46 protein-coding genes and 4 pseudogenes are annotated in these 49,370 nt (G+C 59.5%); 25 read left to right on the top strand and 25 right to left on the bottom strand.

What is annotated here, in order from left to right; genetic code table 11:
• Positions 1 to 584: 584 nt before the first annotated feature.
• Entirely contained in the window at positions 585 to 2,078 is a 1,494-nt protein-coding gene (locus ABQJ48_RS33635; RefSeq protein ID WP_367842232.1) for an ATP-binding protein, read from the top strand.
• A gap of 194 nt (positions 2,079 to 2,272) precedes the next feature.
• Here ABQJ48_RS33635 and ABQJ48_RS33630 read toward each other — a convergent pair whose 3' ends face one another.
• The 4 genes from ABQJ48_RS33630 to ABQJ48_RS33615 all read right to left on the bottom strand — a co-directional run bounded on the left by ABQJ48_RS33630 (position 2,273) and on the right by ABQJ48_RS33615 (position 4,863).
• Entirely contained in the window at positions 2,273 to 2,530 is a 258-nt protein-coding gene (locus tag ABQJ48_RS33630) for a hypothetical protein (RefSeq protein ID WP_367842231.1), read from the bottom strand.
• A 298-nt stretch (positions 2,531 to 2,828) separates the two neighbouring features.
• The gene (locus ABQJ48_RS33625) at positions 2,829 to 2,978 is read right to left on the bottom strand and encodes a hypothetical protein (RefSeq protein ID WP_367841578.1); all 150 of its coding nucleotides are present in this window, start codon (positions 2,976 to 2,978) and stop codon (positions 2,829 to 2,831) included.
• Between the two features lie 288 nt (positions 2,979 to 3,266).
• Positions 3,267 to 3,503 (bottom strand): hypothetical protein, encoded by a 237-nt coding sequence (locus tag ABQJ48_RS33620; RefSeq protein WP_367842230.1) that lies wholly within the window; start codon positions 3,501 to 3,503, stop codon positions 3,267 to 3,269.
• Positions 3,504 to 3,696: 193 nt separating this feature from the next.
• Complete coding sequence (locus ABQJ48_RS33615; protein ID WP_367842229.1) at positions 3,697 to 4,863, bottom strand: porin; 1,167 nt, start codon at positions 4,861 to 4,863, stop codon at positions 3,697 to 3,699.
• A gap of 165 nt (positions 4,864 to 5,028) precedes the next feature.
• Here ABQJ48_RS33615 and ABQJ48_RS33610 point away from each other — a divergent pair, with 165 nt between their 5' ends.
• The 3 genes from ABQJ48_RS33610 to ABQJ48_RS33600 all read left to right on the top strand — a co-directional run bounded on the left by ABQJ48_RS33610 (position 5,029) and on the right by ABQJ48_RS33600 (position 6,194).
• On the top strand, positions 5,029 to 5,256 hold the full coding sequence (locus ABQJ48_RS33610; RefSeq protein WP_367842228.1) for a DUF4304 domain-containing protein: 228 nt from the start codon (positions 5,029 to 5,031) through the stop codon (positions 5,254 to 5,256).
• Positions 5,257 to 5,420: 164 nt separating this feature from the next.
• Positions 5,421 to 5,807 (top strand): hypothetical protein, encoded by a 387-nt coding sequence (locus ABQJ48_RS33605; protein ID WP_367842227.1) that lies wholly within the window; start codon positions 5,421 to 5,423, stop codon positions 5,805 to 5,807.
• Between the two features lie 78 nt (positions 5,808 to 5,885).
• A complete protein-coding gene (locus tag ABQJ48_RS33600; RefSeq protein ID WP_367842226.1) occupies positions 5,886 to 6,194 on the top strand; it encodes a putative quinol monooxygenase in 309 nt (102 codons plus the stop codon).
• Positions 6,195 to 6,844: 650 nt separating this feature from the next.
• Here the strand turns inward: ABQJ48_RS33600 and ABQJ48_RS33595 are convergent.
• The 4 genes from ABQJ48_RS33595 to ABQJ48_RS33580 all read right to left on the bottom strand — a co-directional run bounded on the left by ABQJ48_RS33595 (position 6,845) and on the right by ABQJ48_RS33580 (position 10,151).
• The gene (locus ABQJ48_RS33595) at positions 6,845 to 7,621 is read right to left on the bottom strand and encodes a cation:proton antiporter domain-containing protein (RefSeq protein WP_367842235.1); all 777 of its coding nucleotides are present in this window, start codon (positions 7,619 to 7,621) and stop codon (positions 6,845 to 6,847) included.
• Positions 7,622 to 7,849: 228 nt separating this feature from the next.
• Positions 7,850 to 8,164, bottom strand: coding sequence for a hypothetical protein (locus ABQJ48_RS33590; RefSeq protein WP_367842225.1), 315 nt, complete (start codon positions 8,162 to 8,164; stop codon positions 7,850 to 7,852).
• 994 nt (positions 8,165 to 9,158) lie between these two features.
• Positions 9,159 to 9,293 (bottom strand): DUF3563 family protein, encoded by a 135-nt coding sequence (locus ABQJ48_RS33585; protein ID WP_367842224.1) that lies wholly within the window; start codon positions 9,291 to 9,293, stop codon positions 9,159 to 9,161.
• An 84-nt stretch (positions 9,294 to 9,377) separates the two neighbouring features.
• Complete coding sequence (locus ABQJ48_RS33580) at positions 9,378 to 10,151, bottom strand: SDR family oxidoreductase (protein WP_367842223.1); 774 nt, start codon at positions 10,149 to 10,151, stop codon at positions 9,378 to 9,380.
• A gap of 232 nt (positions 10,152 to 10,383) precedes the next feature.
• Here ABQJ48_RS33580 and ABQJ48_RS33575 point away from each other — a divergent pair, with 232 nt between their 5' ends.
• Positions 10,384 to 10,854 carry an Lrp/AsnC family transcriptional regulator gene (locus ABQJ48_RS33575; protein ID WP_367842222.1) on the top strand — a complete coding sequence of 157 codons (471 nt, stop codon included), beginning with the start codon at positions 10,384 to 10,386 and terminating at the stop codon, positions 10,852 to 10,854.
• A 328-nt stretch (positions 10,855 to 11,182) separates the two neighbouring features.
• Positions 11,183 to 11,462, top strand: a pseudogene (locus ABQJ48_RS33570) (SOS response-associated peptidase family protein); the annotation flags it as partial.
• Positions 11,463 to 11,746: 284 nt separating this feature from the next.
• Here the strand turns inward: ABQJ48_RS33570 and ABQJ48_RS33565 are convergent.
• On the bottom strand, positions 11,747 to 12,571 hold the full coding sequence (locus ABQJ48_RS33565; RefSeq protein WP_367842221.1) for a 3-oxoadipate:acetyl-CoA acetyltransferase: 825 nt from the start codon (positions 12,569 to 12,571) through the stop codon (positions 11,747 to 11,749).
• A 540-nt stretch (positions 12,572 to 13,111) separates the two neighbouring features.
• On the opposite strand from ABQJ48_RS33565, the gene wrbA reads away from it, so the two are divergent.
• From wrbA to ABQJ48_RS33550, 3 genes and pseudogenes are all read left to right on the top strand, one after another.
• Positions 13,112 to 13,714, top strand: coding sequence for an NAD(P)H:quinone oxidoreductase (gene wrbA / locus ABQJ48_RS33560; protein ID WP_367842234.1), 603 nt, complete (start codon positions 13,112 to 13,114; stop codon positions 13,712 to 13,714).
• Between the two features lie 110 nt (positions 13,715 to 13,824).
• A pseudogene (locus ABQJ48_RS33555) lies at positions 13,825 to 14,230 on the top strand (DoxX family protein).
• A gap of 150 nt (positions 14,231 to 14,380) precedes the next feature.
• The gene (locus ABQJ48_RS33550) at positions 14,381 to 14,842 is read left to right on the top strand and encodes a hypothetical protein (RefSeq protein ID WP_367842220.1); all 462 of its coding nucleotides are present in this window, start codon (positions 14,381 to 14,383) and stop codon (positions 14,840 to 14,842) included.
• Positions 14,843 to 14,876: 34 nt separating this feature from the next.
• Here ABQJ48_RS33550 and ABQJ48_RS33545 read toward each other — a convergent pair.
• From ABQJ48_RS33545 to ABQJ48_RS33535, 3 genes and pseudogenes are all read right to left on the bottom strand, one after another.
• Positions 14,877 to 15,249, bottom strand: a pseudogene (locus tag ABQJ48_RS33545) (VOC family protein).
• A 199-nt stretch (positions 15,250 to 15,448) separates the two neighbouring features.
• Positions 15,449 to 16,099 (bottom strand): hypothetical protein, encoded by a 651-nt coding sequence (locus tag ABQJ48_RS33540; RefSeq protein ID WP_473094228.1) that lies wholly within the window; start codon positions 16,097 to 16,099, stop codon positions 15,449 to 15,451.
• Positions 16,096 to 16,578, bottom strand: coding sequence for a DUF1643 domain-containing protein (locus ABQJ48_RS33535; RefSeq protein WP_367842218.1), 483 nt, complete (start codon positions 16,576 to 16,578; stop codon positions 16,096 to 16,098). The genes ABQJ48_RS33540 and ABQJ48_RS33535 overlap by 4 nt, the downstream gene beginning before the upstream one ends.
• Before the next feature lie 77 nt (positions 16,579 to 16,655).
• Between ABQJ48_RS33535 and ABQJ48_RS33530 the strand changes: the two genes are divergently transcribed.
• Entirely contained in the window at positions 16,656 to 16,964 is a 309-nt protein-coding gene (locus ABQJ48_RS33530; RefSeq protein ID WP_367842217.1) for a hypothetical protein, read from the top strand.
• A 259-nt stretch (positions 16,965 to 17,223) separates the two neighbouring features.
• On the opposite strand, the gene ABQJ48_RS33525 is transcribed toward ABQJ48_RS33530, so the two are convergent.
• On the bottom strand, positions 17,224 to 17,457 hold the full coding sequence (locus ABQJ48_RS33525) for a hypothetical protein (protein WP_367842216.1): 234 nt from the start codon (positions 17,455 to 17,457) through the stop codon (positions 17,224 to 17,226).
• 1,748 nt (positions 17,458 to 19,205) lie between these two features.
• Here ABQJ48_RS33525 and ABQJ48_RS33520 point away from each other — a divergent pair.
• The gene (locus tag ABQJ48_RS33520) at positions 19,206 to 21,026 is read left to right on the top strand and encodes a sensor domain-containing diguanylate cyclase (RefSeq protein WP_367842215.1); all 1,821 of its coding nucleotides are present in this window, start codon (positions 19,206 to 19,208) and stop codon (positions 21,024 to 21,026) included.
• A gap of 420 nt (positions 21,027 to 21,446) precedes the next feature.
• On the opposite strand, the pseudogene ABQJ48_RS33515 reads toward ABQJ48_RS33520, so the two are convergent.
• A pseudogene (locus ABQJ48_RS33515) lies at positions 21,447 to 21,548 on the bottom strand (SRPBCC family protein); the annotation flags it as partial.
• A gap of 334 nt (positions 21,549 to 21,882) precedes the next feature.
• Between ABQJ48_RS33515 and ABQJ48_RS33510 the strand changes: the two are divergent.
• The 3 genes from ABQJ48_RS33510 (at position 21,883) to ABQJ48_RS33500 (ending at position 25,163) form a co-directional block, all read left to right on the top strand.
• Complete coding sequence (locus ABQJ48_RS33510) at positions 21,883 to 22,791, top strand: LysR family transcriptional regulator (protein WP_367842214.1); 909 nt, start codon at positions 21,883 to 21,885, stop codon at positions 22,789 to 22,791.
• 115 nt (positions 22,792 to 22,906) lie between these two features.
• Complete coding sequence (locus ABQJ48_RS33505; protein WP_367842213.1) at positions 22,907 to 23,776, top strand: class II aldolase/adducin family protein; 870 nt, start codon at positions 22,907 to 22,909, stop codon at positions 23,774 to 23,776.
• 82 nt (positions 23,777 to 23,858) lie between these two features.
• A complete protein-coding gene (locus ABQJ48_RS33500) occupies positions 23,859 to 25,163 on the top strand; it encodes an MFS transporter (RefSeq protein ID WP_367842212.1) in 1,305 nt (434 codons plus the stop codon).
• A gap of 275 nt (positions 25,164 to 25,438) precedes the next feature.
• Here the strand turns inward: ABQJ48_RS33500 and ABQJ48_RS33495 are convergent, their stop codons facing one another.
• Complete coding sequence (locus ABQJ48_RS33495; RefSeq protein ID WP_367842211.1) at positions 25,439 to 27,145, bottom strand: 3-(methylthio)propionyl-CoA ligase; 1,707 nt, start codon at positions 27,143 to 27,145, stop codon at positions 25,439 to 25,441.
• Positions 27,146 to 27,476: 331 nt separating this feature from the next.
• Positions 27,477 to 28,040 carry a hypothetical protein gene (locus ABQJ48_RS33490; protein ID WP_367842210.1) on the bottom strand — a complete coding sequence of 188 codons (564 nt, stop codon included), beginning with the start codon at positions 28,038 to 28,040 and terminating at the stop codon, positions 27,477 to 27,479.
• Between the two features lie 699 nt (positions 28,041 to 28,739).
• Between ABQJ48_RS33490 and ABQJ48_RS33485 the strand changes: the two genes are divergently transcribed.
• A complete protein-coding gene (locus ABQJ48_RS33485; RefSeq protein WP_367842209.1) occupies positions 28,740 to 29,552 on the top strand; it encodes a class I SAM-dependent methyltransferase in 813 nt (270 codons plus the stop codon).
• 277 nt (positions 29,553 to 29,829) lie between these two features.
• On the opposite strand, the gene ABQJ48_RS33480 is transcribed toward ABQJ48_RS33485, so the two are convergent.
• The 6 genes from ABQJ48_RS33480 to ABQJ48_RS33455 all read right to left on the bottom strand — a co-directional run bounded on the left by ABQJ48_RS33480 (position 29,830) and on the right by ABQJ48_RS33455 (position 35,836).
• Positions 29,830 to 31,230, bottom strand: a complete 1,401-nt coding sequence (locus ABQJ48_RS33480; RefSeq protein ID WP_367842208.1) for a hypothetical protein — start codon at positions 31,228 to 31,230, stop codon at positions 29,830 to 29,832.
• A gap of 201 nt (positions 31,231 to 31,431) precedes the next feature.
• Positions 31,432 to 32,523, bottom strand: coding sequence for a glycosyltransferase family 2 protein (locus ABQJ48_RS33475; RefSeq protein ID WP_367842233.1), 1,092 nt, complete (start codon positions 32,521 to 32,523; stop codon positions 31,432 to 31,434).
• 55 nt (positions 32,524 to 32,578) lie between these two features.
• Positions 32,579 to 32,986, bottom strand: a complete 408-nt coding sequence (locus tag ABQJ48_RS33470; RefSeq protein WP_367842207.1) for a GtrA family protein — start codon at positions 32,984 to 32,986, stop codon at positions 32,579 to 32,581.
• Between the two features lie 464 nt (positions 32,987 to 33,450).
• Positions 33,451 to 34,029, bottom strand: coding sequence for a DUF7024 domain-containing protein (locus ABQJ48_RS33465; protein ID WP_367842206.1), 579 nt, complete (start codon positions 34,027 to 34,029; stop codon positions 33,451 to 33,453).
• A 26-nt stretch (positions 34,030 to 34,055) separates the two neighbouring features.
• Positions 34,056 to 35,243, bottom strand: a complete 1,188-nt coding sequence (locus ABQJ48_RS33460; protein WP_367842205.1) for a hypothetical protein — start codon at positions 35,241 to 35,243, stop codon at positions 34,056 to 34,058.
• Between the two features lie 491 nt (positions 35,244 to 35,734).
• Positions 35,735 to 35,836 carry a major capsid protein gene (locus ABQJ48_RS33455; RefSeq protein WP_367842204.1) on the bottom strand — a complete coding sequence of 34 codons (102 nt, stop codon included), beginning with the start codon at positions 35,834 to 35,836 and terminating at the stop codon, positions 35,735 to 35,737.
• On the opposite strand from ABQJ48_RS33455, the gene ABQJ48_RS33450 reads away from it, so the two are divergent.
• The 5 genes from ABQJ48_RS33450 (at position 35,799) to ABQJ48_RS33430 (ending at position 39,671) form a co-directional block, all read left to right on the top strand.
• Positions 35,799 to 35,957, top strand: coding sequence for a hypothetical protein (locus ABQJ48_RS33450; RefSeq protein WP_367842236.1), 159 nt, complete (start codon positions 35,799 to 35,801; stop codon positions 35,955 to 35,957). The genes ABQJ48_RS33455 and ABQJ48_RS33450 overlap by 38 nt on opposite strands.
• Positions 35,958 to 36,067: 110 nt before the next feature.
• Positions 36,068 to 36,859 carry a DNA adenine methylase gene (locus ABQJ48_RS33445; RefSeq protein WP_367842203.1) on the top strand — a complete coding sequence of 264 codons (792 nt, stop codon included), beginning with the start codon at positions 36,068 to 36,070 and terminating at the stop codon, positions 36,857 to 36,859.
• Between the two features lie 53 nt (positions 36,860 to 36,912).
• Positions 36,913 to 37,215, top strand: coding sequence for an SOS response-associated peptidase family protein (locus ABQJ48_RS33440; RefSeq protein ID WP_367842202.1), 303 nt, complete (start codon positions 36,913 to 36,915; stop codon positions 37,213 to 37,215).
• Between the two features lie 762 nt (positions 37,216 to 37,977).
• Positions 37,978 to 38,778, top strand: a complete 801-nt coding sequence (locus ABQJ48_RS33435) for a hypothetical protein (RefSeq protein ID WP_367842201.1) — start codon at positions 37,978 to 37,980, stop codon at positions 38,776 to 38,778.
• Positions 38,779 to 39,182: 404 nt separating this feature from the next.
• Positions 39,183 to 39,671, top strand: coding sequence for a RidA family protein (locus ABQJ48_RS33430; RefSeq protein WP_367842200.1), 489 nt, complete (start codon positions 39,183 to 39,185; stop codon positions 39,669 to 39,671).
• 189 nt (positions 39,672 to 39,860) lie between these two features.
• On the opposite strand, the gene ABQJ48_RS33425 is transcribed toward ABQJ48_RS33430, so the two are convergent.
• Positions 39,861 to 40,814, bottom strand: coding sequence for a carbon-nitrogen hydrolase family protein (locus tag ABQJ48_RS33425; protein WP_367842199.1), 954 nt, complete (start codon positions 40,812 to 40,814; stop codon positions 39,861 to 39,863).
• A 631-nt stretch (positions 40,815 to 41,445) separates the two neighbouring features.
• On the opposite strand from ABQJ48_RS33425, the gene ABQJ48_RS33420 reads away from it, so the two are divergent.
• Positions 41,446 to 42,117 carry a class I SAM-dependent methyltransferase gene (locus tag ABQJ48_RS33420; protein WP_367842198.1) on the top strand — a complete coding sequence of 224 codons (672 nt, stop codon included), beginning with the start codon at positions 41,446 to 41,448 and terminating at the stop codon, positions 42,115 to 42,117.
• A 74-nt stretch (positions 42,118 to 42,191) separates the two neighbouring features.
• Here ABQJ48_RS33420 and ABQJ48_RS33415 read toward each other — a convergent pair whose 3' ends face one another.
• Positions 42,192 to 42,698 (bottom strand): TetR/AcrR family transcriptional regulator, encoded by a 507-nt coding sequence (locus tag ABQJ48_RS33415; protein ID WP_367842197.1) that lies wholly within the window; start codon positions 42,696 to 42,698, stop codon positions 42,192 to 42,194.
• Between the two features lie 211 nt (positions 42,699 to 42,909).
• On the opposite strand from ABQJ48_RS33415, the gene ABQJ48_RS33410 reads away from it, so the two are divergent.
• Positions 42,910 to 44,121, top strand: a complete 1,212-nt coding sequence (locus ABQJ48_RS33410; protein WP_367842196.1) for an MFS transporter — start codon at positions 42,910 to 42,912, stop codon at positions 44,119 to 44,121.
• Between the two features lie 275 nt (positions 44,122 to 44,396).
• Here ABQJ48_RS33410 and ABQJ48_RS33405 read toward each other — a convergent pair whose 3' ends face one another.
• On the bottom strand, positions 44,397 to 44,804 hold the full coding sequence (locus ABQJ48_RS33405) for a PPC domain-containing DNA-binding protein (protein ID WP_367840273.1): 408 nt from the start codon (positions 44,802 to 44,804) through the stop codon (positions 44,397 to 44,399).
• Between the two features lie 522 nt (positions 44,805 to 45,326).
• Here ABQJ48_RS33405 and ABQJ48_RS33400 point away from each other — a divergent pair.
• From ABQJ48_RS33400 to ABQJ48_RS33390, 3 genes are all read left to right on the top strand, one after another.
• A complete protein-coding gene (locus ABQJ48_RS33400) occupies positions 45,327 to 47,102 on the top strand; it encodes a tannase/feruloyl esterase family alpha/beta hydrolase (RefSeq protein WP_367842195.1) in 1,776 nt (591 codons plus the stop codon).
• Positions 47,103 to 48,304: 1,202 nt separating this feature from the next.
• The gene (locus ABQJ48_RS33395; RefSeq protein ID WP_367842194.1) at positions 48,305 to 48,532 is read left to right on the top strand and encodes a hypothetical protein; all 228 of its coding nucleotides are present in this window, start codon (positions 48,305 to 48,307) and stop codon (positions 48,530 to 48,532) included.
• Positions 48,533 to 48,768: 236 nt separating this feature from the next.
• A complete protein-coding gene (locus ABQJ48_RS33390; protein WP_367842193.1) occupies positions 48,769 to 48,975 on the top strand; it encodes a hypothetical protein in 207 nt (68 codons plus the stop codon).
• Positions 48,976 to 49,370 lie beyond the last annotated feature (395 nt).

The following is a 49,370-nucleotide window of genomic DNA, read 5'->3' as shown; positions in this document are numbered from 1 at the left end:
CAGGATCCTTGCCGAACATCATCGGCGCGTGCTTGAGTTCGCGTCTCCTACCGGAGCCTCGAGCTCAAGCACGCGAAGAAAACGGTCTTCAAGAAAGTGAAACGATGTCTGTGAATCGCACAGATAATTCGAGCATTCCGGTCGGCGTGTCTTCCATTGGGCGCGGATCGCTCGTCGCTGACGTTGCGCGTCTCCCCGATTGGCTCGTATGAGCCCGAAACCGGACACTCGTCAACCCCGCGCGAATGACTCATGTGGGTCGGGAATCGCCCGATGAAGGACATTGATGCGTTGAGAGGAATGGGTCCCACGGTTGCATTGGGTAGGAACGTGGTGCGTGCATCTGTGCCTTACCCGGCTTTTTCTCCGACCGATCCAGCTGGGTCAACGTGAAGCGAAAAAAGGGACGTAGCGATAGCTGAGAACTCACAGGAGGGTTGCCGCCGATGTACGGGGGGGCAGATGCGAGTAAGCTCGCATCGTGGGGTCCGAATGGCGCCTGATTCTGCTGATACGGGAGAACACGACCGCGTGGATCACCGTCGGCGTCTGACGGATCTGTCGGATCGGCGACTGGGGTTGCCATGAAACTCGATACTGGAATGAACGATCGCTTTGCGTACCGTGCGTACCAAATGATGCACCCAGCCACGAAGGCCGACCGAATCACCAGATCGCGCGCGATTGCCCAAATCTTGTCTGGCGGTGGCATTGGCCTGGCGCTCTCGACCTGGGTGTGTTTCCGGCTTGGAAGCGACTTGACGGTAGTTGCGCTTGTCTACCTGATTGAGATCGTGCTGCTGTCTCTGTTGGACAGCCTCGTTGCATCTGCCATCTTCTCGGTGATGGCTCTCGGTTGCCTCAACTATTTTTTCACGCAGCCGTTGTTCAGCTTCAGGGTAGACCTGCTGAACGATGTCGTAGCGCTGATTGCCTTTCTCACCGCGTCTCTGATCGTGACCTCGCTCGTGCACCGGGTTCGCCGACTAAGTGAAGTCCATCGGAAGCAGGCGCAGCTTCTCGACCTCACCCACGATAGCGTGATGGTTCGCGATATGGAAGACGTCGTTACCTACTGGAACAACGGCGCTCAAGCGCTTTACGGATGGAAGAAGGAAGAGGTGCTCGGCAAGGTTGCTCAATCCGTCCTGTGCACGCGTTTTCCCGTGGCGCTCGGTGATATCAAGGAATCTCTGTTTGCAACGGGCCGCTGGGAGGGGGAATTGATCAATACCCGGCGAGACGGGTTACAAGCCGCAGTGGCAACCCGCTGGGCGCTGCTGCGAGATGATCGGGGTCGCCCGATCGCGACGCTCGAAACGAGCACCGATATTACTGAACGCAAGCGGAAGGAAGAAGCGCTGCAACACGTGGCTCGTTTGACGACGGTCGGGGAATTGGGTGCATCGTTGGCTCACGAACTTGCGCAGCCGCTTTGCGCGATCTCCCTTGACACCTCCGCGTCTCTGCGATGGCTCGACCGGGACACGCCCAACCTGGAGGAGGCACTGCCCGCCCTACGACGCGTCGTTTGTGAAAGCCAACGCTTGACGGAACTTTTCTCGCGCGTGCGCATGCTGGCCAGGCGGACGCCTCCACAGATGACGCGGCTTGAGATGAACGAGGTGGTCAATGACGTTATCCCCCTCGTGCAACGCGAGGTCCTGAATCAGCGCGTTACGTTGAAAACGAAGCTTGCGACAGGCCTGCCCGCGGTCCTCGGCGATCGGATTCAACTGGCGCAGGTGATGACCAACCTGATCATGAATGGGATCCAGGCGATGGACCGTGTTGAGGATCGGGTTCGCGAGCTCTTGATTGAGTTGCGCCGCAGCGACGAGAGCAGTGTGATTGTAGCGGTGCAAGATTCGGGGAAGGGGATTGATGCTGAGAACGCCAGCAAGCTCTTTGAGCCTTTTTTCACCACGAAGCCTGAGGGCATGGGGGTTGGGTTGTCGATATGCCATTCAATTGTTCGAGCTCACGGCGGAGAGCTGCGTGCGATGAACAATGCCGGATACGGTGCAACATTCGAGTTCAGTCTTCCATCGATCACCGCGAACGCGCCTGAAGAATGACAGTCCCCTTGTTTTCGCGCGGTTTTCGTGGCGCCATCGAAAGGGTCCGTACTACGCCGGCAATCGGACTTTCGTCGGTGGCGCTTGAACGGCCCTATAAAGGGTCGTTCTGGGACGTTGTTCCTCGTTGTCCCCATCTTTCTCAAACCCGATCGGTTTGTTAGCTTTGCCAGCATCGCCAGGCGGTGCAGCGATTACGGCGGGCATCCGGCACCCTCGGCGGCCCGCGCCAGGGCGGCCGTCCGTTGCAGTTCCAGTTCCAGCAACGCCATATTCAGCGAAGAGACGAGTTCTTGCGCCTGGTCCTGCGTGAGCAAGACAGTCTCGACTTGCTGTTCGACTCTCCAGACGTTCCGGAACGCACGCCCGCACAGGCGGATCGAGGAATGTTCGTTGGCCAGGTCGACGTCAATCTTCCAGCGGCCCGTGGGAATGAGTAATCGCAGCATCATGCTTTCGCCCGGGCACCGGCCGGATTCGCGAAAGACTTCGACGCAGCCTGTGCCCAGGCGGTGAGCGGGCTCAGAAGTGCCCGCTGGAATTCGTGCAATTGATAGAACATGTTTGCCTAAGGATAAGCTGAGTAAGAGGCGAGGAATCCCATGTTGTGCAGTATTGGACGAATGAGATAGCCACACGCGAAGCCAAGCCCGAGGGCTCGCAAGCAGCCATTCGCTGAGTACGCGACGCGATGGGCTGGAATTGCCGCCCTGGTCCACTTTGGCCCTTGGCGCTACGAGCCTACGTTGTTCAAGGAACCAATCGGGCACGGCTGACGGAATGGAACGCGCCATAACGGCAGGTTGCAATCGCCTCAGCATCGGACTGTGAAGCGGCCTGTGCGAAGGCAACTGACCAACGGCCGCAGACATCGCGATAACGGATCGAATAGGTGAACATGGCAATCTCCTGTGACATCCACGATTCGGGGCTTGGCACCCTTCGTCCAGTCTCCCAGACGATAGGTGGTCGAGCAATTTGGTCAGCGTTCTTATGTACCGCGTAGAAGACGCTGGTCGTTACCGCCGACATCGGATCGTCTCGGCGCAGCAGGACCCAATCTCTTGGGTTCCTGCTCATCGTGACCGCGAAATGAAATCGCGAACTCGATGGAATCAAGGTAGACGGACGATCGGAAAAAAACCATTGTACGAACGGTCACTGCAGTCCTCCGCGGGCATAACGCGCTCATACTTTTGGATATATCGAGGTGTCCAGGAGCGAGTGTTCGAGCCTTGGCGGCGATGTAGCGGAAGCCGTGACCAGTTCTTGCGCCTGGTCCTGCGTGAGTACGACAGTCTCGACTTGCTGTTCGACTCTCCAGACGTTCGGGAACGCCCGCCCGCACAGGCGGATGGTCGGCTGGTCGTTGACGGAATGCGCATCCGCCTTCCAGCGACCCACCGGGATAAGTGTTCTCGACATCGCTCCTTCGCCCCTGTGTCAGGGCCCGTCAGTGTGACGCGTAACCTCGATTTCGGAAAAGCCGGCAAACCCGCGCGCGGGAAAACATCACCTGTTATCCAAGTCAGCATCGGTGGCGTACGTCCATCGGCCAGAAACAGACAATCGCTCCTGGCCGCGATTCCTGGTAATCGGCAAGCACTGGTGCTTAAGACTAGAACTTATGTCGGATGCCGACACGAGCGACCGCTTGATGACGATTGGAGGAAGGCGGCAGATCGGCGATGTTCGCAACCGCCGCGTGCCCGGTCGAGTCGTTTCCGCTAACCGTCTGCCAAGCGCCTGAAACATAGACATCGGTGCGCTTGGACAGCTTGTGATTCACACCGGCGGAAAGCTGATTGTATTTGGCGCCCCCAATGGTTTGAGTTACGGCGTTCCCCTTCAGGAAGTTATAGGCCGCTCCAATCGACCAATCCGGGGCAATCAGATATTGCAGGCTGACTTCAGCGTCGTTGAAATCCGCACTGCTTCCACTAAGCGCGGTAATGTTGGAATAGCGGATGTTCGAATAGGTCGCGCCCATAACGACCTGTCCAAACGTATATGAACCGCCGGCCGCTACGACCTGGTACGTTCTTGCCGACGCATAGCCGCTATAGATCGGGCTCACGGTCAGCCCGTTTGACGTCCCGGTATCGATTGGGTTGCTCCCGAACAAGGACGCCGCCGGATTGTTGACATGTGAATATCCTACGGACATGCCAAGCGTGCCCCTCACGAAATGAGCTCCGAAAGAATAGGCCTGGTTGGTTGCAAGCGACCCTGGCACACCGCCGAAACTATAGAGACTTTCGAAACTCAAACCACCAAAGTTGGGGCTCTGGTACTTAACTGAATTGTTCTGGCGACGGGTGAAGTTGAAATTGTCGAGGTCGCCGGGATGTGCCGCGTGATCCGAGCCAAGATTTGAATCACCGAACGCATATATGCCCACGTAGTCGATCATGGGATCATATTGCCGCCCAAGCGTCACGGCGCCATACCGGTCGCTCGACAATCCAACAAAGGCCTGTCGGCCAAATTCATCGCCGCCTTGGGCGAGATTCCCTGTGTTGAGTTCAAAGCCGTTCTCGAGCGTGAAGAGCGCCTTGAGGCCGCCACCGAGATCTTCGGATCCTTTGAGTCCCCAGCGGGACCCGTTCAGACCGTTGTTGGCATCGAGTCGAAACAGCCTGCCGCCGCTTTTGCTGCCGGCAACAGGCGCATTGCTGATTGCTTCGAAGCCCTCGTCAATGATGCCGTACAAGGTAATGCTGCTTTGCGCGTGCGCGGCGGGAACAGACAGAAAAGAAGCACATGTCAACAAGATTTTTTTCACTGGCAAACTCGCAGGACGCCGGCCTCGCCCCCCGCGCGCGCACAGCGCAAGCAGGTCCGACGATGGCGAAGCGGAAGAAAGAAAACAACTCAGAGCCAATGAACGAAACGAAACGCGGGCCCACTTTATTCCGCAGAACCTCGGAAAGCGAGTCCGTGAGAGTTCTTGCAGCTCCACATAACGTTGGCCGCGCCGGCTGAACAAGCGTTTAGAAGACAAAGCGAAAACAGGATTGATGTGGTGACGGTCCAATTCGACCGTCACCGCGGGGGCTTCATCGTTGAACTATCCGGATGTGGTATCGACGGTGTCACAGCCCACTGGGGTAAGGACATTCCAGCGAGCGAGCACCTTTGTCAAATCTTATTTAGTACGTCACGCCGCGCCACCTGAATGGGCATCAGTGCCTTTCTGATGAAGTGGCGAATCGGCTTCTCGAAAAGGTAGTAGGAAGCCACCGCTGTTGTCAGGCTGCCGGCTGACAGGATCGCAAGCCGCAGAGGCGATGATTGCGACAGTGCCGGGATGAATTTGCCCGTCAGGTGCACGACGGGTAGGTGCCACAGATACAGCGAATACGAAATCTCACCTTCATCGGCTTCTGCTTTGGCCTGCTCGGCCTATCCGCCGGCATCACCGTCGGCGCCGCGTACGCGGGCGTGATGTTCTTCCGAATTGACCCGGCGGTGCTCGCGCAGCTACCCGGCATGCTCGGTGCTGAAGCGGCTAAGGCAGTTGACATGTTGCCTCTAAAGCGCTACCCGACGAGGCTGGTGTTCGCTCAATGCTTAGCCGGTTCCTCTGACGAAGCCCCGTTGATGGAAGGCGCATTCCCGAACGGGGAAGCGGACGTTCATCCGTCGCGCCTATACGGCCGGACCTGGTCGCGCACGGCCAGTCGCCAGTACGTGCGGCTCCGAGACACAAGGGGAGCGGCACTGTGAAGCGCTGGCAGCATGCGTGGCCGGATACGGCTATGATGGAAGGTGGCGATCTATGCCGAACCAAAGGAGAATGCCGGGATGATTCACGTCATTGCCACGATCACTGCCCAGCCCGGTCAACGCGACGCCGTGCTGGCACTATTCGCCAAGAACCGCCCAGCGGTGCTGGCGGAAAACGGATGCATCAGCTACGAGGCGGTAGTCGACGTACCGGACTTCGGGACGATTCAGACACCGCTCGGCAATGACACATTTGCCGTAATCGAGCGCTGGGAAAGCGCCGAAGCGTTGAAGGCACATGCGGCGTCTGCGCACATGGCCGAATATGGACGCAATACCAAGCCGTTGCTGGCTAGCCGCGTCATCAATGTGCTGCAGGCTTGCTAAGGCGGCGGCTCGCACCGCCCGCGTGTGCTAGCACGGGATAGCGTGCGGCCGTGCGCCTAATTGATCAACGCACGGCGAAGGTAGTCGTCCGCCATGCGGCGCCCCGTCCGAAACGTTCGCCATCGTTTCCGGACCAGCGTTTGTCTTGTCGACGGGCAGATAAATTTTTTTCGACCGGCACGCTCCCTTCGGTTGCAATCAGTCGCGGTCCGGCCAACTTGAGTCGCTCAAAATGGATTCTGAACGACCGGTCCTGAGGCGACGAGAGACAGTCCGAAGTCAGCGCGAATCTTCGGCCCTGTTTCTGCGCGTTTTTTACAAATCTCCTTGATCTCTTAATCCTTTATTTGCGACTTTGTAGCCAAGCTGAAAGGAGTAAAAAACAAACAAAGGAGACACACCATGGACCTCCTTTACATCGGCGCAATACTTACGTTCGAGCGATCTCGTTAGCAATGTTGATGGGCGTGGACAAGTTGCGCCGCACGTCAAGGGATCGTGGAACACACTAGTTGTGACGCTCGCCTGTGCTTCCGATCACGCCAATCTGGATCCGTTCATGTTGCATCCGGCACCGCCATTTCTTCAACGCGTTGCGCTGGCCGCGGAAATCCACTTCCCATAACCCACTCATCGGTTCGCGCAGCGCGTCAGGAGTTGGCCTGTTTCAGACGATTGCGTGCGGCGCGGACGATCGGCGGTTCTCTCAAGGCGTTTTCTCGATACAGCCCCAGACAACGGCAGACCGTCAGCCGTCCTGTGCTGGAGGAACGATTTTTCTTAGAAGCGGACCGAAGGTCAGGCCCTGAACCAGGATCGAAAAGATCACAACGATATACGTGGTCGTGAGGATTAACTCTCGTCCGTTCATTGTTGCCCAGGAACAGCCCGGCGACGACCACGGCGCTAGGCCCTGACATGTGAATCGCGTCGGCGAGTGCGTACGAACCCATGCATAGCGCGATGGAAAGCAGAACTTCGACCTGATAGTCGTCGATCTTGCGAAGCAGGCGAAACACAATCCAACCAAGAAGCCAGCCAAGCAAGATACCGCCAAGCGTTTCCTGGATAAAAAACCACGACACGCCGGCAACGCTCGGATTACTCCGACCGGTAGCAATATCAAGGATCGTCAGAAAGATTACAGCGCCGACACCGTCGTTGAACAGGCTCTCGCCAGTGATCCGGGTTTCCAGATCCTTCGGCGCCCCGGCTTTCTTGATGATGCCGAGCACGGCAATGGGATCCGTCGGAGAGATCAGTGCGCCGAACAGTAACGCGAAGATGAAGCGCAGTTCATATCCCAGCAGATGGGCTGCGCACCAGAACAAGGCGCCTATGACAAACGTCGAAATGATGGTGCCGAGGGTGGAAAGGATGGTGACGGTCCACTTGACCTTGTATAGATCACCCAGGTCCACGTGCAGCGCCCCGGCAAACAGCAGAAAGGCGAGAAAGCCGTGAAATACCAGATCGCTGGACGGTGCCCTGACCGTAGGGTGATTCGGAGCGCACTTTCCAGCGCCCCAGTGAGATGAGCCATTCCGGCAGCCTGCTTTTTACCCCGGGAACCGGGTCTCTCAGCGGGTGACATGAAAAATGGAGGCGTTCAAAAAAACATAAAACCAGCAGGTCGGATGGCGGGGAAACGTTGCTCAGCTGATAGCGACCGACATCGAAACGACATCGGTACCCGTGTCGGTCGACGTCAACGTCGTCGCCATGGCCGCAGTCGTTGTTACACTTGCGCCACCGGTGACGTCGACTGCCGCGCCGGAAGATGAAGTGGGGGCCAGCGTCAGAGTCCCGGTATCGGGAACATTCACCGTCGTTAGCGCTGTGTCAGTGAGGGCGACGTCGGAAGCGCTTGCGCTATCCATGGTCACGTTCGGGGACGTGATGCCCCCGTCCGGCACGGCGGGGGAGAAATCCTCGTCGGCAGACGGCTTGCAAAAAGGCGGCGTATTCATCGACTCCCATCCAGGCAAAGACAGGAGAGGCGCTTAAAGAAACAGAAAACCGGTAAAAATCAGGGTGCGGAAAACTTGCTTAGCTATCCAAGGAGCCGAGTAGCAAAAACCCGCCCCCTTGTGAGGGGCGGGTTTCAGTACCCTCAGTCGCAAGCCAGAGGGGTATTTACAAGGCAAATGCCGATAACGAAGCCACAACCAGGTGGCCATTCATCGATCAGTTAAATCGAGTAAGACGTGTAATCCAGCTTGAAACCTTCTTCTCCATAACTCGGACTAGACTGGTTCGGTCTGGTCTGGCCTTTTCCCCGGCAGCGCTTTGTATTTCTCCCCGCTCGCCCGGCACCTCCAACGTTGGTTCAATTTTTTGAGCCAGCGTACCCAGCGCTAAAACGGCTGCCCGCTGCAAGCGGTTGCGACCCGCACGTACATTGAAGGAGACGTAAGTTGAAAACACGTTCGACAGTCCGTAGTGCCGGTGCGCTCATGCACATTATTGCCGTGAGTGCGGCCGTGGGCGCAGCCATGATGTCGATCGGACCGACGGCTTTTGCGCAAGCCAGTTCACCCGTTAGTAGCAGTGTGTTCATCCACCGGTCGTTCGACACGGGCAATAGCGCGGTCAACGATAACTTTCAGTATATCGCGCGTCCGCCAATGCACCCGGTGGCGGCGAGCGAGCCCACCGTGGCACGCGGTGGGCACCGAGGCCGTCGCGGGCAAACGGGGACAACGGGCAGCGGCACGAACGACGCAGGGGCAGCTCCGCTACCGCAGATGCCGACGGACGCATCATCCAACGCGTCGGTGTCGCAATAGCGCCTTTTCATCAGATCAGGCCGCGCACCGTGCCGGGCGATCGTGTTTACCGTCCAGCCGGGGTGTGGGCTCGACGACGCATTGTCCTCCGAAGCGAAGAGTCGCCCTCGCGGCGGGCATAGAGCGGGACATTGGCGCTGTTATCGTGAATCGCTCGCGCCGGCGTCGGCCCGAGCTAACCGTCGCACTCTTTCATCCGACGCTCAAGCTCGGCAATATCCTTCGAAGCTGCGAGGTATCTATCACGGCGGGTCCGCTGGGTATTCCGCAGCCAGCGGTCGAGGCGTTCTAATAGGAGAGTGAAAAGCATACGTATATCCGGTTCGATTGAAGGTTATCTACGGTGTTGCGATGGCGCGCGTCCGAACGGCCGTTCACGTTCGACCTGAGCCGCTCAAGCACTGGTGCCCCCATCGACCTTCAGACTGGTGCCCGTTACAAACGCCGCATCGGGGCTTGCCAGCCAGGCGACAAGTCCCGCAATATCGTCGCCTGATCCGTAGCGGCCCAGTGCAATTGAGCCCCGGATCTGGTCGGCCATCGGACCGTTGGCCGGGTTCATCACCGTATCGATCCGTCCGGGCTGGACGTTATTGATCGTAATTTCCCGGCCGCCAAGATCCCTTGCCAGCGCACGCGTCATGCTGGTTACCGCACCTTTCGTCGCGGCATAGACGGACACGCCCGGAATCGGCATGTAGTCGCTGCTGATGCTGCCGATATTGATGATCCTCCCGCCTCTTTCCATGAAACGGAGCGATTCCTGAATGGCAACAAGCAGGCTCCTGACGTTGATGGCCAGCATCCGGTCGATATCTTCCAGTGGGAAGTCGTCGATCAGGCCGCGGCGGAACATTGCGGCGTTGTTCACGAGAATATCCAGTCTCCCGAAGCGTTTCGAGGTCGATCCGACCGCGGCTTTTACCGCGTCCGCGTCGGCGCAATCCGCGCGAATTGCTACGCCCCGCCCCCCGGCGCGCTCGATGTCCTCGATGACGCGATCCGCGTCGGCCCTCGAGTTCGAATAGGTTATCGACACGGCCGCGCCATCGCTTGCGAGCCGATTAGCGATGGCCGCGCCTATCCCGCGAGAGCCCCCGGTCACGAGCGCCACTTTGCCAGCCAGTTGTCCATTAGAAAAAGTCACGTTTGCTCCTTTCAATTGCATTCTTTGCTCGTTTCAGATCGGCCGCGCTTGCCTCTTATATAAGCAGGCGGGAGGCATGTGCGAGCGCCGCAATACCGAACCCGGCAACGCTGCGCTGCTGCGACAGGACACGACTGTCTTGTGAGAAATTTTAGGTAGTTTGCGCCGATCGTACGTGCCAAAATGAGCCAATGAACCAACTGTATGTGGCAACATTAGGCACATTTGCGCGTTTATTTGAGACGATGAGCCAATGAAATTGGACCGGATCGACATTGACATCTTGCAGGCCCTACAGCGGGACGCTCATGTCAAGGCTGCGGACCTCGCTGAATCGCTGGGCATTTCGCTTTCGCCGCTCTACCGGCGCATTCGTCTGCTCGAAGAGGCGGGCGTCATTACAAAATATGTGTCACTACTGGACCAGGAGAAGGTTGGATTTCCAGTCACCGCCTACGTATCGGTCGCAATTGAAAAATCCGCGGCAAAGCTGGCGGCTTTCGAGCGCGCCCTGCTGGGTTGCGAGGAGGTGATGGAGTGCTATCTGATGACGGGCGCGTTCGATTACATCGTGCGGCTGGTGGCCAGCGACATGGCGGGAATCGAGCGTTTCGTGATGACACGGCTCGCGACCATCGATGGTGTTCGCGACGTCAGCACGTCGATCACCTTGCGGCGCGTTCAGTACAAGACCGTGCTACCGGTTCGCGAGGGCGGAGAGTAAATATCCGATCGCACTGGAATGACCCGGCAGCAGACTGCTAAGGGTACCAGGTCGCATTACGTACCTCGATTGGCTGCGCTGAGTGACCTTCAGGTTGCAGATCGCCCTTTTCGTCAATTGACCCGCTGCTCCAGTTCGATTCGACAAGATGCTGCTGACCGGAGCGCCCCCAGCGTCCGCTCCGCCCCACGGAGCGGACTTTGGCGACGTTCCGCTGAGGGGCGGGAAGGGGGTCGCTTACGGAAGTTCGGCCCCCCGCCAGAGCCGAGGGCCTCGCCATCATTTCAGTCTCCTTTCCCGGGCTGCGTCACCGGTTGCACCGCGTGGCGTGTTGGAGTTTCGACCGAATACCGGCGGAGAAATGCTGGTCGCCTGTCTGTGATCCCACTGGAAGGCGCCGGGCGAGCCAGACCTCCTGTCGTTTGCCGCTATCACCGACGAGCCGCCACCCGAGGTGGCTGCAGCGGGCCACGACCGTATCGTCCCGATCAAGCCGGAGAACATCGACGCGTGGCTATCGCCTGATCCTGCGAATCTGGGAGCGCTCCACGCGATCCTCGACGATCGCGACCGTCCGTCCATATTACGAACATCGGCTCGCGGCATAGGTGCCTTCGGTCGACCACGACGAGGGGCGGGCAGCGTCAGCGTCGGACTCGCTTCGGCCATCTCCAGCCGTTCGTCCTCGCAATAGCAGGGACATGCGGACGTCAGTTCCAGACTTGGCAGCAGCCGTACGGATCGGGGCGATGTCGGCGTCGCTATCCCGCACAGATACGCCTTCCTCTCCGACTCAGCCAGCACATCGCGCATCCGTAGTGCGCTATCGCGCAGATGGCGCACCCCGGATCACGTTCGTAGCGGTTGACCAGCACTAGCGATACAGCGCTGTTCAGATCAGATTCAGGATCTCGCGAGCCTGGGCTGCGGTCGCGACGGGGCGACCAAACTCCTCGCAAAGTTCGGCAACCTGGCGCACGAGCGCGGCATTGGACGGGGCAAGCGTATTCTTGTCCATCCGCACGTTGTCCTCTAATCCGGTGCGGCAGTGCCCCCCTAGTTCGAGAGACCAACGAGCCATTGTCAGTTGATTGCGGCCGATGCCGGCGCCGGTCCATGTGGCATCGGGCGAAAGGCGCTTGAGGGTTCGGACGTAGAATTCAAGCACTTCGCGATCGACAGGCATTGCGTTCTTTATGCCCATGACAAAGTGGATGTGCAGGGGGCCGACGATTGCGCCCGCCGCCTGCATAGCTGCAGCCTGGAAGATCATCGACAGGTCAAAGGCCTCGACTTCGGGCTTGATGCCGTAGGCTTTCATTTCGGCGGCGAGCCAGTCAATCAGGTCCGGCGGATTGTCATAAACCCGTGCTGGGAAATTGACCGAGCCGGTTGCCAAAGATGCCATGTCAGGCCGCAGGGAGAGCATGGCACCTCTTTCGTTGCCGGCCCCGGAGCGACCACCGGTGGACACCTGGGTGATCATGCCCGGCGCGTGCTTGCGAATGCCTTCCAGCACCAGCGCGAAACGCTCGGGATTAGACGTGGGAGTTTCGTCATCGTTGCGTACGTGAAGATGAACCAAGGTCGCTCCGGCTTCGAATGCCGCCTGAGTTGATTCCACCTGCTCGTTCACCGTAATCGGCACAGCCGGATTGTCTTGCTTGCGCGGCAGTGATCCCGTGATTGCAACAGAAATGATACAAGGCTTGTTCATGCTTGATCTCATCAGATTAGGTACAGGGAACAGCGTATTTCTGGTGCCTCCGGCATCATCGAGAGGGCGACCTCTGCGCTGGGTTGGCGCTGTCCTCCGTCGTATAGGTCGACAATTCCCATGCATCGTATGGGCGGCACCTTGGCTTCGTCCAATACTGCTTGAATCCACGATGATACCGAGGGAGTATCGATAGCCGGCGACGCAGCCGGTCGACACCCGACAGGGGCATTTGAGCGTATTACGGATGCCCTCGCCGGCGGTGACGGACGAACAACACCATTAAATCTATACAAGAGCACCGCACATTGCTGTAGAGCGTCCGCAAGCGGAAGGTTGTTCAGACTTCCTCCAGGACAGGCCAATCATCAAGACGGGGGCTTCGACTCCATATGCTAAGCTAAAGTCGGCCGGCTGGCACCCAAGGGCAACCGACGGCGTGGCGATGGACGTCTCCCTGCCTTTCACCGTACTCGCCGATTGCGGTGCGCTTTGATGGTCGTCCGGACTCCCCAGGATGGCGTTCAACAAGGAACAATCATGGCAAAAGTACTCGTGCTGTATTACTCGATGTATGGTCACATTGAAACGATGGCCGACGCAGTGGCCGAAGGCGCACGGTCCGTGCCGGGCACCGAAGTGACGATCAAGCGAGTCGCTGAAACAATTCCGGCCGACCAGGCTGCAGCCCACGGGGTCAAGCTCGACCAGAAGGCGCCGGTGGCGACGCCTGACGAGTTGGCCAATTACGACGCCATCATCTTTGGCACGCCGACGCGCTTCGGCAACATGGCCGGACAGATGCGCACCTTCCTGGATCAAACCGGCGGACTGTGGATGAAAGGGGCACTCGTCGGCAAGATCGGCAGCGTTTTTGCTTCGACCGGCACCCAGCACGGCGGTCAGGAAACCACCATCACGTCGTTCCACAGCACACTGTTACATCAGGGCATGGTGATCGTGGGCGTTCCTTACTCCTGCGCAGGACTGGTCAATATGAGCGAGATCACTGGCGGCACACCCTATGGTGCGACCACGCTGGCCGGCGCCGACGGCAGCCGGCAACCGTCACAAAATGAACTGGATATTGCCCGCTTCCAGGGCAAACACGTCGCTTCGCTGGCGTTGAAGATTGCGGGTTAGCGTAACCGGTTCGAACCCGTTGAGTCTCGCCGGGAGGCGCTCGCCTGCCACTCTCCGATGCTCGCCTCTCGCAGTCCCAGATTCGTAGCGTTCATTCAAGGAAAACAGCCATGCGATACACCCTCTTCGAGGAACGGAAGGACGAACTGATTCTTGTCGCGCGCATATGATTCTGTTCGTGATCTTTGGCTGGAGCAAGTTGACAGGTTTCTCAGGCACGGTCGGTTTTATGGCAGCGGAAGGTACACCGCTCCCGACGGTCGCTGCCATCATTGCAATCGTCATGGAGTCTTCGTTGGAATCGCAATCGTGCTCGGGTTCTACACGCGACCGCTCGCATTTCTCTTCGCGTTTTACACGCTGGGTACAGGTCTGATAGGTCATCATTTCTGGACGATGACTGACGGCGAGCGCGCAGCAAACATGATCAACTTCTACAAGAATGTCAGCATCATGGGTGGCCTGCTGCTTCTGTGTGTGACCGGGCGGGGCAAGTATTCTGTCGACAGGAAGTGAGGGCGGGTCACTTCAACGGATCGTTCGCATTGCCTGGGCGCGAAAGCCGACCCGTTACCGCGAGGGTCTGTGTTATCTGATCTGGTCTGCGTTAGGCGAGAGTCGCGCCGGACGCGATCGCCGCGCTCGATCGTCGGGCGGTACGCGGCCATGAAGGGACGATCGACGGGGACGTCTACATCGCCGACAATCGACCTTTATTTCGCCGACGATATCATGCCCATGTTGAGAAGAAGAGCATTTACCACCTTCCTGTGCATCGCATTGTTCGCGGGCAGCGCAGCAGCTTCGCAGCAGTCACAGAGGCCACCAGGTCCAGTAATGATGGTCCATTTCGATTACTACCCCAAGGACCTACCGCAAATTCGCGCTCTGGAGTATCGGCTAGAAGGCGCGATAAAGCGCGCAGGTGTTGGCGAGCTCGGTGAGACCGAACTTCACGTTGACGGCAATGATGGCTACTTGTATATGTACGGCCCCGATGCTGATCGAATGTATGAGGTGGCAAGCCCAATCCTGAAATCGTCCAAGCTGATGACCGACGCCGAGGTCACGAAGCACCTTGGCGTTCGCACGGAAACGTTCGAGATACACCTTGACAAGATGCGATAGCGACCCAGTCTCCCGCATTTAGCTGGTTGTTGTGTCAATTCGAGGCGGTATGACATACCGCTTCCACACGATTGCCAGCCGGATCGAACAGGAACGCGGCATAGTAGTCGCTATGGTAGTGAGGCCGAAGCCCTGATTCACCGTCTGAACGTCCCCCGGCGGCGAGGCCTGCCGTGAAAAATGCGTCCACTTGTTCGCGGGACACTCCTTGAAGCACCAATGCCGCTGGTTCACATCGATCCTGCTTGGGTCCAGATAGACAGCGAGGCACGTCGATTTGTGTCAACCGCCGTGCAGCGCTCTCCGTAACCGAGCGCACTGGGACGGTCATAGACCTTGGTTGCCCCCAGCACCTTCATGATTGAGTCGTAGAACGGACGTGCCGCATCAAGATCGGTAACGCCGATCGAAACATGGTCTGGCTATGCATCCGCTGCCGTCAAGAGCTCCGACCAAGTTGGTTGGGCCCGGACTCGACGACTTCGGCCTGTATTTCATTTGTCCTTTTTGCGAGCGACGCAACGACCTCGAGAGCCTTGGGCGTCAGAGCGGGGCACTAGTCTTGCGTCAGACTGGTAAATAGCAGTTCCTTGCGGTCGGGTCAGTTCAGATGCGCTTGAATTCGACGGCCCATACCCACGGGTTAGCGTCCCAGCCATAGCCACGCGCGGCATTCAGGTCGTCCCACAGTTCGCGGTATGAGTTGGTCGGCGGATGAGCGAGGTGGTCGAGCCCTTCCACAGCCCATTCACCGTCGCCATCCGTCCGTTGAATCCCTTCCGCCATCGCGTCTGCATCGGTGATGTCCTGCAAGCGCTCGACGCGCGCACCGGTCACCTCCAGCGTGATACGCGAGGCGACGCGCGGCATAAAGATCGACGGGCGTGTGTGCCAGGTCGGCAATGCGCCGGTGAGACGTCGGGCGTCCGGATCGGCACCTTGAAACCGATAGGCAAATCCGGACTCGACCGTCATGTCGACGAAGTACCATTCGTCGCGCGCTTTCGTTGCGTTGAAGCGCCTCTCCCAGCGACCGAACGCGACGAACGTTTCTTTCACCCAAAGCCGATCGCCAGCAAACCCATACGGGCTGAGGTCGTTCTCGGGTAGAGCCACATATTCGGGCGTGAAGTTGCCCGGCTGCAGCAGATCCAGGGCGAAGCCTTTTACGACGCGGCGCGTCTGCGTCTTCGGGGCGATGTCGCGCAGCAGCGCGCGCACCATTGCGCCGCTAAAAAGGATAGGACGCTCTTTCATTTTGGGCGCCATTCGACTAGCGGCTGATCGGCGCGAACATACAGTGGGTGGCGCGGCGAGCCGTCTTTCGTCATGCCGAGACACCAAAGACGCGCTCCGGCATCGCGCATGATGCTGGCGACACGTGCGGCCCGCTCGGGCTTCGCGTTCGATCCCCAGGCGCACACAACGTCGCCGCACTCCCGGGCGCAGCTCCACAGAGAGTCGTCGTTATCGGGGCCGACCGGGTCACGGTGCGTCCAGAGTGCCGCCGGATTCGTCGAGCGCAGCGCGTAGAGGTTTGCAACCGCGAGGCCGTTGCAGTCCCACAGCTTCGCGAAGCCGCGGCAACGGCGAATGGTCGGGTCGTCGAGCTGCGCATCGGCGGTGCTTGGGTTGAGCATGACGAACAGGGCCGTCGACTTCACCGGCGCCAACGATTCAGCGGCACGCGTCAGGCGATAGCGATACGTGCCGCAAGGGCTGATAACGGCGCTCACGATCGATCTCCATGATCCCTGGCAAAAGAAGCGGCGCATAATGGTGGAATCCCTTTGTCAGGGCGATGGAGGTAGATGTGGCTACTTTTGCGATAGACGCCATTCGCATCAACCCGGCGAACGACAGGATTACCCATGTGCGTTGGGCTCCCGTCGACCCGTCGACGCGAGACTGGATGTCCCCCACGTCGATTGTCGGCGTCCCCGAAGTCGTCGCCGCGATCCGGCGGGGTGATGATGTTTGGTCCCTTTTTACGCTTGGCGGCACACGGTATCTGGGGCCAAAAATTGTGGCTGTCGCTCACACCGACGGCCACGACGGGATTGACACGGGTGTCCCTGGCGATCATGTCGAAAAATGCATTGACGATCTGCCGCACGTTTGACCGCTTACCTTTAAGGCCGTCGGCGATCATCGCGCGCATCGTTTCTCGGCAGTCGCCAAAGTCGCACTTGTCGATCCACTTGCTCATGATCCCACCTCCGTATCCCCAGCAGATGACGCAGGGGCGGCATAGATGATGCGCACAAATTCGGCTGCGTCATTGGCAAGGGCGTGTTCGTCTCGGGCTCGATCAACGTCGTGCCAGTGGCAGTTTCCGTACGTCTCTTTCCGGTAACTTTCCTGGTAGATCGCTGCTTGCGCTACATCGTCACCGCTGCGGGCGGCGAGAGCGGGGTCGAACACGCCGAAATTGCCCAAAACTCGCTCGGCCCGGTCGTAGCTTCCTGCCAGTACCAAGTCGCAACTATTCCCTCGCCCACGTTCCCGTCCTCCAAGGCCGATTTGATGCCACCCCGCACGAGATCGAACAGGTCGCGCCGGTCGATCGTGACCGCGTTTCGCACCGCGTCTGCCTTCACTTGCACATCGCTCATACTTGCCATTCCTCGCTTTTACGGTTTATTCAGTAAGTACTTCCCCAGGAGTGCTTTGGATGGGCACGCCTGATGCGGCGATTCGGTCGCTATGCATAGACCTTGTCGTCGGAGGAAGCCATGTCTAGCCCGACTTATGTGCCGTATCGCGGATACCGCATCGAAGTTCACGTCACTCCAGCAATGACACGGCCGATCGGGGGTGCCGGGCGTCGATATCGGGTGTCATGGTCGCTTTCGTCGCTGCAGCAACCGGAGCAGTGCGTTGCAAGTTTTCCAGAGCAATTCGATTTTCTTTCCGAAAAGGACGCTTTCAGGTACGGCGAGAATCGAGCGCACACATACGTCGATTCGATCGTGTGCGTTCCGTCCAGGAGGCGGGAACTCGACTATGGCTCGGAGCAGACGCAGCCAGCCTGATAGGTCCGCTGTTGCGTTGCCTTGCGTTGCGTTGTGCAGCTTTCGTGTTGGATCATGAGTCGTTTTCATGATGTCTCTCTATGGTGATGCGCAACCACTGGGCGGCGGATGGGGTCGGTCTCGTTGGGCAAGCGGCCACCCGTTGCCGCTCGCTGGTGCGATCTCTTGCGCACTGCTGCTGCGGTCGCCTGGGAGCAGCCGAGGAACTTGCGGATCTCGATCACGGTACTGCGCAACTCGCCGGCAGCGATGGCCGTCATGACGCGAGTAACGTCGTCTTGCGGCTCGGTTGCGGGTGACTCGAGCGCCCCGACCGCGTTACGGGTGTCCGTTACTTCCGTGACTGGCGCGGCGTTACTGCCTTGTGTGACGGGCGTTAGCGCCATTTCAGTCACCGCGGCGGGGCACAGCGCGAGCAGCCAGGCGAAGCAGGCGACACCCCTGACTTCACGCCGGCAGCGTATGAGTGGAGCGGTTCTGGCGTCGTTGCGCCGCCGCCATCTGCGGAGGCGCTGAATGCAGCGAAGGACGGTCAGAAGGGCGTCGTCTCACAAGGCTGCCAAGACACGATTCTCGCTGGATTCACGTCGTCCGCGCTCGGCGCTGCGCACTCGTACCCGGCAAAGCCGACCGACCAGCAGAACCTGAACGCATCGGTCGTCGCGTCTATCCTCCCTGGCGTCGCTGAGAACTAGACTACGCCGTTCTGGTGCGCTGATTCGGCCGGCGAGTGGGCTTACGTGATGCACACTGCCGCGCAAATCCAGCAGGTGGGCATGGACGGCAAAGCGGCGATTCTGGCGTGCCTGACGAAGAACCAGCAGCTTGGGACGCAAATTGATGCAGCGACTACGGTCGAGGCGGTGCAGGCCATCACCTGGAGCTAACTATGAGCCGAATGAAGCTGCTGATGGTATGGGCGCTGGTCACGCTTGCCGCGCCGCTCCGGACGACGCCACGCTGCCAGCCGGACTGTTTTAATCGGCCGGGTGCAGCTGTCATTCGTTGCTTTGAGTCGGCCGTTGAATCCTCGGGCGCGACGACCGCCGCTTGGGTGAGGTCTAATGGCGGAAACTGACCAGAGGCGAACGGCTGAGGCTTTTTCCAAGGTAGGCTTCGTCGTGGGACCGAACCCGTCACTTCCGTCCGCTCGGGCCGATTACGGGGCGGTCATCCTGACAGTGTCATTGCTCGCAGTCGGGGTAATCGTTTGCGCAAGGCATCTTTGGCGTACGAAGTAGATCTTTTTCCTAAATCCACGGCGTTCGGTGCCGTTATACAGGTGCTTGACACGACTTGCGACCCGGCGCCGTAACGCCTCAATTCCTATGCTGGCTTGCACCTATTCGGATAAAGACTCCGTGCCATCCGCCGCAGCCGCGGGCGGCGGTGTCGCACTGCCGCCGGTTGACACCCAATGCCAAGCGGTGACGAGACTCGCGCGGGCGCATTTCGGCGTCGCAACCGCCCTGGTCATATTGTCGAACGCTCATGGGCAGCGGCTCAAGGCGTTCGACGGCGTTTTGCCTGACGTCCTGCCTCCGGACCTATCAGGTCCGTCGTTGCAAGCAAGCACGGCGAACGACGGGATGGTCGTCGTGCCGGACACGTGGGTCGACGAGCGCTTTCGCGGCACGGTGCGCGGCGTCGCAGCGCGGGGGCCGCGCTTTTACACCGCCTGTGCGCTGACAAACGCCGACGGACTCCATGTGGGGGCGCTGTGCCTGCTGGATGACTTGCCACGCGCACTCGATGACGCACAACGGGAGTTCCTTCGTGAATTGGCCGGGCTGATCGGGCACGGGCTTGAACGCGCGCACGCACTCGCGACGCTGCATGACCGCGTGAAAGAACTGGAGGCCGGCGCGGAACTCATGACGCTGGCACTTGCCGGCAGCGGGACCGGCGTCTGGGACCGCAATGTCGTCACAGGGGAAATCGACTACTCGCCTGCCTGGAAGGCCATGCTCGGCTACGAGGAGCATGAGCTCAGCAACCGGATTGAAGACGCCTATCTGCGCTTGCATCCAGACGACCTCGCTTACGTCGAGGCGGCGATGCAGGGGCACTTTGAAACGAAGACCGACAGCTACGCGGTCGAGCACCGGATCCGTTGCAAGGACGGCAGCTACAAATGGATCTGCAGCCGGGGCAAGGTGGTCAACCGCGACAGCGATGGTCGCGCACTGCGCATGGTCGGTACGACGACCGACATTACGGCGTTGCGGGAGATGGCCGCGCGGCTACAGCAGTCCATTGAGCTGATCACGAACCTGACGGACGAGGTTCCGGGCCTGGTCTTCCAATACCGGCTGATGCCCGATGGGCGCGCGTTCTTTCCCTACGCGAGCGACGGAATCCGCGATATTTACGAGCTGACGCCAGAGCAGGCTACGACGAGCGCGGAGACTGTCGACGCGCTGATCGATGCGCGCGATCTGGCCGCGTACCGAGAGTCGATTGAGGAATCGGCGACAAGCATGTCGCCGTGGCACCTTGAATATCGAGTGCAACTGCCGCGCCAAGGCTTGCGCTGGCGGCAGGGCGATGCACGGCCGCAACGGCTGGCCGACGGAAGCACGCTGTGGCACGGCTTCATCACGGACGTGACTGAGCGCAAGCTCATCGAGGCCGAGCTGCAGGAATCGGCGACAATTGATTTCCTGACCCAGTTGCCCAATCGCCGCCACTTCATGATGCGAAGCGAGGCGGAGTTATCGCGCGTCCGGCGCGCTGACAGTCGTGTCGCCTCCGTGCTGATGTTCGATCTGGACAACTTCAAGGCGCTCAACGACCGCTGGGGACACGAGGTCGGCGACCGCGCGCTCAGTCACTTTGCGGCGCTCCTGCGTACCGAAGTGCGGGCCAGCGACATCGTCGGCCGCCTGGGCGGCGAGGAGTTCGCGATGGTCCTACCCGATACCGGTACGGACGCGGCCATTGCGCTCGCGCGACGAGTCCAGCAGCGTACGTCGCGAACCCCCTTTCTGCTGTGCGGTGACGAGCACATCGTGCTGACCGTCAGCATCGGCGTCGACACGATGCGCGTGACAGATGTCGGCGCCTATCAGTCGCTGTCTCGTGGCGACAAGGCAATGTATCGCGCCAAGGAGCGCGGTCGCAACCGGATCGAGGTTTATGGCGACTAGTTTAGCCGGAGGTCCATTAGACATACATGATCATTGCGGGCGGCAGTCTGCCGGGGGAGCGCTCCTGCTTTCACCATGCTCTTTGACGCGCCGCTCCGAAGCCGGCAACGCCGAATGACCGCGGTTGCGAGCGATGCGGAAACCCAGGCGGCTGAGGCAGCAACCACGAAAATTGTGTACAAGCACGGGTACTTTCTGCGCCCCGAATCTCGATGAGATTCACCAAAATCGACATGCGCTCGAACTCAATCGTTGAACGTCCGCTTTCCCGGCTCGTCTAGTTGTGCTTAGGGTGGGGCACCGCCCATCGTCGTCCCTACTACTGCGCCGTAAAATAGCTTCGCCTGTTACAGCGAAGGGTGCGAGGCGCTATGAAAACCCGTACACGGTTCCTTACCGCAATATTGGCGGCGCTCGTCGCGATTGCGCGCGATAAGTGAAGTCACGTTCAAAACGGGTTCCGCTCACGGTCGATGTCAGCGAATAAGTGACTGTGCCGGCCGGTCTGCCGTCGATCTTTCCTGTGGAAGCGTCACCGCAGCAGTAGCAACGTCGCTCGGCTGGCGTTACGACGTGCGGTCTCACGACCAGACTGAATCCTGGCGTGCAAGTCTGGCAGCCGCGATTCGTGAGGGCAATCGAACCGCAACAGAGGTGCCCTAGGGGAACGGGTTCAGCGTCAGCGCGCGGCCATAAGCTGCTAGACATCTGCCATGACTCCAAGGGCGGCTTGCCAAACAGAAGCGGCCGTTGCAAAGAGCCATATTACTGGACGAGCCTTGGAAAGCTTGCACAGAAGGTGTGTACGCCGATCCGGGTAAATTGTACGTCCCGTTGCCGTACATGGATTCGAAAGATGAAAGATGAAAGATTGCTGGAGATGCGCGTCTTCAAGGCGGTGGTCGAGGCCGGGGGCTTCACCGCGGCGGCGAACATGCTGGGGGTTAGCCAACCCTTTGTCAGCCAAAGCGTCAACAGTCTGGAGCGCAGGCTCGGCGTGCAGCTGCTGCATCGTTCAACGCGCACGCAGCGGCTGACCAATGAGGGCGAGCGCTTTCTTTCGTCCTGCAACGACATTCTCGATAGCGTGGAGGAAGCGGAAGCGCAGGTGCGCTCCAGTGAGCCGACCGGCAACTTGCGCATCAGCGCGCCCCAAGCGTTTGGCATGGATCAACTGGTGCCCGCGTTGCCCGCTTTCCTGTCGTCCTACCCGAAGTTGTGCGTGCATTTTTCGCTATCGGATTCGAACGTCAACCTGATCGAGGACAACTTCGATGTCGCAGTCCGCATGGGCCGGCTGCAGGATTCCTCTTTGCGCAGTCGAAAGCTCTGCGACCTTCAACGGATCGTCGTCGCTTCTCCGGGCTATCTCGCGGCACACGGCACACCCGTGACGCCGCTCGGCCTGTCCAGGCACGCCTGCCTGACCTGGGAGTCGCCGCGCGAGCATCTGAACCAGTGGCCGTTCATGATCAACGGCAAGCTCGAACGCGTCGCGGTGCAGGGTAGTTTCCGCAGCACCGACGGCACAACCCTGTTTCAGCTGTGCGTGGCCGGCGTGGGCATCATGCGTCTCGCCGCCCACCTTGCCTTGCCCGCGATCCGCAGAGGCGATCTGGTGCCGCTTCTCTCGGAGTACCAGGCCAAGGACGACACTGCGATCCATGTCGTCTATCTCCCCGAACGCCAGCTGGTGCCGCGCATCCGCGCCTTTATCGACTACTTCGTCGAAGTTTTCCGCGAGCCACCCTGGGAGAAGCCCTAGCCGCCGGCGATTTATATATGGGCGCAATAAATCCTATTGCTCGGCGCGCCTAGATCAGCGACGCGTGTTTCTTTATCGTGACCGGCATGCGATCACCGTTAACCCAGGAGACACCATGAGCACCGGCACCGGAAAAATCGATAACAGCGCGCAGCAGGCCGAACTGCGCCGCACGATTTCGCATCCTTCAAACAATTCCATCTATCGGCCGAAGCAGGCAGGGCTGAAGTTCCCCGAGTTGCCCGACTTTTCGTCCTTCGCGCAGGAGCGCCAGCACCGTAAGGAACGCCTCGTCGCCGCATGCCGCGCCTTCGCGCTGCATCATCTCGATTACGGTTTCGCCGGCCACCTCACCGTGCGTGATCCTGAGTTCCCGGAACTGTACTGGACCAATCCGATGGCCGTGCATTTCTCCCAGGTGAAGCTCTCCAACCTGATCCTGGCCGACCATACCGGCAAAGTCGTCGAAGGCAACTACGCGCTTAACCGCGCCGGCTTCGTGCTGCATGCCGCAGTGCATGAAGCCAATTCGGACATCGTTGCGATGTGCCATGCGCACACGGTCTATGGCACCGCGTTCGCGGCGCTCGGACGTCCGCTGGACCCGATCACCCAGGATGCCGCGGCTTTCTATGAAGACCATATCGTGATCAAGGACGAGGCTGGCGCAGTCGCGGTCGAGGAAGAGGCCGGGCTGTCGGTTGCCGACTACTTCAAAAACGTCAAGGCGGCCATTCACCAGAATCACGGCCTGCTAACGGTGAGCCGCCACAGCATCGAAGCCGCCGCGTTCTGGTTCATCGCGCTGGAGCGCTGCTGCCAGCAGCAGTTGCTGGTCGAGGCCACCGGTATCAAGCCCGTCATGGTGCCGGAGCACAGCTCGCGCTACAGCCGCGAACACGTCGGGAGCGAATACATCGGCTGGCTGCATTTCCAGCCCATCTATGACCAGCTCGTGCAGACCAGCCCGGACATGTTCGACTGAACGGCCAGCATAGGCCGTCGCATACATCACAAGCCGCGCTGGCGCGACAATAAAGCGCCGGCGGCGATTCAAGGAGACAACAATGTTGAAATCCGCTTACGGCGATGTCGTCACGCCAGCCAACGCCGAGGACCGCACTTACGCCAAGGTGACATGGCGGCTGGTTCCCTTCCTCTTTCTCTGCTACGTCTTCGCTTACCTGGACCGGGTCAACGTAGGCTTTGCCAAGCTGCAGATGCTGACCGACCTCAAGTTCAGCGAGACCATCTACGGCTTGGGCGCGGGTATTTTCTTTATCGGCTATTTCATCTTTGAAGTGCCGAGCAACATCGCACTGCATCGTTTCGGCGCGCGCAAATGGATCGCCCGTATCATGCTCAGCTGGGGTGTGCTTTCCGGTGCGATGATTTTCGTGAAGACGCCCACCGCCTTCTACGTGCTGCGCTTCCTGCTCGGCGTCGCTGAAGCCGGATTCTTTCCGGGCATCATTCTCTACCTGACGTACTGGTTTCCGTCCTCTCGCCGCGGCAAGATCACCGCGATGTTCATGACGGGGATTCCAATTGCTGGTGTCATCGGCGGTCCGCTGTCGGGCTGGATACTGAACAGCTTCAGTGGCATGGGCGGCATGGCGGGCTGGCGGTGGCTCTTCCTGCTCGAAGCGCTGCCATCCATCATCGGCGGTTTCGCGGTGCTGCTGTATCTCGACGACAAGATCAGCGCGGCGAAATGGCTGAGCGCTGAAGAAAAGTCGCAGCTCGAGAAGGGACTGGCAAACGAGTCAGAGCACATCGAAGTGCATAGTGCAAGCGGCGCATTCACCAACAGGCGCGTGTGGGTGCTGTGCCTGTGCTACTTCGGCATCATCATGGGCCTGTACGGCATCAGCTTCTGGCTGCCCACGCTCATCAAGGCCTCGGGCGTAAACGACGCTTTCAATGTCGGCCTGCTGACGATGATCCCCTACGGCGCCGCGGCCATCGCGATGGTGCTGCTGGGACGCAGTTCGGACCGGAGCAAGGAACGGCGCTGGCATGTGGCACTGCCGGCCGTCATCGGCGCAATCGGCCTGGTGGCGAGCACGCTGGTGCCCCACAGCGTCGCGTTGGCTGTCGTGTCCCTCACGGTCGCCACGATCGGCATCCTTGGTGCACTGTGCCAGTTCTGGTCGATCCCGCCTGCCTTCCTGGGTGGTGTGGCGGCGGCCGCGGGCATTGCAATGATCAATTCGATCGGCAACCTGGCGGGCTTTGTCAGTCCCTATCTGGTCGGCTGGATCAAGGATATGACGCACAGCACCGACATGGGCCTGTATTGTGTGGCAGCCTCGTTGCTCGTGGCGGCGGCCATTGTGCTGACGATGCCCAGGAGCGTGGTCAACCGTTAAGGATAAGGTTCTGCGGCAGCCATACACGAGATGTCGAATGTACCGGTTCCACCAGCATTCGTTCCGGCTGGTGGCCGCCGATTGACCCAGGAAGCGGCTGTTTCCGGGCTGTTGCTACCGGTAGCAATGGAGGAATGTACGGTGTGCGCTCTGACTCCTTCGCTCTGGACACCGGCCTTTCGCTGAACGCGATTCGAACTTCTCCTTAGGGTCGGCTACGGCCGGTTGCACCAAATGGCGGTGCGGTGGCGGTCCCTTTAACAGCCTGCTTCCGATTATTCCGCCGCAGGTTCCGACCCGGCGGCTCCCGGTGCGCGCTCGTCGGCAAGCGGACAGTTCTCAACGTCGAGCGTGGACGGCAGCAGGTGATCGCAGAACTGCTCGCGCAGCTTCAGTTTGTGCAGCTTGCCAACGGCCGTATGCGGCAATTCGTTGACGAAGACAACGTCATCTGGCGTCCACCACTTCGCGACCTTGCCCTCGTAGAACGCGAGCAGTTCGTCGCGCGTGACCTCCGCGTCCTTGCGTTTGACGACGACGAGCAGCGGCCGCTGGGACCACTTTCGATGCGCGCAGGCGATGCAGGCCGCCTCTGCGACGGCCGGATGCGACATTGCCAGGTTCTCGACTTCGATCGAACTGATCCACTCGCCCCCGGACTTGATGACATCCTTGCTGCGGTCGGTGATGCGCATGAAACCGTCCCGGTCAATCGTGGCCACGTCGCCGGTTGGGAACCAGCCGTCGACGAGCGGCGAGTCGTCCTTCTGGAAATACCGCTCGATCACCCACGGACCGCGCGTGTACAGTTCGCCGAACGTGACGCCGTCCCACGGCAGATCGCGCCCATCGTCGCCGACGATCTTCATGTCCACGCCGTAGATCACGTGCCCCTGCTTTTCGCGCAGCCTGCGCTGCTCGTCTGGCGGCCGCTGTGATTGTTCCCAGTTGAGTTTTGCGAGCGTGCCGAGCGGTGACATTTCGGTCATGCCCCATCCGTGAATGGCTTCGACGCCGTATTCCTCGAAGGTGCGCAGCATCGCCGGCGGGCACGCGGACCCGCCGATCACCGCGCGTTGCAATGACGACAACCGCACGCCCGCTTCCTTCATGTAGTTGAGCAGGCCAAGCCACACGGTTGGCACGCCCGCGGAATACGTGACGCGCTCGGCCTGCATCAGTTCGAACAGGGATTTTCCGTCGAGATCCTTGCCCGGAAGGACGAGTTTCGCGCCCGTGAGCGGCGCGGCATGCGGCATGCCCCATGCGTGCGCATGAAACATCGGCACGACGGGCAACACCGAGTCGCGCGCCGATAGACACATCGCATCCGGCAGCGAACCGGCGTACGCGTGCAGCACCGTGGAGCGATGCGAATACAGCACGCCCTTTGGATTGCCTGTCGTGCCCGAGGTGTAACAGAGGTACGATGCCTGGCGCTCGTCGAGGAGCGGCCAGTCGAATGCGCCGTCGTGCGGTTTGAGCAACGTCTCGTAGCTGATGAGCGATATGGGCGTCTGCATCGCAGGCAGATGCGCGTCGTCGGCAAGCGCGATCCACCCACGCACCTTCGGGCAGAGGGGTGCAAGGCAATCGATCAGCTGCGCGAACGTCGTATCGAACAGCACGTAGCTGTCATCGGCGTCGTTGATGATCCATGCGATCTGCTCAGGGAAGAGCCGGGGGTTGATGGTATGGCAGACGGCCCCGAAGCCCGTCGTGCCGTAATAGGCTTCCAGATGGCGGTAACCGTTCCATGCCAGCGTGCCGATCCGTTCGCCCGGCTGCACATCCAGCGCGATAAGCGCCTGTGCCAGTTGCTTCGCGCGTTTTTCGCAGTCGCGATACGTGTAGCGATGCACGTCGCCTTCGATGCGCTTTGACACGATCTCGGTCGTGCCGAAGTGACGTGACGCATGGGCCAGCAGTGAGGAAACCGTCAGTGGCACGCCCATCATCTGTCCGAGCAGCGGTGTCGTCATAGCCGAGTCTCCCTGCTATTGTCGCGAACTCGGAATCGCGTAGAGTGCTTGGAATATCGGACATGGCACTCGCCCGGCAGCCGAGCCTTCCGGCTATTCAACATAGTTGAGGCGTACGAGTGTTGCAAATAGATAAGATGCATATTGCTCATGTCTCGCGTCTGTAGCACCCGCAATCCGCGCACGGAGACTAGCCACGCGCAACCCAATAGCGTGCGGTCGGGGACACCTGCCAGCAACTCAGTTTGCCAAACCCTGCGGGCGCCCCCATTACCCGACGCCGCGCCTCCACAATGACGTTTATCGCCTGATCCGCATGCATCGGGGACAGTTATTGTGAGTCTGTCGTCGCGCGACCTACTTCCCCTTCGAGGATCCACAAGCGTTCATCTGCTGACGGGCGTTCTACGCGAATCACCCCGGTTCCCTGTAAGTGGTTTAGGCTCCCACTCGCGCCGACAATTTGCCAGAGACCGAAGAGGTAGGGCCGAGGGGGACCGTGCAACTGGGGTACATACTGGAGATGCATGTGGAGCCGCATGCTGAGCTTGTCACCCGACGGAACGGTGAATACCAGATAACCCGGCCCGCCACCGTTCGGTTCTGATTCGTCGGAGCCGGCTGCGGCCGCCGCGTCGGTCGGGACCTCGTGAAAGCCCCAGTCAAGCACCGTTGCACCTTCCAGCAGTCCTTTGCTGGTTACTCTTCCGCTTTGCCGCAGAGAAGCGACGTAGCGCCCGCTGCCCTCGCCAAGGTCGAGTTTGTCATATTGATTGGGCATGCCTCGTTCGCCGGTTTTGAGATTGACAGCGAACTCGAGCTTAACCGACTCTGCGTGAATGACCGGCGATAACAAGATGCCTAAAACCAGGAGAAGTTGTCGTGTCTTCTTCACGAGAAAATGCTCCTATCACATGAGCCTCCACTTCAGCGGAAAGGCTTCCCCCCTTCCTGCACGCAGGGCCTCAGGATACCAACGAGTTCTTTCTTGCCAACGGCGGCCGGGGCGCCTCTTAGGAGACCATCTTTTCTCCCCCGGCGATGCGTCGGCAATCTCTTCCTTCAGCACTCGCTGGGTTGCCGAGGGGCCGTGAAAGCTTATTCAAAAGTATCGCCGCGCCGCATCGCCGCGCCAACGTCTTCGCACAGAAATGTCGGACATCGTCGATATGGGGTCTGCGATCGATGAACGGGTGACTTTTCGTGCGCCAAGGCAGCCGTTCGATTCATGCAGGAACGTACGACCGGAACGAATCGACCGACTAGCGATGTGGGTTGACCAAACGGTGCCGATTACCGGCTGGGCATTGTCGGGCAGGATGGCCACGAGGAGCCACTTAAGCAATGCTCGCGGTCGTCCTTTCATGGGAGGACAAGGTACGCACATCGCGGACGCAAGTGCCTGTCTCGCCACAATGTCATATACGGCAGGGTTCACTGTATTGGTCGACGCTGGTGGCGTGGCAGGATGAACTCTGGAAATCCATGCAGCCTTGTACAAGTGGCCGAGCGGCACTAACCTGACCAGCATGCGTCGGCTCGGATCGCGTCAGATGTCTCGGTGCGATAGGGTGAACCCGGATAGAGGTGTGATATGGAACAAGACGAATTCAGCGTCTTTGAGCGTCAGGGCTGGGAAGCAGTCGCACAGCCGTATCACTCGTATTTTGGCGAACTGACGACGCAGTCCAATAATGCGTTGCTCGATGCGCTTGAGGTACGTGCCGGCGTGCAGTTCCTTGATGTCGCGTCAGGACCCGGCTATCTCACGGCAGCAGCGGCGCGTCGTGGCGCCGATGCAGTCGGCGTCGATTTCGCGGACGCGATGGTCCAGCAAGCAAGACGCATTTTTCCCGACCTCCCATTCCGTCCCGGGAGCGCCGAAGATCTGCCTTTTCCGGATATGAGTTTCGACGCGGTTGGTATCAGCTTTGGAATGCTGCATTTCGCTCGTCCCGAGGCGGCGCTCGCCGAAGCCTTTCGGGTGCTGCGCCCGGGCGGCAGAGTCGCGTTCACCGTTTGGGCGTCGCCGAACCGGACCGTTGGATTCGGGATGGTGCTCAAGGCCATTGAGAAGCACGGTCGCATGGATGTCCAATTGCCTCCTGGGCCTCCGTTCTTCCGCTTTAGCGACTCGCACGAATCGGAGCGTGCGCTGCTTGATGCGGGCTTCGCTGAGCCGCGCATTATGGAAGTCAGTCAAACGTTGCGTATCCGCGCGCCCGAAACGCCTTTCGACGTCCTGATGTGCGGCGGTGTCCGCGTCGCGGCGATCTTGAAGGCGCAATCACCGGAGGCGCTGGCTTCGATCCAGAAAGCCGTGTCCGGCGATGCGGCATCGTATTCGGAGAACGGTGAGGTGCAAGTCCCGATGCCGTGTGTACTTGCGTTTGCGAGAAAGCCCTGAATCGTCCTCGGCAGTGGACTCCGAGGCGACCAGGAAGCGGGGAACTAGTCGGTGCAGCGACTACGGCTCGTAGCCGGCACCCTCGGCCGCCCTGGCAAGATCGGCGGCCCGTTGCAACTCCAGTTCCAGCAACGCCATATTCAGCGAGGAGACCAGTTCTTGCGCCATCGTCGCCAAGCTGTCTTTGCACCGACACACAAGGTCTTTTTCTGGCTTTTGCAACGGCCCCTTACACACGTGGCGAGCCTGTTCTCGTCACTACCGATGCATCGGCGCGTCACCGCAATGCTGACGTGCCGCTTACCGAACGGTTTGAAGAAGTACTTTGAGGTGAGCTTTTGGGTAGGCACGACGCCAAACGCTGGCCGTAACCGGCAAAGGCGGGCAGCGGCAGTTCTGCCTTTGGATCAAACGGTTGCCATTTAACGTCTTTACTATTCTCGAGGATCGAGCCAACGTGTGGTGCAGCGAGAACGATACTTAGAGAAGGGAAGGTCCAGTTCCAGCTAGCCGGATGCCGATTGAGCCGGTGCACGCTTGCCGGTACGAATCCATCGTTTTGGCTCGCGGCGAATAGCTGTACCTTTTGCGCGAAATCGTGCCAGACGTTGGTCCCTGCCACGTCCACCGCCACTGGCAACATAAAGATCGCGCTAAACCAGAGGCTCTCACGTGTGGTCAATGGGAATTTCGGCAAGATCCACACTGAGAGACCGATCAGGATAGGTAGAGACAGCACGAGTATTCTGGAATCGAAGCTGACTTGCGCGCTGAATAGCGCGAATCGATTGCGGCACACAAAATAGGCCACGGAAACTGCCATTGCAAAAAGTATTGCTCTAGCTCTTGGAAGGCGTATTCCGGCGAAAAAGAAGACAAGCGATATTACCGTCATCTGCAGCACGGGATTGGCTATCACGTGGAGAATGGCGGCCACGAACGAACTTCGATTTGCAGGGTCCCGAGGATGAAGGATTCCGTCAAGCGAAATGCCGATGCCGGCGAGCCAGCACAGCATGCAGAGGGCCATGGCGAGTAGCAGTCCGTAGTTCCGCTGCAGCAGCGCGCCGTACAGATCTCTTCGGCCTTTGATGAGTATGACGAGGAAGAACAAGAGAAATACGAACAGGGCGGGCTCGTAAATCCTGACCAGGAGGAATGACAGCACGACTGCGATACACCACTCGGCCAACCCAAAGAGGCGTGGAAGCGTCAGGAACGCAAGTATCGGCCATCCGAGAGGCAATAAGAGCTGATGTTCCCCCATCAAGATGAAGTCAGATGACAGTGTGATAGACACGAGCCCGAACACATAGGTGTAAAGAAGCGCTGGATCGGCCCCCCTGTTAACTTGCCATCTCACTGCGACATAGGCAATCGGATAGGCAAGCAAATGACTCAGCCCGAAGACCAGGCGCAAGAGGCCCGGGCTGGACACGCCGAGGCGCAAGCCCACTACCAGCGGCCATTGCGTCACATAGCTTGCGAACTGTCGATGCCAGGCTATATGAGTGAAGCCCTTGCTCTGCAGAACGCTCAGAAAGTAATACGCGCCATCCGCTGAGAACTGCTTGCCATTGACGACCGCCCAAACCATTGCCAGTAGGAAGGCCAAAAATAGCACGTCTAGTGCGATTGCTCTGAAATGCGCTGGCTTGTAGACGGCGTGCGACTGCATTGGACTGTGGGTTTAGGAAAGAATGGCAGTGGCGTTGGCGCTTCAGCCGATCCTGGCTGCAGAGCCTGTTGGTTATTGAGTGTGCCGAGGTCACGACACGATGCTGAAATAACGTCCTCTAACTGATAGAAAAGAGATGAAGAGGAGCAGGAACCCAAACGCGTCGAAGCTGTTCCCCTATGATCTGATCGAGCCTGAGCATTATTCCCTCAGTCGGGATTCAATCTCAACGCCAGCTATTGAAAGTGTCGTCAACGCTGCCACAGCGTGCGCGGGTGCCGGATCGGCAAGCGAAACGCGATCGGATCGCTCGATGGGTTCTCGCGGGTTAGCCAGGCTGGCAACTGCGCTGGTTGCGGATCTGACGCACTCTCTAACGACGTAGACGGGTCGCTGTTTAGCCTCTTCGTAGGTGCGCCCGAGATACTCGCCGATGACCCCAAGCGTCACGAGCTGGATGCCGCCGAAGAATAGAATCAGCACGATGAGGGAAGCGTACCCGGGGACATCGATCCCACGCAGAAGAGTCCGCGCGATGATAAACGCGCCGTACAGGAATGCAGTCGACGCAAGAGCAGCTCCGAAGTACGTCCAGATACGCAAGGGCAGCGTGCTGAAACTGGTTATACCTTCCAGCGCCAGATTCCACAACTTCCAGCTGTTGAACTTGGTTTGCCCTGCGGCCCGAGCCGGCCGTTCATAGTGGACTTCGGTGGTGCGAAATCCGACCCAGGCGAACAACCCTTTCATGAAGCGCCGTCTTTCGGGCAGGCTGCGAATCGCCTCCACCACCTTGCGATCCATCAGCCGGAAGTCCCCTACGTTCTGGGGGAGCGTTGGACGAGATATGTGGCTCATCAGCCGATAGAAGGCGCGGGCGGTGATGCGCTTGGCCGCGCTATCGGTGGACCGGTTGTGACGTCGGGCAACCACGACTTCCCAACCTTCCGACCAGAGCGCCAGCATCCGTTCGATTAACTCCGGGGGATCCTGCAAATCCACGTCCATCGGCATAATCGCATCGCCACTGGCAAAGTCGAGTCCGGCGGTCAACGCCGCTTCTTTGCCAAAGTTCCTGGACAAATCGACGATGACGAGATTTCTGCGACTTCTGGCTTCGCGCTCCAAAGCTGCCAAAGTACCGTCGGTACTGCCGTCGTTGACGAATACGACTTCCCAGTCGAAGCCGGCCAGCTTGCCGAGTGCCGCGTCCAGCGCGCGCAGGAAGATGGGAATTGCCTCGGCTTCGTTATATACGGGCGACACAATGCTGAGCAGCCTTCGGTCGGTCATTGGATTCACTGCGATTCTCCTGGAGTCGGAGCGTTGTTGGCTGCTTTACACATCGTCATGCCATCGGCTCGTCGCACGAAATTTTCCTCACAGAAAAAACCAGGCGCCGGACAAACAAGAAGTTCACCGGCGGCATGAGCAGCACCGTCAAAAGAAAGCCGACGAGATAGTTCCAATGCGCCAGTTCGGCACCCCGCGAAATCAGATAAGACAGGCCCGCACCCAACGCACTGCACATCAGGAAACCAAGGTAGCGCGACCAGCTCAGGCGCCGGCGGAACGTCATGCGGCTATTCAGGCCGTACGAGAAAATATTGGCGGAGAGAAACGCCACTACATTAGCGAGGCTGGACCTGAGGCCCAGACCCTCGACGAGGCCAACCAGAATTGCCAGATGAACCAAGGTATTCAGCAAACCGACGAGTGCGAAGCTGGTGAACTCTCTCCTAACGGCTTTTGTCATGTTCTGTCGTCGCGACGGTTTAGGAAGTGGAATGATTGTCGCGCCGACGGGTCGGCCGCTACATCTGAACGGGCTGCTCATCCCGTGAGCATCCATCCAGCCGGTCCGGTTAAACAGGCGCTTGGGGGCGCCTTGTGTTCTTTCCGTCGATAAGGAGCGGTGAACGTGTGGCGCCCGTCATGCACATGGGGCAGGCGATGATATCGCGATGGCATCAGCCGGGCAGTGACGGCCGTCACATTGACTGCCATGCGCCGCGTGGGTCGCAGCGCGTAATTCGGCAGGAGGTTCTGTATTCGACGTAGACGTGAGCATTGCGTTCAGGTCGGCAAGGCATGATCGAATGCCGATGGGCGGATGACCAATTGCCGTCGGTGAACGTCCGGTTTGGACGTGGGTGGCCGAGATCCGCGGAGGAATCGCAGCCATTCAAAACCGGTGATCCGCAGTCATCTTGAGCGGCCCTATGGCGTCAGCCGCATGGATGTTATGCCGACACCCAGTTTCCGCGTATCGGGCGACAAGCCCAGTTCAGCAGGTGCGCAGGCATCGGGAAAGAGCAGCGTCAGATTGAGGATGCCCTGCTGCGCACCTTGCAACACCGCACCAGGGATCGCCAAGGTTCGCACCGTAGGCGACGGATCGTCATAGCGCAAGGTGCCTAGCGTTGTGCCATTGGCCAGCACCTCCACGCGTTGCAGCGGATGCTGCGGATTCACGAAGGCATGCCCCTGAAGGGTCAACTCCAAAGCGGCCGCCGAACGCGGCTCGACCTTCAGGAAGACGCTCGCGGCCGGGCCGTCCGACCAGGTTCCACCCCACCCTTCGGGCTCGGACCATCCTTGGCGCGACAGGTAAACCAGCGAAGTCGAGAAATCTAGTTTCGCACCGGGCCGATATTTGAGACCGTTTGGCCCCGGCCACCGACGAAGCGCGCCTTGCCGATAGTAGAGCGTGTATTCCGGACTGGTGCTGGGATGAAATATCAGCCACGCGGATTGCGCATACACCACCAGCAAGGCCAGCGCTGTCAGTAGTTTCATCCCGCTACATAGTCGGGCGCGCGTCGTCATGGCATAAATTCCTTGTCCATAATCCAGAAGCGCACGGCTAGTACCAGCAGCCCAGCAAACACAGCGAGCACCACCACGCGCAACTTGGGCCGGTTTTCGGTGGCGAGCCCCAGCGCCAGCGGGATCGAGTACAGCGTGAAGACGTAACGCGGCATCGAGTACACCAAGGTCGATAAGGGAATCAGAATTCCCGTAGCCAGAATAAACGCGTCGCCTAGCCGGCCATTGCGCAGCAGATACAGCGTGGCGGCAAGACCCAACAAAGCGCTCAGGGCATAATAAATTTGATCGGGCTGCCCGCTGAGCAGTGCCCGCGATTCGACTACTAGCGGATTGCCGACATGCCGCCCCCAAGCCAGCTGGATGTGCATAAACGCCAGGCTATCGCCGACCCGCGCATGCAGAAAGAGCATAAACAGCGCCAGGCCGAGCGGCGCCATCAGCAGCGCAAGCCACGCACTCTGTGTCTCTGCACGCAGCGTCAACAGTGCGGGCCAGCCGAACTGCTGGACCGCTATGATCATCAAAGGGACAGCCATTAGCACGCCCAGATTGCGCGTCGCCGATAGCGCGACCAAGGTTACGCCGGCCGTGATCCAGCGGCCGGCGGCAGCGCTCTCCAGCGCCATCAACATCAGCAAGAGATAAAGCGCTTCTGTGTAGGGCACTGCAAAATACAGGCTCCACGGTGCCAAGGCCGTGGCCAGCACGCTGAAGCGCGCCGTTTGAGGCGTCGCAATGCGGCTCATGGTGCAGTAGAGGAAATACAGCGCGCCCAAAAACGCAGCATTGGACAGCAAGTAGCCGCAGGCAAGCGGCGCCAGCCCCGACAGATGTGCCAAGATCCTGGTGCTTAGCGGATAGAGCGGGAAAAACGCCCAGTTCGCGGCGTCGCCGCGAACATGGGCGTGAGGGGAACCGGCCCCACCGGGACCGAAATTCGGGGCGAGATCGTAACCGCGTTCAAATATCGTCTGATACCAGGTGCAGTCCCAACGGCAAAATGCGTCGAGCAAAGCCCCGGCATGGAAATGCCGGGCTGAGAGATAACCAACAAACGCGATCAGCAAACGGCTTGCTGCGAAACACACCGCGATAAACACTAGCTCGGCCCTTTCCAATCTCACCGGTTGTAGCAAGGGAATGCGGTGAGCTTCAGTCCCGATTTCAAATTTTGCCTTCATAGCATATGGTCGATCCGATCTGACTTGGTCCGATCGATCGCGTCGACTTGTTATCCTGGGGGCTGTTGCAGAGAAATGTGCTTGTATAGCACAGACAGAGTGTCGGCGACTGGTGACGTTTTCTCTACGTCCTTCGCGGCTGGCAGCAGACACGTACCCAGCCAGTTAGGTGGCGAAACGCAGCAGGGGTGAGTTCGATTGGCTTGCGCTGGCTATGTTCCGTGTCAGCAAGCACAATCCAGCCTTTTATATGCATCGATCAAGACGGGCGTGAAGCGTGGCGGGACAGGCGGGGTCGCGTCTTGCCGACAATTCACTGATGCACAGGTGCGCCCCTGTCTGGTAGGCGAGAGCTTCCACCTCCAGGTGCGGGTTTCCAGAGGATCCAGTGACGGCAAACCATCTGGCGGCGTTGACGCGCGCTCGAGGAATCCATCTCATTGAGGCGTGTCACGGCTGCAAGCACGGCTCGTTGCCAACATCGCCAATCGTTAGAGAACCTTCGCCGAAACGGTGGCATCAGGCCGAACCGGCACGACCAGCGGCGCCGACTGCGTGAGCAGGATCGCGGCGCTCGGGTCTGTGCGGCGCACGTGGCTGTCGGTCGCCTACGCTCTTTGCGATGAGCCGTTCATTACAAGCGGTGTCTGTCTCGCCTTTCTCGGGCTGATGTTCTTCAAGCAGCCGCTGGTGACGCGCAGGCGGCGCGCATGAGCCGGAAAGCACTTATCACGTCGATCTTCATCGGCGCGTGTATCGAGGGCGCCGTGCAGCAGTCTGCAAGCAGAAGCGCGGCACCCAGTGTAGATGGCTTTGGAGGTACCATGGCCGAACCGATCATTCCGTGGATGGGCGGCAAGCGACGCCTCGCCGATACGCTGTTGCAGCGCTTTCCTGCGCATGAGTGTTACGTCGAACTGTTCGCGGGCGGTGCTGCGCTGTATTTCCTGCGACCGCCGGCGCAAGTTGAAGACATCAACGACATCAACGGCGAGCTGGTGAACCTGTACCGGGTGGTGCAGCATCACCTCGAGGAGTTCGTGCGCCAGTTCAAATGGGCGCTATCGAGCAGGCAGGTGTTTCGCTGGTTGCAGGAGACGCGACCTGAAACGCTAACCGATATCCAGCGTGCAGCACGCTTTTTCTATCTGCAGCAAAACTGCTTTGGCGCCAAGGTGGACGGTCAGACCTTCGGTACCGCCACGACGTCGGCGCCAAGGCTGAACCTGCTGCGGCTCGAAGAAACGCTCTCGGCCGCGCACCTGCGCCTTTCGTCGACCTATATCGAGCAGCTCGACTGGCGCGCTTGCATCGAGCGTTACGACCGGCCCCATACGTTTTTCTATATGGACCCACCGTACTGGGGCACGGCGGGTTATGGCGTCGATTTCGATCGCGCGCAATACGAGGCTCTGGCGGCGTCGCTCGGGCAAATGAAGGGAAGGGCGATTCTCAGCGTCAACGATAACCCCACCATGCGAACGATCTTCCGCGCGTTCCAACACGAGATTGCTTCGATCGAATACACGGTCGGCGGCGCGGACCGCCGGGCGCCGCGACACGAGTTGATCGTTTACAGTTGGGACAGGTCAGGCGATCCGCCCGGCCTTTTCTAATGTCGTCGCGAGACCGGCGAGAACAAGGCAAACCGTGGCGGTAGGCCTTCTCGTTGCTCCAGCAAAAACTCATTGCCCCTCGGTCGTCTATCCATCGTGCGCGACGGCTCCAATGCGTCCTCGGCAGGACGTCACACTGGAAGGCGCCGGGGGAACCAGACCTTCTGTCGTTCGCGGCGATCACCGAAGAGCCGCCGGACGAGGTCGCGGCGGCTGGCCACGACCGCTGTATCGTGCCAATCAAACCGGAGAACATCGACGCCTGGCTCAACCCGGACTCCGAAAATCTGGCGGCGCTGCACGCGATTCTCGACGATCGCGACCGTCCATACTACGAGCATCAGCTCGCAGCATAGGTGCCTTCGGTCGACCGCGACGAAGGCGGGCAAGCGTCAGCGTCGGGCTGAGATCGGCCATCAAGCGTCATTCGCCACCCCAGTTGGACGGACCTTCAGATGTCGGCTCTGGCATTGCAAACGGTCCTTGACCTTGGCCGCCCAAACGCCAATATCGTCCATCACTCCCCGCTGTCCACGGATCATGTTCCGATCGACTGAGAAAACCCTCTTCTGTCGTGAAGTGGTTTCGCGTTGATGTCGCAAGCAACATCAGTCGAGCCGCCACACGACAAGCGGCCACATAGGCCAGATCACGAATGAACGTGGCGCACAACGCCGAGGTATCGGCATGCATTTGCGACCCCAGCGACTATTCTTCAGGCGCCGGGACTCCCGCGTTTCGGATCGGCTCTGCGAGGTCATTGACATCATTCCGCCCCTCTCGCGGAAAGGGGGATGGATGTCGCGTCCAGAACTACCTCGGCCTGCGCGACGCGCGTACTGCGCCGAGAGCAATCGCGCGGACACATCTGGCTCGCCTTGGGCATTTCGCTGACTGGACTCTCAGTGACACCCGTGGCGTTCGCGGCGGGCAGGTGTGGTATGGCCGTACAAGGCTCGCGCTCACTCATCCAATCGCATAGGTTGTTTCGCAACCTTTCCGGCAACTTATTGCGCCACTGCCGTCCGGCATCGCGTTGGCCGCTTTCTGCTGTATTCCTCTGACCACGCGATTTCCGTTCCTTCCAGCGAATACGCTTCGACTCTTTGGAGGTCGTCATGGAAAATCTGGTCCCATTTGCCACACGCGCACTGAAGGCATCGGTGCTCGCCGCAGCGGTCGCAACGACCCTGGTCAGTTGCGGTGGAAGCGATAGTGGAGGTGCTGCGACGGGTGCAGTGGCGAACAACGCCGTAGCGTCCTCAGCGGTCACGACTGCCAAGATCGTTCCGCCCGGCGGGACGTTTCACGGGCATACCTACGCTGAATGGGCAGCAGCATTCTGGCAGTGGGCTCTCGCATTGCCGCTGGCGCCGCTTCAGCATCCGTTTGCCGCATGCAACTCCGCTGACCGGCCGATTTCGGCCGACCAGACCGGTAGCGTCTGGTTCTGGTCCGCGCCGGACACCATAGGCTCGTGCAACCAGTCGGCGGTGGTCATCCCGGCTGGCAAGGCCGTTTTTCTGACCATGCTCGATGTCGAGGCATCATCTCTCGATGACCCGCCGTTCCGGGCGACAACGTACGTGGAGCAGAAGGCCATTGCAGAGAAATTCGCCAGCCGGATTGGCGACCTCTTTTGCTTCATTGACGGCCAGCAGGTGCCCAACATCACGGCCTACTTCGCCGAGACCCAGCAGTTTCACTTCCATGCGCCGTCGCCATGGATCTTCGAGACGACGGGCGGGAACGGTACCTCCGTGGGGGCGGGCTACTTCCTGATGCTCCAGCTGCCGCCCGGCACACATACGATCCGCTACGGGGGTGCGTTCCACCTGCAGGCCAACGACCTGTATCCCGGGTCATCGCCTCTGGATATCCAGAAGGACATCACCCTCACGGTTACGATGGGCGGGTAGCCTTCGGTGATGTGCCCAGGATCGAGTTGCACGGTAGAACAGATGCCTATGCCAAGAGAATTATCTGGCACGCACGCGTGCAGGCTCAGATGAGCTTGACCGACAGCTTCTCCGGCGATAGCGGGTGGCAGCTGACCGGTGGTCCGTAGAACCGGCCATTCAGATGGCGCTGAGTCGAAGAGCGGTTGTGGGTCGCTTCATGCCTTTTGCAGGAGACGCGCCCCCGAACCGATGGCGGCGCTCGCTCGTGGGGCGCAGTGTGGCCAGGAACAGTCCGTGGTCGATTGCGTTCGGTCGACCGTTCGGGAGGAGACTTGGGACGTTGAACTTCGCTATCCGTACGTCACGACTTGAAAAGCCGGTTGCCAGATCTAACGTTCGTCATAGGTTCCGAGGAGACAGTGATGGCGAGAATCGAGGCACAGTTGGCGGAAAAGGGCTCGACGTTGCCGCAGCCGCCAAAGATGCCAGCTGGCATAGGCATGTCGTTGCCGTTCGCATGGGTGCGACTGAGCGGCACACGAGCATTTATCTCGGGGCACGTACCGCTCAATGTCGACGGGACGATTGCGCAACCAGTAGGTCGAGTCGGCGCAGAAGTTTCGCCAGACGAAGGCTACGCGGCAGCACGGCTTGTCGCCCTTGCACAATTGGCTAGTCTTCAAAGGGCACTTGGAGACCTGGATGGCATTACAGCCTGGGTACGGGTCTTCGCAATGGTCAACGCAGCTCCAGACTTTGACCAGATGCCACGGATCGCGAATGGATTCTCGGATTTAATCCTCGAGCTGTTCGGACCGGACATTGGAATGCACGCTCGGTCGGCAGTCGGCATGGCGCTGCCGCTCAACGTGCCTGTCGAATGCGAAGCGGAAGTTGAGTTTGACGGATGACGCCTTAAGCGCCGATTGCCGAAGCGATGGCGATCAGCAATTCGCCAGGCGAGCCAGCTTCATTTCGAAGCGATGTGTGCGAGTGCTCAGACTTCGATGGCGATTTGGGCCGAGGGCTAAATTAGCCGCGCAGCTCCCAACCCGTGTTCTATCGCATCTCATTGCAAATGACGGCTTCCGCGGTGACCTTCAGGAGCCACTGCCGAATCTATTTTTCTCAAATACGACGGGAGGCGTCGCCGCTTCGTTGACATGCAAGCGGAAGATGTCCGGCCGCGAGTAGTGGCCCGCGACGTCAAAGTCATACTTCCCCCGGGCAAGGTCGTTGAGGTCAAGGTCGGCCACGAGCAATGCATCCTGCTCAAAGATGGGACCGGCAATGAGCACGCCAAGCGGGCTGACGATGCAGCTTCCACCGCTCATCAGTACCATTGACGGATCGCTACCCTGGATTGCGGCATAGTCGGTTGGGCAATCCGATCGGCGCAGGTGCTGGCAGGCCGATAATACGAAGCAACGCCCCTCCAAGGCAACATGCTGCATGGAGGAAGCCCATGTCGGCCGGCTGTCAGCGGTGGGGGCGCAGTAAATCTGAACGCCCTTGGCGTACATCGCCATCCGCATCAATGGCATGTAGTTTTCCCAGCAAATAACTGCGCCGAGCCTGCCGAACGGCGTGTCAAAAACCGGAAGGGTAGACCCATCGCCGTAGCCCCAGATCAGCCTCTCGCCGCCGGTTGGCATCAGCTTGCGATGCTTGCCAAGCATCGCACCATCCGGACCATAAAACAGCGCAGTGCAATACAACGTGCCGTGGTCTCGCTCGATTACACCGATTACGACGTATTGTTTGTGGTCGGCGGCAACCTCGCCTAGTCGGCGGGTGCCGGGACTTGGCACTTCTACCGCGCTGTCATAGTAACGGCGATAATCGTCGCGTCCGGCAGCGGTCCTTCCACCAATTGTGGAGCCGAAATCGAGTCCCTTTGGATAGGCGGAGACGAACGCCTCAGGAAATACGATAAGTTGAGTTCCTTGTCGCGCGGCGTCTCCGATAAACATCGCGACTTTATCGATGGTTCTGTCCGCATCGAAGACGACGGATCCCGATTGAACAACCGCAGCACGCAATTTCTGTTGCATCAAAATTCTCCGCGAAACGTAACCGCTCGCAATCGTAAAAGCCCCGGCTTGCCGCAGTTGCAGCTCAGCCCCAATTCATGCGAGCCGGCGAAGTCCGTCAGTTGATTGCGAGCACAGCCGCAGTGGAGTGCAACCCGCTACTAGTATAGGTTGCTAGCAGGCAAGTTCCTGCTGGGATGAGCGCCATCTTTAGAGGAAAGTATGCGGCCAACGGGTAGGTTGTACGCACGACCGTTCGTCCGGATGTAGCTAAACGTTAGGCAATGGGTGGGTCGCTCAGCCCCCGGTGGACGCTCGTAGCCGGAAGGGCTAGCGGCCTTTTCTCGGCACATGCCGCCGATCGCCGTCTGGCAGTGACCGGCTACGAGGAGCCCCTCGACCAATGCTGCGAACGTCCTTCCATAGGATGACAAGGTACGCACATCGCGGACGCAAGTGCCTGTCTCGCCACAATGTCATATACGGCAGGGTTCACTGTATTGGTCGACGCTGGTGGCGTGGCAGGATGAACTCTGGAAATCCATGCAGCCTTGTACAAGTGGCCGAGCGGCACTAACCTGATCAGCATGCGTCGGCTCGGATCGCGTCAGATGTCTCGGTGCGATAGGGTGAACCCGGATAGAGGTGTGATATGGAACAAGACGAATTCAGCGTCTTTGAGCGTCAGGGCTGGGAAGCAGTCGCACAGCCGTATCACTCGTATTTTGGCGAACTGACGACGCAGTCCAATAATGCGTTGCTCGATGCGCTTGAGGTACGTGCCGGCGTGCAGTTCCTTGATGTCGCGTCAGGACCCGGCTATCTCACGGCAGCAGCGGCGCGTCGTGGCGCCGATGCAGTCGGCGTCGATTTCGCGGACGCGATGGTCCAGCAAGCAAGACGCATTTTTCCCGACCTCCCATTCCGTCCCGGGAGCGCCGAAGATCTGCCTTTTCCGGATATGAGTTTCGACGCGGTTGGTATCAGCTTTGGAATGCTGCATTTCGCTCGTCCCGAGGCGGCGCTCGCCGAAGCCTTTCGGGTGCTGCGCCCGGGCGGCAGAGTCGCGTTCACCGTTTGGGCATGCATGGCAGCATTGCGCGCCGCTCAATCAGATTGGCAGGCCGTCGCTGCCAGTCTGGAACGAAGAGGATCACCCGATCGAACGGGTGATCGAAGCGCTTACATGTGCGTGAAAGGACTGTCGCGACTTCTTCGCAGTGTCGGTCGACAACGAAAGTTCGGTTTCGGTCGCCAGTCCACTTTCGCTGGCGGACCACCAACTTCCCGGATCGGCCACAACCCGCCGTTCACCGACTCCTGATCATCGCCATGCGAACGTCAGCGCAGCTCTCCTTAGCGGACAATCAGCATTACTTTGCCAATGCGCCTCGGAAATCAAGCCTCTGTTTGTGCATCCAGCAGCATCGCCATACGCGTGCGTGCGAACGCGGGATCGATCGGCACGTCGTCGAACAGCAGTCGATACATGAGTGGAGCAACCACCCTGTCCATGACGTCGTGCACATCCGGAGGGGATTCGCCGCGCTCGATGGCCCGATTGAGGATCATCTGTAGCTGCGAACGCGTGATTGCCGCACATCGGCAGGCCGGGCCGCTGCCATCGGCAATCATGCCTGCGAGCACATCGCGAGTCATCGCGCGGCCCGGCGCGGACGACATTTCTTCCTGATATGCCTGCGCCCATGTTTCGAGATCGTTCCGGAGCGAGCCCGTATCGGCAGGTCCAGTGTCCGGATAAAAACGCTTCACGGCGACATCGGCGAGAAGGGTTTGCAAATCCCCCCAGCGCCGGTAAATGGTGGACGGCGTCACGCCCGCTTGGGCGGCCACCTGGGCCACGGTGATCTCATCGCGCGGCCTCTCGGCCAGCAGCGCGTTCACCGCCTGATGGACGGATTCCTGCACCCGTGCGCTGCGCCCACCGGGCCGCAAACTTTCTCGTGCTGCCATATTTGTCTTACTCCCCGCGGTGCCGCCAACTCGCCTTGTCGAAAACTGCAAAAACCACTAAAGCTAAAACGTTGCATTAACGGAAGGCATGGCGCACAATCCGCTAAAGCAATTATTTTGCGTTTATTCACCGGAGTGCGCAATGGCTTTCGATACCGCCGCCAAGTTTCCCGTTCCGCGCACGTCGCAGGCCCTTTGGGTGTATGCACTGACGGCGGCCACGTTTTTCGGCGCTTCGAGCGCGCCTACGCCGCTTTACCGGATGTATCAGGAGGCGTGGGGGTTTTCGTCCGCCATGCTGACACTCGTGTTCGGCACCTATGCATTCGGTTTGCTCGTCGCGTTGCTCACGACCGGGTCGCTGTCCGACCATATTGGAAGGCGTCCGGTGATCGTGTGCGGAATCGCGCTGGAGGCCATGGCCATGCTCGTATTCGCCGATGCCCACAGCGTCCACACGCTAATCCTTGCGCGCGTGCTTCAAGGCTTAGCGACCGGCGCGGCCACGAGCGCGCTAGGTGCGGCGATCCTCGATTCAAGCCGCACGCGCGGCTCGCTGGTCAATACGCTGTCCACCCTCTTCGGCACGGGCGTGGGCTCACTTGGCGCGAGCATGCTGGTGCACTATGCGCCTGCACCTATGCGGCTCGTTTATGTCGTGCTGATCGCCCTGTTTGTGCTGCAAGCGGTCTTCGTGCTGTTGCTACCCGAGACCGTGAGTCGCCTCCCCGGCACGCTCGCTTCACTCGTTCCGCGCGTGCGGGTTCCGCGGGCGGCCCGTGGCGCGATGCTGCGCATTGCGCCGGTCACCGTCGCGGTATGGGCGCTGGGCGGATTTTATTTATCGCTGGGACCGACACTCGCGCGCGCTGTCACCGGCTCCGACGACGCGACCATGGGCGGCTGGGTCGTCTTCGCGTTGATGACGGGCGGACTCGTCGCCGTGCTGCTGTTGCGCACGCTCGGCACGCTGCGCTTGCTGATGACCGGCGCGACTGCGCTGGCAAGCGGCTTGCTCGTGACGCTGGCCGGCGTTCATACGGACAGCGTGAGTATCTTTTTCGTTGGAACGAGCGCGGCGGGAATCGGCTTCGGCTCGGCGTTCCAGGGCGCGTTACGTTCCGTCCTGCCGCTCGCTGAAGCGCATGAACGGGCGGGGCTGATGGCGGCGTTCTACGTGCTGAGCTATCTGGCGTTCAGCATACCGGCGATCATCGCGGGAACAATGGCGCACGTGGTCGGCTTGCGCCTAACGACCGACATCTACGGTCTTGCGCTCGTGGTGCTGGCCGCGCTGACGCTACTTGCCAGCGGGCTGGGCAGGGACGCAAGGATGGCAAGCGAAGGAAGGTAGCCTGGCAGCTATGCACTGTTCGGCATTGCTTTATATACGCTTGCACACGCCAGGCTCCGCCCGACTGAAGCGACACCCAATCGCGCCGATCGACAAAAACTGCGATTACGGAAGCCGTGGTCGTGCGGGAATGGAACACCGCGTTCGAGCTATACGTCATCGCGCCGTGCGGCCGCTGTACCTCGGAAGCGGTCATCTACAGTGCGGCCGGCCAAGCGACCGAAGTGGGTCGAAAAGCCTCATTCGTCAACGCCGTCCGGACGTATAGGTCGAGCCTACTTCGCGGGTGGTTCATTTCGTATCACCAGTTCCATGAACCCTGAACTTAGGTCGTGCTCCCGGGAGAAGTGATGTTCAGGAAGAAGCGCCAGCAATATCTCCGCGGTTGTACGGACCGTACAACCGTGTCCAACATGACCACCGAACACTCGACCGCGCGGATCGGCAACCGACATGTGCAGATGCGCTCCATCAGATGATATGGACCCAGCGAGCGTTAGGATTTCCAGATCGTCGCGCAGTTCAGTCAGATCCCTGTCTCCGGCAAATCGCAGTTGGGCAACGCGCAGGCTCCCGATGCCCTGGATCACGAAGGCCGCTCTCAATTTGAGCTGAGGCAGCACGTCTTCAAGGGCAACACGCAGATCGTCGCCGGAACAGAGGCGCAAAGGATGTGCTTGCATCGCGCGGTTCCAGGTTGAGGGCTTGATGACAGGTTAAGGCGGATTGAGCCCGGCCGCAATTGAGATCGTCAAAGTGATTATTCGGCGCCGCCGACAATGGCCGCGAACCGCTACGACACAGCCATTTGAAACTCGTCCTCGGCCTCCGGAAACGACGTCGCTAATCCATGTATACCCGAAAAGTGCGCGCTTATTGAACGCCAGTGTTTGATAGTCGCACAAAGCATTCCTCCGATATGGGTGTGACGGAGCGCCATACCTTAATCTCAAGCCTGAGCCGGAAGAGAACAATAAGAGCATCTGCTTCGGCGATAACCACATTGGAGGGAGATATGGTTCGACACAGTCAGCGTAAGTAGCGTCGCGTCACCACGTGCTTCTTGAGCACGGACACATAAGTGCTTGCCCCTGTCGGTCTGCAACGCAACAACGCTTCCTTATCGTTCGGATCGGGCTAACGCCACCTGCGGGCGCGCTCTTGTCTTCTCGACTATCTCGCTAGTCAACCTGTAGGAATGCGAAATGAAAACTTTAGAAAATTTAATTCGGCAGTTACTGCTTTCGGTTCAGTCGACAAGCAAACTCTTCCGAACGAATCGGACGCGTGCATTGGGCGTCTTGACTATCGTCGCGCTCGGTACTGTTGTTTCCGCGTGCGGCGGCCATGACGACAATATCACCCCATCAGCACCGCAGAATGCTTTCTCGGTCGCCCAACCGGTGATGGCGTGCGCTGATCTCGCGAAAGCGAATCTCTCGGGTATCGAAGGCGCCCCTGCGTCAATCACCAGCGCAACCGTCGTTGGCAGCGGGAACGCTTCGTACTGTGACGTCAAGGGAACTGTCACTACGACAACGAACTTCGAAGTGCGTTTGCCAATGCAGACTTACACGCAACGGTTCCTGATGGTGGGCTGCGGCGGCTACTGCGGTTTTGTCGGCGACCCCAGCCGCATCGCTACTCAGAGTGCGGGCTGCGTGCCGCTCAATTCCAACCAGATGGTCACCGCAGCGAGCGACCTTGGACACCAAGCGCCATTGTCTAGCGGTGCTTGGGCGAACGGTAATCCGACGGCAAACATCGACTTCGCCTACGCATCCATGCACAAGACAACGCTGGTGAGCAAGGCTATCGCGCAAGCGTTCTATGGAAAGACGCCTACGAAGTCGTATTACCAAGGTTGCTCGGATGGAGGTCGTGAAGGCCTGCACGAAGCACAACGCTACCCCGAGGACTATGACGGCATCGTGGTCGGTTCCCCGGTCATCGACGAAGTACCGACCAACTCGTTCTATCACGGCTGGAACGTTCGTGTGAATACCGGTCCGAATAATGCCCCAATCCTCACGGTGGACAAGATTCCGGCACTTGTGAATCTGGTTCAGGCCACTTGCGCAGACAAGGGCGGCCTCATTCAAGACCCGCGGGTCTGCAAACCCGATCTGACCAAGATCCAATGCGCCAGCGGTACAGATACAGCTCAGTGTTTGACGGCGGCTCAGATCGATGTCGTACAGAAGATCTGGAACGGCCCGGTCGACGAGAACGGAAATCACCTTAGCGCAGGAGACATGCCTATCGGTGGTGAAGCTAACTGGCCGGGCTCGATGGTGCCGAAGACCCTCGGTTCCCTGATCACCCCGGCCAACTCGGGCGATGCGGTGTTCTCGACCGACTTTCCGAACTATATGGCATTGCTCGGAACGCCGACAGCCATCACTTACACCAACCTGCAATTCACGACGACCGGCTTCACTCAGATGATGCAATATGGCCGCGTCTGGGACCCGACGAACACCGACCTCAGTAAGTTTGCAGATCGTGGCGGCAAGCTGATCGTCTGGCACGGCTGGTCTGACACGGGTGCTTCGCCGTATATGTCGTTGAACTATTGGACGCAAGTGCGCAATACCATGGGCGCGGACGCTGCTTCGAAGTTCATGACGCTGTATATGATCCCCGGTGTATATCACTGCAACAGCGGTCCGAACACGACGAACGAGGATTTTCTCACGCAGATGTTGAACTGGGTTGAGAACGGCACAGCGCCTGGACAAGTAACCGTCAAGTTCGTTGCAAGCTCGACCGACTCGACGGTACTTAAGAGCCGACCGGTGTTCCCGTATCCCTCGACAGTTGCATACAACGGGGGCGATGTGAACTCGGCATCATCATATAGCCGCGCGGATGTCCCCGCCGGTGTAAGCGACACGTTTCAATGGCTTGGGCTGTCGTCGTACAAGGCAGGCGCAAACCAGTCCTGCTCAGTAACGAACGGTAGCCTGACCTGCCAGTAGGTCCGGACGGCCAGCGAGCGCTCATTGAACGAGCGCTCGCTTCGGCTCTGCACCGACCCGAAGCAATATTTTCAGGCGTGAATGAATGGCCCTTGTTGAATGCAGAGCCGCCCCTCCATATTCAAGCCAGCGCACCGCACGACAGTCTTCTCCTGGCGGGCTACCGCCCGATGCATTTGACTCAGGTCGACCCGTTCCTGCCGGTCAAGCCGCGCGCCTTTGCTGGTGGCTCGTCATCAGATCCAATTGCGTGGACCCAGTAGACGCAGCCTGTCTCGGGGTCCGCTTGGACCTGTCGGCGATCACCGCGTACGCACAACGCATGAGATCCGCCGGCAATGTCGCCGCCCCAATGCTCACAGGAACGGCAGGGGCGGTCGGTTTCCGAAGAATTGAAAAGACCCATGATAACTGCTGTATAAACGTACAGTGTATCCCGGACTTGCGGCGGTATCATAGAGTCGTCTCAAGAACCAGAGCCGGCCATGTGCTATTCAGCGCTTAACGCAGCGTAAGCGATGGGGCTGCATGCGCGGTCAGATATGCTGCCCGACAACATCGTCATCATCGGCGTCTCATAAGTACGTGAAGTGACTGATAGTCAGTTTATCGGACTGGGATCGGACTTTCTCGCTGATGTCCACGTCCGGATGGGGAACGCACCTTACCGCGGTTATATGTCCGTATAACCAGGCAACGCTAACGCGGTATCGGCATATCCAACCGTAGAGTAGATTCGCCCTTCGGCAAACTTTATTCTTCTCTCATCGAGAAAGCGCTCGCCGCTTGCGTATGGTGAGAGCCATTCTCTGACAGCATGTCCGAAGTCGTATTGGGTTCAGCGTTCGTGCGGAAGAAATCGGTGGATGGCTGCGACGCGCACAAGTTGCTTCGAGATAACAAGCATGTAACCCGAGAGACAGGATCGAGTCAACGGCGGTTGACCAGAATGGAATCACCCCGTCCGGATCAGCGACGAAGGGCGCCAAGGCGCGTTGACAGTGAATGCCACAGGAGATTGCCATGTTCATCTACTCGATCCGTTATCGCGCTGGCTGCGGCCGTTGGTCGGTCGCGTTCGCACAGGCGGCTTCACAGTCCGACGCTGAAGCGATTGCAACCTGCCGTTATGGCGCTTTCCATTCCGTCAGCCGTGCCGGCTTTGTCCGGGTATAGAAAACGTGGTTGTGGTCGAGGCAGCTATGGAATTCGACGCATTTATCAGACACGCCGAACGGGACGCCAAGGTGGTCGACGCGCTGTATATCGCGCGTCACATGCTGGCGACGTACCACGGTCTCATTGTCCATTCTGAACGTGAACAGTGGAAGACGGACTTCAGGCCGCAAATCAAGCAGATCGACACGGCTCTTCGCCTGCTTGGCATCGATATTGACGATCCGATGATCGCCCCTACGCAGCGGCCGTGATGACGCTAATTGAATTCAGGCCCGAACTTACGGCAATCTTGCGCAATGCAACGCTGTCGCAGTCGCAGTCGCAATGATCACAGGCTCGGCCATCCTCGCCGTGCCATTTACGTCGAATCGTAGCGCTCCCGCCCTTCGGCCTTTCGATCACACTTACCGGAATTGCGTCCACGCCGTCACTTAACTTTTCGCTGTTGAACGACCTTCTTTCGAACTCGCGCGATGTCGGCAGGACGATGGCATTCGTTGTCGTTGGCGGCAATATCTTCGGCATGATTGCGCCCATTGCAACGGGATATGTGATCGGCGCGACAGGCAGCTATGATTGGGCGTCTGGCATCGCTGGCATCCTTCTGCTCGTCGGCGCAACAGTCGTTGTCACCATGGCGCGCTCGCCAGTGACCATCAACCGCGACGCTTCTAGTCCACAGGTCGCGGTGTAACTTATAGCGCGGCAGTGTCAGTGGCGACGGGTTTGAACGACGCCGCATGCTATCTGCCGTCCGCTTCGTCCCAGCGTCCGTTCCCGCACACGTTGCGGCCGTTCGAACTACACGGACGGCCGTCTCTTGTTGGCCGACAGGTGTCCGTTGGCGGCAGTGTTCGTGGCGCCGTTTCCGCGGCTCATCACTCACCCCAAGGGTGTTCATGTACTATCCTTCGCGGTATGCGCGAGGTGCCAAAATGCGCACGCACTTTCCGTAACGAGGTGCATCCACACCGACCGTATGGGCCCGCTCTGCACCCCCTTTGCTTAGCCGCAAGCCCGCGAATCGAAGGCGGTTACGCTTGAAAGTAGGATGCCCAATCCCATTTTCCTTTCGTGAACCAGCGTATC

This window comes from Paraburkholderia suaedae, from assembly GCF_040812055.1.
Classification (GTDB): domain Bacteria; phylum Pseudomonadota; class Gammaproteobacteria; order Burkholderiales; family Burkholderiaceae; genus Paraburkholderia.
This window is presented reverse-complemented; position numbering and strand designations above follow the sequence as displayed.

What these genes read in the sequence shown, in the direction of transcription:
- ABQJ48_RS33580 (WP_367842223.1), bottom strand. Translation starts at nt 10,151, where the DNA reads ATGCAATTGAAAGGAGCAAACGTGACTTTTTCTAATGGACAACTGGCT.
- ABQJ48_RS33430 (WP_367842200.1), top strand. Translation starts at nt 39,183, where the DNA reads ATGGCGAGAATCGAGGCACAGTTGGCGGAAAAGGGCTCGACGTTGCCG.
- ABQJ48_RS33520 (WP_367842215.1), top strand. Translation starts at nt 19,206, where the DNA reads ATGCTGGCTTGCACCTATTCGGATAAAGACTCCGTGCCATCCGCCGCA.
- ABQJ48_RS33495 (WP_367842211.1), bottom strand. Translation starts at nt 27,145, where the DNA reads ATGACGACACCGCTGCTCGGACAGATGATGGGCGTGCCACTGACGGTT.
- ABQJ48_RS33620 (WP_367842230.1), bottom strand. Translation starts at nt 3,503, where the DNA reads ATGTCGAGAACACTTATCCCGGTGGGTCGCTGGAAGGCGGATGCGCAT.
- ABQJ48_RS33395 (WP_367842194.1), top strand. Translation starts at nt 48,305, where the DNA reads ATGGAATTCGACGCATTTATCAGACACGCCGAACGGGACGCCAAGGTG.
- ABQJ48_RS33480 (WP_367842208.1), bottom strand. Translation starts at nt 31,230, where the DNA reads ATGCAGTCGCACGCCGTCTACAAGCCAGCGCATTTCAGAGCAATCGCA.
- ABQJ48_RS33630 (WP_367842231.1), bottom strand. Translation starts at nt 2,530, where the DNA reads ATGATGCTGCGATTACTCATTCCCACGGGCCGCTGGAAGATTGACGTC.
- ABQJ48_RS33585 (WP_367842224.1), bottom strand. Translation starts at nt 9,293, where the DNA reads ATGCTTTTCACTCTCCTATTAGAACGCCTCGACCGCTGGCTGCGGAAT.
- ABQJ48_RS33525 (WP_367842216.1), bottom strand. Translation starts at nt 17,457, where the DNA reads ATGAGCGATGTGCAAGTGAAGGCAGACGCGGTGCGAAACGCGGTCACG.
- ABQJ48_RS33445 (WP_367842203.1), top strand. Translation starts at nt 36,068, where the DNA reads ATGGCCGAACCGATCATTCCGTGGATGGGCGGCAAGCGACGCCTCGCC.
- ABQJ48_RS33460 (WP_367842205.1), bottom strand. Translation starts at nt 35,243, where the DNA reads ATGAAGGCAAAATTTGAAATCGGGACTGAAGCTCACCGCATTCCCTTG.
- ABQJ48_RS33390 (WP_367842193.1), top strand. Translation starts at nt 48,769, where the DNA reads ATGGCATTCGTTGTCGTTGGCGGCAATATCTTCGGCATGATTGCGCCC.
- ABQJ48_RS33475 (WP_367842233.1), bottom strand. Translation starts at nt 32,523, where the DNA reads ATGACCGACCGAAGGCTGCTCAGCATTGTGTCGCCCGTATATAACGAA.
- ABQJ48_RS33575 (WP_367842222.1), top strand. Translation starts at nt 10,384, where the DNA reads ATGAAATTGGACCGGATCGACATTGACATCTTGCAGGCCCTACAGCGG.
- ABQJ48_RS33485 (WP_367842209.1), top strand. Translation starts at nt 28,740, where the DNA reads ATGGAACAAGACGAATTCAGCGTCTTTGAGCGTCAGGGCTGGGAAGCA.
- ABQJ48_RS33505 (WP_367842213.1), top strand. Translation starts at nt 22,907, where the DNA reads ATGAGCACCGGCACCGGAAAAATCGATAACAGCGCGCAGCAGGCCGAA.
- ABQJ48_RS33435 (WP_367842201.1), top strand. Translation starts at nt 37,978, where the DNA reads ATGGAAAATCTGGTCCCATTTGCCACACGCGCACTGAAGGCATCGGTG.
- ABQJ48_RS33470 (WP_367842207.1), bottom strand. Translation starts at nt 32,986, where the DNA reads ATGACAAAAGCCGTTAGGAGAGAGTTCACCAGCTTCGCACTCGTCGGT.
- ABQJ48_RS33510 (WP_367842214.1), top strand. Translation starts at nt 21,883, where the DNA reads ATGAAAGATGAAAGATTGCTGGAGATGCGCGTCTTCAAGGCGGTGGTC.
- ABQJ48_RS33625 (WP_367841578.1), bottom strand. Translation starts at nt 2,978, where the DNA reads ATGTTCACCTATTCGATCCGTTATCGCGATGTCTGCGGCCGTTGGTCA.
- ABQJ48_RS33465 (WP_367842206.1), bottom strand. Translation starts at nt 34,029, where the DNA reads ATGAAACTACTGACAGCGCTGGCCTTGCTGGTGGTGTATGCGCAATCC.
- ABQJ48_RS33540 (WP_473094228.1), bottom strand. Translation starts at nt 16,099, where the DNA reads ATGAAAGAGCGTCCTATCCTTTTTAGCGGCGCAATGGTGCGCGCGCTG.
- ABQJ48_RS33420 (WP_367842198.1), top strand. Translation starts at nt 41,446, where the DNA reads ATGGAACAAGACGAATTCAGCGTCTTTGAGCGTCAGGGCTGGGAAGCA.
- ABQJ48_RS33425 (WP_367842199.1), bottom strand. Translation starts at nt 40,814, where the DNA reads ATGCAACAGAAATTGCGTGCTGCGGTTGTTCAATCGGGATCCGTCGTC.
- ABQJ48_RS33400 (WP_367842195.1), top strand. Translation starts at nt 45,327, where the DNA reads ATGAAAACTTTAGAAAATTTAATTCGGCAGTTACTGCTTTCGGTTCAG.
- wrbA (WP_367842234.1), top strand. Translation starts at nt 13,112, where the DNA reads ATGGCAAAAGTACTCGTGCTGTATTACTCGATGTATGGTCACATTGAA.
- ABQJ48_RS33410 (WP_367842196.1), top strand. Translation starts at nt 42,910, where the DNA reads ATGGCTTTCGATACCGCCGCCAAGTTTCCCGTTCCGCGCACGTCGCAG.
- ABQJ48_RS33590 (WP_367842225.1), bottom strand. Translation starts at nt 8,164, where the DNA reads ATGAATACGCCGCCTTTTTGCAAGCCGTCTGCCGACGAGGATTTCTCC.
- ABQJ48_RS33405 (WP_367840273.1), bottom strand. Translation starts at nt 44,804, where the DNA reads ATGCAAGCACATCCTTTGCGCCTCTGTTCCGGCGACGATCTGCGTGTT.
- ABQJ48_RS33635 (WP_367842232.1), top strand. Translation starts at nt 585, where the DNA reads ATGAAACTCGATACTGGAATGAACGATCGCTTTGCGTACCGTGCGTAC.
- ABQJ48_RS33500 (WP_367842212.1), top strand. Translation starts at nt 23,859, where the DNA reads ATGTTGAAATCCGCTTACGGCGATGTCGTCACGCCAGCCAACGCCGAG.
- ABQJ48_RS33600 (WP_367842226.1), top strand. Translation starts at nt 5,886, where the DNA reads ATGATTCACGTCATTGCCACGATCACTGCCCAGCCCGGTCAACGCGAC.
- ABQJ48_RS33565 (WP_367842221.1), bottom strand. Translation starts at nt 12,571, where the DNA reads ATGAACAAGCCTTGTATCATTTCTGTTGCAATCACGGGATCACTGCCG.
- ABQJ48_RS33550 (WP_367842220.1), top strand. Translation starts at nt 14,381, where the DNA reads ATGAAGGGACGATCGACGGGGACGTCTACATCGCCGACAATCGACCTT.